Source organism: Streptomyces sp. NPDC091377 (assembly GCF_044757045.1).
Lineage (GTDB): Bacteria > Actinomycetota > Actinomycetes > Streptomycetales > Streptomycetaceae > Streptomyces.
In genome coordinates this window covers 432928-490201 of record NZ_JBIVUE010000002.1, presented here as the reverse complement: position 1 = coordinate 490201, position 57274 = coordinate 432928, and the positions used below count along the sequence as shown (strand labels likewise).

Here is a 57274-nt window from a genome sequence, read left to right as displayed (position 1 = left end):
CGCGCAGCGCGTCCAACGCGCCCAGCGCCATCAGGTTGTCGGCGGCGAAGACGACCTCGGGAGGCTCCGGCAGCGCGAGGAACGCCTCGGTGGCCCGGCGCCCGCTCTCGGCCTGGAAGTCGCCCTGGCCGATCCAGGCGTCCGGCAGCGGGATCCCGTACTCGGCCATGGCCTCCCGGAACGCGTCCACCCGCTCGCTGCCGGTGGTGGTGGAGGGCGGCCCGGCGATGATCGCGAGGCGCCGGTGGCCGAGGGCGTGCAGATGCGCGACCAGGTCCCTTACGGCCGCGCGCCCGTCGGATCGTACGACGGGGACGTCCACGCCCGGGATCCACCGGTCCACGAAGACCATCGGCGTGCCCGCGCGGGCGGCGTCGGCCAGCAGGGGCGTGCCGCCGTCGGCGGGGGAGGCGGTGGGGGAGTCGGTGGGGGAGACGAGTAACCCGTCGATCCGCCGGTCGAGCAGGGTGCGGACGTGGTGGTCCTGGATCTCGGGGCGTTCGTCGGCGTTGCCGATGATCACGCTGTAGCCGAGGGCGCGGGCCTCGTCCTCGACGGAGCGGGCGAGTTCCGTGAAGTACGGATTGAGCACGTCCGGGATGACCAGACCGAGGGTACGGGTCTGGTCGGTGCGCAGAGAGCGGGCGACGGCGTTGGGCCGGTACCCGAGCGCCTCCACGGCGGCCAGCACGCGGGCGCGGGCGTCCGCGCTCACCGAGGGATGCGCGTTCAGCACGCGCGACACCGTGGCGACGGACACACCCGCCGCGGCGGCGACATCCTTGATGCCCGCCATCGCGGACCCACCTCCTTGTGGAACCGACCGACCTGAGACTTCCGGCCGGGCCGCCACGTGAAATCGATGAAATCGATGACACGGCGGCCCCGTGCGGACGATTGGAAACGATTACACGAGCGCGGGGCAAGGGCTGGGGCAACGGCGAAATCCAATCGTGACCGTGGGTTGGGAGGGAATCGTGGCGGTGGGCTGGGAGGGATGTGGCGGTGGGCCGGGAGGGACGTGGCTTTGGGCCGGGGGGAGCGTGGCGGTGGGTCGGAGGGAGCGTGGCGGTGGGCCGGGGGGATCGTGGCCGTGGGCCGGAAGGGAATCGCGACCGTGGGCCGGAGGGAGCGTGGCGGTGGGTTGGGAGGGAATCGTGGCGGTGGGTCGGGGGGAGCGTGGCGGTGGGTCGGAGGGATGTGGCTGTGGGCCGGGGGGAGCGTGGCCGTGGGCCGGGAGGGAGCGTGGCCGTGGGCCGGGAGGGAGCGTGGCCGTGGGCCGGAAGGGAATCGTGGCCGTGGGCCGGAGGGAGCGTGGCGGTGGGCCGGAGGGGACGTGGCGGTGGCCCGGAAGGGGACGTGGCGGTGGGCCGGAGGGGACGTGGCGGTGGGCCGGAAGGGGACGTGGCCGCGGGCTGAAGGGGACGTGGCTGTGGGCCGGAGGGGACGTGGCTGCGGGCCGGAACGGGACGTGGCCGAGGGCCGGGGGGGAACGTGGCTGTGGGCCGGAGGGGATGTGGCGGTGGGTCGGAGGGACGCGACCGCGGGCCGGAAGCCAATCGCGGCCGTGGCCCGGAAGGAGGAGGTGGGGCGTCGGGGCGTCGGAGCGTCGGGGCGTCGGTCCGTCGGAGCGTCGGTCGAAAGTCGGATGCGTGACGTCGGTGTGGCGGTCAGGATGCGGTTCATGACTGTGTACGTGGAGGACCCGGCCCGGTTGGGGGAGAGCGCGCTCCCGGACGGGCGGCGGCTCGGCTGGGCCGAGTGGGGACCGCCGGACGGGGTGCCGGTGCTGCTGTGCCCCGGGGCGGCGACCAGCCGTTGGCTGGGGGTCGGGGCGGGGGCCGCGGACGCGCTGGGGGTGCGCCTGGTGTCGGTGGACCGCCCGGGCCTCGGCGCCTCGACCCCGGCGCCGGGCCGCACCTTCGCCGACTTCGCGGCCGACATCCGCCGGCTCTGCGCCCTGCGCGGCCTGGGCCGCCCCGCCGCCGTCGGGAACTCGCAGGGCGCCCCCTTCGCGCTGGCCTGCGCGGTGGAGGGGGCCGTGTCGGCGCTGGCGGTGGTGTCCGGCGCGGACGAGGTGGCGGCCCCGGCGTTCGCGCCCTCGCTGCCGCCGGAGGTGCGGGGGCTGGTGGAGCGGACGGCGGCGGATCCGGCCGGCGCGGAGGAGTTCTTCGCGGGCTTCACGGCCGACGCGATGCGGACGCTGGTGATGTCCGCGAGCCCCGAGACCGACCTCGCCGTCTACCGGGAACCCGGCTTCGCGGCGGCGTACCGCCGGGCACTGGAGGAGGGGTTCGCGCAGGGCGCGGCGGGATACGCGCGGGACACGGTACTGGCGACGGGGCGCTGGCCCTTCGCCCTGCGGGCGATCGGCGTCCCGGTGCGGATCTGGTACGGCGAGCGGGACGAGAGCCACTCACCGGACCACGGCGCGACCCTCGCCGCACGGATGCCGGGCGCCCGGCGCCGGGTCGTGGAGGGGGCGGGCGGAGCCCTGCTGTGGACCCACACGGAGGAGATCCTCGCCGGGTTGATCAGGGACATGGACCGCGAGCGGGCGCACCGGGCGACCGACCGGAACCGCGACGCCTCGTGACCCGCCCCCTCCTCTACCTCGACGTGGACGGCCCCCTCAACCCGTACGCCGCGAAGCCGGAAAGACGCCCCGCGGGCTATGTGACCCTGAGGGTGCCGCGGATCGGTGGGGACCCCGAGGACCGGTACCGGCTCACCCGGCGCCCCCTGCGGGTCTGGCTCGCCCCGGGGCACGGACCGGCCCTGCTCGGGCTGGGTTACGACCTGTGCTGGGCGACCACATGGATGGCGGAGGCCAACCGCTGGATCGCCCCGGTGCTCGGCCTGCCCGAACTCCCCTTCGTGGACTTCGGCGACGCGCTGTTCCAGGAGCGCCCCGACGGTGTGCACTGGAAGACCGCGCCGTTGGTGGACCACGCCGACGGCCGCCCGTTCGCATGGGTGGACGACGAACAGAGCGAACGGGACCAGGCGTACGTCACCGCGCACCACCGCGCGCCGGCCCTGCTGCACCACGTCGACCCGAGGATCGGCCTGCGCGAGGACGACTTCCGGGCGTTGGCCGACTTCGGCCGCTCGGCTGCCGGAGGCTGATGCCGGTCCCGCCGGTCCCGCCGGTCCCCCCGGTTCCCCCGGTCCGCAGAGTGCCGCCGTACGGGCCGCCGTACGGGCCGCCGTACGGGCCGCCGTACGGGCCGTCGTGCAGGCCGCCGTACGGCCTGAGGGGGCGGGCGTGCCGGAGCCGTGCGGGGGTGGCCGCCCGGGCGGGCGACCACCCCTGTAGGTGGGCGGGTGCCCCGGGTCAGTCCTTCGGCTCCGGGGGGTTCTTCGGCAGTTCGGTCGGGATCTTGAGCATGTCCTGGTCGAAGGGCGGCTCGGTGTCGGTCCAGCGCTGGGTCAGGGTGGTGGAGTAGCGGATGGTCTCGCCCTTCTTCCAGCCGTCGTACGCGCGGGTGGTGACGTCCAGGGTGCCGAGCGGCGCACCCGTCTTGCGGTCCAGGACCAGCCTGACCTCAAGGCCACCGTCACCGGAGGGCAGGGCCACCCCGTTCCCCTTCCGCCCGGACCGGTCCTCGATCACCCCCAGGTCCCGAACCTTCGGGTCCTCCGACAGCAGCCGGTAGGCGGCGGCGCGCTGCTCGGGGCTGACGGGCAGTCGGGCGGCGACCTCAAGGATGTGCGCCCGCACGAGCCGGTCGATGATCTCGTCCGGAGCGTTGTACTTCTGGTCGACCAGGTCGGTCAGCCAGGTCCGCAGCGCCTTGTGGTCGGTCGGCAGGTCCTTCAGCTGGTCCAGGCCCAGATCGGCCTCGCCCACGACGGAGACGGTGTCATGGGGGACGTCGTCGTCCTCGGTGTTGGGGACGTCCTGGAGGAACACACCTGTCCCGTCGTAACGGGCCTCGCCCTCCTCACCGGGAAGGATCCACTTCTTGGGTGATCCCGCGGCCTTCCAGGCCCGCTCGTCCTCGGCGGAAGCGGGCCTCGTGCCGATGTCGCTGCTCTGCTGCCAGCGCTCCGTCCAGTCCCCGGCCTGCCACTGCTGTGATGTCTGCCGCCTGTCGATGACATACCCGGCGCCACCGTCGCCCCCGGCCACCTGGTGCAGGGAGCCCGACTGCTCCTCCTGGTACCAGAAGTCGCCGCCCTCGCCCTGGCGGTCGCCCGCCTCCAACTGCGCGGCGGCGGCCAGCAGATAGCCCTGCCCGGAGTCCATGGCGTCCGTGCCCGCCCCGGATCCGCCGCCCCCGCCCTGCACCACGGTCAGGGTGACCCCGATGGCGATCGCCGCCGACACCGAGGCCATGGCCCAGCGGGGCCGCGCCGGGACACGGGGCTTCAGACCGGTCGCCGTACGACGGGGGCGCGGCCCGTCGGCCTGGACGGCGGTGGCGAGTTCCCGCACCCGGGTCGCCGGGTCGGCGACGGCCCCGTCGTCCAGCGCGGCGGGCCGGGCGGCGGCGAGCCGCGCCATGATGTCGTCCCCGGCGCGGGTGCCGCTGTTCCTCGCTGTCCCCATCGTCCCCGTCGTCCCCGTCGTCCCCATCATTCTCGTCGTCCTCATCGTCCTCACACTTCCTCTCGTACGAGCGAGACCCGGGGGCGGGCGGACGCCGACTGCGGCGGCGGAGCGGGCATGCTCCCCAGCGCCCTGGTCAGCCGTCTGCGGGCACGGTGGAGCCGTACGCGCATGGCTGCCGCCGAACATCCGACGACCTTCGCCGCCTCGGCCGGGGTGAGCCCCTGCCAGGCGGCGAGGATCAGCACGTCGCGGTCGTCGTCCGGCAACTGGGCCAGGGCCCGGAGCAGATCACTGCGGTCGGCGACATCGTCGGCGATGTCGCCGGTGCGGCCGTGATCCCCCCGCTCCGTCCACACCTTCAGCTCGGCCGCGAACGACTCCCGTCTGACCTCGGCGCGTACCGAGTCACGCAGCACGTTCCGCGCCACGCCGAGCAGCCAGGGCAGCGGGGCGGCCGGGAGTTCCGCCCGCCGTCGCCAGGCGATGGCGAAGGTCTCGCTCACCACCTCGTCGGCGACCTGCCGCCCGGCTCTGCTGACCACGTAGGCCCATACGCGTGTGCGGCAGTCGTCGTACATCGCGGTGAAGCGGTCTTCGTCGTCGGCCACCGCCTGCACCTCCGTCCCCTCCGGTGTTCTCTGTCCTGAGGAAGTGGTGTGGGGGAGCCGAACGTTACAGACGGATTCGCGGACGGCCCCTACTCGGGTGCGAGGGCGGGCAGGGCCGCCGCGATCGCGTCGGCGAGGGCGGCGGGCCGGGACAGGAAGGGGGAGTGGGAGGAGTCGAGTTCGGTGACGGTCGTGGGCGTGGCGGACACGGCGTCGATCTCCTTGACGAAGCGGCGCTGGAGGGCGACGGGGAGGACGTTGTCCCGGCCGCAGACCACGTAGGAGTGCGGGACGCTGCCGTAGCGTTCCGGGGTGAGGGTCAGGGGCTCGATGGGTATGCCCGCCGGGGCGTCCGTGCCCAGCAGGGCGATCGCGGCGTCCGCCGTACGGTCGTCGAGGTCGTTGTAGAAGGCTTCCTTGAGCAGATCGCGCCGCTCCGGGTCACCCGTGTCGATGCGCATCGCGCCCACGCGGGCGGGGCCGGCGGCGACCAGCCGGTCCAAGCTGTCGCTCGTGTTCTCCGGGCAGGTGGTGTAGTGGACCGCGGGCAGCCCGCTGACCGGGGCGAACGCGGCGACGTAGACCAGCCCGCCGACCAGTTCGGGCACGAGTTCCGCTACGGCGGTGGCGACCACGCCGCCCATGCTGTGCGCCACCACGAGACAGGGCCGGCCGGCGCCGATCGTCCGGATCTGGTCGGCGAGGACGGCCGCCGCGGAGGACGCGGTGACCCCCGCGACCGGCGACCGCTCGGTGGCGAACGCCGCCGCGTCGAAGGGCCGCGACCAGCGGGAGCGGGGGGCGGGCCCGCGCAGCCCGTGGCCGTCCATGTCGACCGCGACCGACGCGACCCCGAGGGCGGCCAGTTGCTCGGTCACCGGACTCCAGCACCAACTGCCGTGCCAGAAGCCGTGGACCAGGACGACGGGCGGGGAGTCATGCATGTTCTTCCTCCTGGGTTCGGGACAGGCGACGTGACACATCGAGCCTTCCGCCCGGACGACCCGCCCATGCCGCCGCCGAGACACAGCGGGCGAGCCGGGACCATGTCCATGCGGACGTCACCCAACGGGGGAGGGATCGGCAGGGGTGATCAAGGTCCGGTTGTCAGTCTGCCGCGTTTGAGGCGGAGCACCTCGTCGGAGGCGTCGGCCACGTCCCGTGAGTGGGTCACCAGGATCACGCACTTGCCGTCGTCGTGCGCCAGTTTGCGGAACACCTCGATGATCCCGGCGGCGGTGTCCTGGTCGAGGCTGCCGGTGGGTTCGTCGGCGAAGAGGATGTCAACTTCGCAGGCGAGGGCGCGGGCGATGGCGACGCGCTGCTGCTGGCCGCCGGAGAGCTGGAGCGTGCGGCGGTGCCGGTCGGACTCCTCCACGCCGAGCAGGCCGAGGAGTTCGGCGGCGCGTTTGCGCTTGTTGACGCCTTTCACACCGGTGATCTCCATGGCGGAGGTGATGTTCTGGACGGCCGTCATGTAGGTGAGCAGGTTCAGTGACTGGAAGACCGTGGCCACATGGCGGTTGCGGTAGCGGCCCAGCCCGATCCCGGCGATGTCCTCGCCCTTGAAGTGGACGGTGCCGCTGGTCGGTGAGTCGAGGCCGCTGGCGAGGGAGAGGAGTGTGGTCTTGCCGCTGCCGGAGGGGCCGATGACGGAGTACATCCGGCCTTCCTCGAAGGAGTGGTGGACGTCCTTGAGGACGGTGCGGCGGCTGTTCCCGGACTGATAGGTGCGGCTCAGGCCGGTGAGTCGCAGGATCGGGGTGGCCATGTCAGTCGCCCTTCGTGAGGATGTCGCGCGGGTGCAGGCGCAGCACCCGGATGCCGGGAACGAGCGTGGCGAGGGCCGCGATTCCGAGGCCGGTGGCGCCGACCGCGCCGATGTCGCCCGCGCCGAGCCTGATGTCGATGGAGTCGATGGGCTCCACCTCCTCCGGGGCGTCCTCCTGGAGGGCGGTGCCGGTGGGGTCGGTGAGATCCGGCTGAGGGCCCTGGCCGGCGGGGGAGTCCCGGGCGGCGGAGACCTGACCGGAGAGCAGGTGATCACCGACGCCCTGGGCGATGAACTGACTGCCCGCGGTGGCGAGACCGATCGCCGGCAACGCGCAGGCGACCACCTCCACCAGGTGCTGGCCGAGCAGCTTGGGCTTCTTCTCGCCGAGGGAGAGCAGAATGCCCATCTCCTTGCGGCGTTCCCGCAGGTTGGAGGCGATGATCAGGGCGAGGATGACGGTGCCCGCGACCGCGACCAGCCACACGGTGAGGGAGGCGAAGTCCGCCGTCTTGCCGATGGGCCCGACCAGCGTCCTGTACTGCTTGTCGTTGACGCTCAGCGGGAAGATCTCGGGGTCCACCCCGGCCGCCCCGGCGTCCGCCTTGAGCCGGTCCAGGTCATCGGGGTCGCGCAGGGTGAAGGTGGCCGTCTGGACGGTGCCGCCGTCGGCGCTGAGTTTCCGGCCCTCAAGGCGGGTCGCGCCGTCCACGGTGACGTAGATCTGGTTCGAGGGCGCGTGCATCGGCGGTAGGTAGGTGCTGGGGTCGGCCGTGTTGTTGCGGTAGATGCCGCTGACGACGAAGTCGGTCTCCTTGGTGGTCAGGCTGCCGTCGGGCTTCATGACGTTGGCGTTGAGCTTGACCTTGTCGCCGACCTTGAGGTCGTTGTCCTCGGCGACCCGCTCCTCGATCACGACCATGTCGCTGCCGCTGTCCGGTGTGATCCCGGAGCCGGAGACGATTTTCGAGTCGCCGTTGCGGAAGTCCTTGACCGAGTTCAGATCGCGGACACCGTCCGCCTTGAAGAAGTCCACCCCGGTGGTGTCCTGGCCGGTCGGCGGCGGAACCGGCTGATGGAGTCCGACCTGGTCCGTGGCGGCGGCCACCCCGTCCTTCGTGTAGTTGCACCTGGCCACGACCGATGACGCGCAGATCTTGTCCACCAGGGCGCGGGGCAGATCGGCGTCCGGGCCGATCATCCCCGGCTGCCCGTCGTCGCCGGCCGGTGTGCCCTTGCCCGCGTCCAGGTAGGCGTTCAGATCCAGCTGCATGGTGGCCACCGCGCCCACGCTGTTCTTGGCCGACTCGGCGGCGCGTGCCGCGGCGGACTGGATCAGGAACCCGGACAGGACCAGGGTGCAGATGACGGTGAACAGACCGACGAGCATCACGGTCTTGCCCGGCTGGCCCCGCAGCCGCCACCAGGCTCGTTTGAACAGATTCATGGCCCTCACGCTAGGAGGACGGGGTTTTCGGGGAGGTTTGCTCGCGGGTCGCCCCGGCGGGGGTCTCATACACGGATCAAAGGTGCCGTTTGGTAGGACGGACCCGGTAGGCCCACGGATGAAGAGCAGAGGGTGTCGCGGGTGCGGGTACTGGTGGTCGAGGACGAGCGGTACATGGCGCGGGTCCTGGAGATCGGGTTGCGCAGGGAGGCGATCGCGGTCGACGTGGTGTACGACGGGGCGGCGGCGCTGGAGCGGCTCACCGTCTACGACTACGACGCCGTGGTCCTCGACCGGGACCTGCCCGAGGTCCACGGCGACGAGGTGTGCCGCCGGATCGTCGCCCTGGGCCTGGACTGCCGCGTCCTGATGCTGACGGCCGCCGCACGGCTCGGCGACAAGGTCGAGGGCCTCGGCCTCGGCGCCGACGACTACCTGGCGAAACCCTTCGACTTCCCCGAGCTGGTCGCCCGGCTGCGGGCGCTGTACCGCCGCAGTCCCATGGCCCACGCCCCGGTCCTCACCTTCGCCGACGTACGGCTGGACACCCACCGCCGCCGGGTCACCCGCGCGGGCACCGAGATCCGCCTCACCGCGAAGGAACTCACCGTCCTGGAGCTGCTGATGCGGGCCGACGGCGGGGTCCTGAGCGCCGAGTACCTCCTCGACAAGGCATGGGACGTGCACACCGACCCCTTCACCAACGCGGTCCGCCTCGTGGTGCACACCCTGCGCAAGAAACTCGGCCAGCCCCGCCTGGTCCACACCACGATCGGCGTGGGCTACTACCTGGGCGCCCCATGAGACGACCGGTCCCGAAGCGCCGACGGACCCGGACCGGGACCCGGACCCGGACCCGGACGTTGAGCATCCACGGCCGGCTCTTCCTCGGCTTCGCCACCGCCCTGGGGGCGTGCGCCGCGCTGATGGTCGCGATCATCTACGTCGGGATGCGCTTCCTTCCCACGTACGACTTCAGCCGGACCGTCATCGTCCCGGAAACCGTCCTCCCCGCGTCCTCCGCCCCGGCCTCGGAGCCCCTCCAGCCGGCCGAAGTCGGCCCGGTGCGGGGCGGGGGCACCGATCACCTGGCCAGCATCTCCAGCAAGGAGGACGTCTGGGACACGGTCCTGCTGGTGTCCGCCGGCGGGGTGCTCCTGGTGATGACGCTCGGCCTCGGCACCGGCTGGCTGCTCTCCCGACGGCTGCTGGCCCCCCTGCACTCCATCAGCGAAGCCGCGGCCAAGGCGGCGGACGGCAACCTGACGGAACGTATCCGCGCGCGCGGCCCCGAGGACGAGCTGAAACAACTGGCCGACACCTTCGACACCATGTTGACCCGCCTGGAGCGGTCCTTCAGCGCCCATCAGCGGTTCGCCGCCAACGCCTCCCACGAACTGCTCACGCCCCTCGCGACCACCCGGGCCGCCCTCCAGGTCGCCGCCGACGCCCCGACCGGCGAGGAACTCGCCGAACTCACCTCGCTGCTCCAGGAGACCAACGAGCGCAACATCAGTGTCGTACGGGCCCTGCTCGACCTCGCCGCGGCGGACCACGCCCCCTTCGACCCCGACCCGGTCGACCTCGCCGACCTCGTGGAACGGGCCGCCGCGGACCGTGCCGGGCAGGCGCAGTCGAGCGGGGTCCGCCTGACCGTTGACACCGAGCCCGACTGCGAGGTCATGGGCAACGCCACCCTGCTGCGGCAACTGATCCTCAACCTCCTCGACAACGCCCTCACCCACAACGTTCCCGAGGCCGGCGTGGTCCACCTCGCCGTCGTCCAGAACGAGACGACGGTGGTGGTGGAGGTGGAGAACACCGGCCCGTACGTCGAACCCGCCGTGGTGGAACGGCTCTTCGAGCCCTTCTACCGGGCCAGGTCCCGGGTCGGCAGCGACCGTTCGGGCCACGGTCTGGGCCTGGCCATCGTCCGCTCCATCGCCGCCTCCCACCACGGCACGGCCACCGCGACCGGGAACCCCGCCGGGGGCCTCACCTTGCGGATCGAACTCCCGAAGTCGCCTGACGGTCCCTAGGCCGTCCCCAGCTCGCACCACACGTACTTGCCCCGGTCCCCGAACCGGGCGGACGGCTGCCAGCCCCAGTGATCGGCACACGCCACGACCAGGCCGAGCCCCCGGCCACCCTCCTCCAAGTCCCCTGGCGAATCAGCGGGCTTGGGCGGCTCCGGTGGCCCCGGGTCGGTGTCCCACGCCCCGATCCACACCATGCCCCGCGGATTGCGCCGCACCCTGAGCGCGGCCGGGCCGGGAGTGTGCCGCACGGCGTTGCCGACCAGCTCGGCCGCGAGCAGCTCCGCGGTGTCGACCAGTTGGACGAGGCCGTGCAGGGTGAGGATGAGACGCAGGGTACGGCGGCATACCGTGACCGCGCGGGGGTCGTTGGGGATGTAGAGGGTGTAGTCCCAAGCCTCGGAGGCGCGTTCGGACATGCGTCACCAACTCCGTTCCGTTGAGTAGCCGTCGCGTCACTGAAGGTAAGTCTAAATGTATAGACGTAGCAAGCTGATCGCGTAATCTGGCGCTCAACGAGGTTCGAGAAAGGAGCGTTTGAGGACGTGAGGCGCGAAGTGACGGCACGCCAACTCAGGCTGGCGACTGAGCTGCGCAGGCTGCGTGAAGCGGCCGGATTCAGCGCCCGTCAGGCGGCGGCGCTGCTCGGGGTGAGTCCGGCCCAGATCACCCACATCGAATCCGCGCTGGCGGGGGTGAGTGAGCAGCGGTTGCGTCGACTTGCTTCGCATTACGCCTGTAAGGATGAGGAGTTCATCAAGGCTCTGGTCGCAATGGCCACTGATCGGACCAAGGGGTGGTGGGAGGAGTACCGGGGGTTGCTGCCCACTCCGTTCCTCGATCTGGCCGAGTTGGAGCACTACGCCCGGTTCCAGCGGCACGTGGCCATCCTGTACGTGCCAGGTCTGTTGCAGACGGAGGACTACGCGCGGGCTGTCTTCTCGGCGAGACTGCCTGAGCTGACCCCAGAGGAGGTGGAGTTGCGCATCCAGCACAGAATGGCTCGTCAGTCCACGGCTGTTCCGTACGAAGCGGTGCTGCACGAGGCGGCCCTGCGGATCCGGGTCGGTGACCGGGCGGCGTCAAGAGCCCAACTGGCCCGCCTTCTGGAAGTCTCCGAGAAGGACCATGTCACCCTGCGGGTCATTCCGTTCGACCAGGACGGCTTCGCCAGGGCATCCAGCACGATGACTTACGTCGGCGGCCCGTTGCCCAAGCTGGATACGGTCCTCCGCGATGCCCTGCACGGCTCTGCCTTCATCGATTCCGAGGCCCAGCTCAACACCTATCGCACGAGTCTTCGTAAGGTGGAGGCTGCATCACTCGACCCTGAACGGTCACGTGCGTTCATCCACACCCTTACGAAGGAGCTGTGAGCGCCCCCATGGACACCTGGCGGAAGTCGTCCTACTCAGGCCCCGGCGACGGCAACGAGTGCGTCGAGATCGCAACCACCCCCACCCGGGTCGGCATACGTGACTCCAAGGACCGTGCTCTAGGGTCCTTGAGCTTTCCTGTCGAGGCGTTCGCCTGCTTCCTGGAGGCGGTGAGGGTCCATGACCGGCCGTGAGACATGGTGGAAGTCGTCCTACTCAAGCTTCGGCGACGGCGACTCCTGCGTAGAGATCGCAACCACCCCCACCCGCATCCGTATCCGCGACTCCAAAGCCCCCGCTCAAGGCCCCCTCGCCTTCCCCGTCTCTGTGTTCGTCCTCTTTCTCGATGCCGTGAGGCGCGGCGGGCGTTGATGTCGGGGGCGACGGTCGTCGGGTCAGCGGCGCAGGGCCTCCGCCGGTTGGATGCGGGCCGCGCGCCACGCCGGGTACAGGCCCGCGAGGAGACCCGTGGCCAGGCCGACCGCGGGGGCGGCGGCGACGGTGACCGGGTGGACCACGGGAGTCCAGTCCCGTACCACCGACACCGTGACCACCGTGATCACGCCGACACTCGTGCCGACCAGACCGCCCAGGGCCCCCAGCGCGCCCGACTCCGCGAGGAACTGGAGCGTGATGTGGCGGCTGCGCGCGCCGAGGGCCCGGCGCAGACCGATCTCGCCGGTGCGTTCCAGCACGGCCACCAGCGTGGTGTTGGCGATCCCCACGGCACCGATGACCAGGCAGATCGCGGCCAGAAGCAGGAAGAGCTGCCCCAGGTCGGAGGTGACCGACGTACGCAGTGTCCTCGGGTCGGGCGGCGGGGTGGCTTTGAGGTACTCGGGGTGGTCCGGCCGTAGCGCGGTCGGCGCCTCGTGCGCCACCTGGGCCGCCGCCCCGGTCCTGGTCGCCACCAGCATCTTCGCGCCGCCCTCCGCGGGGGCACCCCACAACTCCTCCGCCGTGCTGCTCGGGACGACGACGCTCAGCAGCAGGTCGGCCTTGCGCTGGACGTCGTCCACGATGCCGATCACCGCGAACGGCTCGTTGTCGATGAACACCGCCGGCCGTGTGTCCAGCGTGGTGATGCCGAGCCGGGCGGCCGTCCCGGAGCCCAGCAGCGCCACCCGCGCCGCGGTGTCCTGCTGGAAGTCGTCGTACAGCCGCCCCTGCGCGAGGGTGGGCAGGGCGGCCTGGAGCGTTCCGGGTGAGGCGGCCAGGATCTGGGCCCGCTCACCGGCCGAGTCGGCGAGCGGGGACGCGCGGACCGTGTCGGACGCGGTGGGCCGCACCTGCCAGTAGACGCCCGCGTGCTGGACGCCGTTCAACGCCTCGATCCGGTCGTCCGCGTCGTCGGGGAAGGCGAAACCGGCGAACTCGTTCTCCTGGTGGCCCACGTCCTCGATGGTGACCTCACCGGCGCTGAGCAGGTCGAAACGGGAGTCGATCTGCGAGGAGGCGGTCGCCGTCAGACCGAGAACGGCGACGAAGGTGCCGACTCCCAGCACGGTCCCCAGCGCGGTGAGCACCGAGCGCGCCGGCCGCTGGAGCATTCCGGCCAGGGACTCGCTGAACAGGTCGCGCGGGGAGAGCGCGGAGAACACGGTCAGCGAGCGCCGGCCGGCGGTCCGCCCCTCCGTGGGCGTGGTGCCCTCGCCGGTGTGCGTGCCGCTCATCCGAGGACCTCCTCCTGACGGCTTCCGGCGCGCTGTTCCGCGAGGACCCCGTCCCGGATGGCGACCGTGCGTTCGCCGTGGGCGGCGACGGCGGGGTCGTGGGTGATGACGAGCACGGTCATGCCCTCCCCGTGCAACTCGTCCAGCAGCGCCAGCACGCTCTCCGCCGTCGTCGTGTCGAGGTTGCCCGTGGGTTCGTCGCACAGCAGCAGCGAGGGTCTGCTCACCAGGGCGCGCGCGATCGCCACCCGCTGCCGCTCACCGCCGGACAAGCGGGTGGAGAGCGCGTCGATCCGGTGGCCGAGTCCCACCCGGGTGAGGGCGGCGCGCGCCCGTGCCGTGCGGTCGGCGCGCGGGGAGCGGTTGTAGACCATGGCGAGCGTGACGTTCTCCAGCGCGCTGCGGTGCGGCATCAGATGGAACGACTGGAAGACGAAGCCGATGTGCCGGCCCCGCAGGGCGGCGCGGGCCGCCTCACCCGCACCGGCGACATCGATCCCGTCCAGGAGGTACGAGCCCTCCGTCGGCGCGTCGAGCAGCCCCGCCACGTTCAGGAAGGTGGACTTGCCCGACCCGGAGGGCCCGATCACCGTGACGAACTCCCCGCGCCGCACGACCAGATCGCAGGGCCGCAGCGCCGTGACGGGCGGCGGGCCGGGGTAGGTCAGCCCCACGCCACGGAACTCCACGACCGGGGGTTCCCGCCCCGGGGTCTGCTGACCCGGGGACTCCTGACCCGGCACGGGCTCCGTCCCCGGCACGGCCGCCCGCTCCGCTCCCCGGCGGCGGAACAGGGCGCGGCCCGCGCGCAGGCTCATGCACCGCCTCCGCCGGGCGCGTCCGTCTGCCGTACGCCGGTGACCACCAGGGCGCCGGGCTCCAGACGGCCTCCATCCACCGGGACCACCTCCACATATCCGTCGCCCTGGGTACCGGCCCTGACCTGCACCCGGTGCTGTGCGCCCGCCGTCGCGACGACGGTGACCGCGCTCTTGCCGTCCGGGCCCACGGACACCGCGGTGACCGGCACCACCAGTGCCTTGCCGCCCGTGGAACCGGCCTCCACGGTGAGCCGTACTTCCTGACCCGCCAGCGCGCGGTCCAGAGGTTTGTCGGGCTTCACCACGACCGGATAGCCCTCGGGCGCGGACGGAGCGCCCTCACCCTCCTCGCCCTCCTCGGACGTGCCGTCCTGCCGCTGGTCCGCGCCGAGGGTCTTCCCCACGGACCGGACCGTCCCGGGGACGGTGGTGCCGGAGCGCTCGTCGAGGATCTCGACCCGCTGACCGGACCTGACCAGACCCTTCTGACGCTCCTGAAGATGGCCCTGGACGACGAGTTGCCCCGTCGACACGGTCATCACGTCGGCGGTCACCGGCGAACCGACCGAGGCGGACACCGAGTCCACCCGGGCCGGGAACCCGGGCAGGAACACCACCTCGGCGGCCGGCAGCATCGGACCGTCGGCCGCCCGGGCCTCGGCCAACGTCTCACGAGCTGTCTCCAGGTCCTCCTGAGCCCACCGCAGCGCCCGCTCGGCCTCCGCGTCACCACCACCGTCACCGTCACCGTCACCACCGGCATCGGAACCGCCGCCCGTGGTGCCCTCACCGCTGCCGGTACCGCCGGTCGTACCGCCCGTAGCACCGGCCGTCGTACCGCCCGTAGCGCCGCCCGTCGTACCGTCTGCCGTCCCCCCGCCGGTCTCCGCCGCGGAGCGGTCCGCCGCCGACTCCGCCTGTTCCAGGGCGCGTTCGGCGGCCCGGACGCCCGCCTCCCCCGCTTCGACGGCCTCGCCGTCGTCGGCCGCGGGCTTGGGGTCGTAGCCGAGCCCGGCGTACAGGGACCGGAGTGCCGCCTTCGTGCCGGATCCGAAGACGCCCGACCGGTCGTCGCCGGTGCCGTGCCCCAGGCCCCGCAGCGCCTTCTGCATCTGGGTGACGTCATCGCCCTTGGCCCCCGGCTTGAGATCCCGGTACACGGGCAGTTCGCCCTTCAGCACGAACACCGGGCGGCCGGACACCTCCAGCAGAAGCTGCCCGGCCCGGACGGTGTCCCCGGCGTCGACCGGCAGCTTGGTCACCACCGGTTCGGCGGCGCCCTCCTCGCCTCCCGCCACCGGGGTCACGGTCACGGACTGCCCGGCCGCCACGGTCCCGCGTACCACCACGGTCTCCTTCAGCACACGCCGCTCCACCGGGGCGGTCAGCACATCGGCGGGCGGCGGTTCGGTGTCGGCCGCGGCCTGGGCCGGTGACTTGATGACCTGCGCGGCGGCGAACCCGGCCACCGCCAGCAGGGTCGACCCCGCGGCGACGGCGGCCACCCACCGCCGCCGGGTCATCCGGACCGGCGAACCCGGCTCCGGGTCCGGGTCCGACGGGTGGTGCGGTTCCGGTTGCTTCAGCCGGTCCATCGGTCACCCGGCCAGTTCGCTCGCGGACGCCTTGAGCATGCCGTCGATGTCCGCCTTGGCCTCGCTGAGCGCCTCGGCGTTCTGCTCCACGGCCCGCTCCTGGTAGGCGTGGTCGACCGCGAACCAGACGCCCACCACGTTGTGCTTCGCCCGGCACTCCTGGTCGGCCGTGGCGACCTGGATCTCGTGCCGGGTGGGCTGCGGGGTCCGCACCCACCGCTCGTCGCCGTTGGCGGCCAGCGGGTCGGCGTAGTCGAAGCCCTTCCCCTTCATGCACGTCGACCACTCGGCGAACACCGCACGGGTACGGGCGTCCTGCTGGGCCTTCGCCAGTGTGTCGAGCTTGAGATCGGTGGACGTCTGCGGGTCGCCCACACTCCCGTCGACCGAGCCGGTGAGCTTCTTGCGTGCCTCTCCGACACAGCCGTGGTCCGGGACGGTCTGGCCGTTGATGACCTGCCCACCGGACCCGAACTTCTCCTCCTCGGGGTCGTCCGATCCGCGCTCGGCCGTCTGCATCACAGCCGTCATCTTCTGGCCCCTGTTCCCCCAGGGACCGTCAGGCTGCTCGGGGATGCCTCCCACGGGGTGGTAACCCCACTTCTCCGCCTGCTCGGTGCTCTGTACCCCGAAGCGGCCGTCGGTCCGCGTGGTCGGGGCGTCGCCGGTTCGCTGTTCCGCGGCGGCCCGCGGGACCGTGTAGTCGAACCCGAACCGCTTCATGCAGTCGGACACCAGCCCCGCGTAGGCGTTCTCCAAGGTCTGCCGCTGCTCCGGGTTCAGCAGATAGGTGTCCAACGGCATTGATCTGTCATTGGCGTGAGTGATCTTCGGCGTCTCGGCGACGGCGGGCGGTTCCTTGGAATTCCCCTTCGCATCCTCCGATGAGCTGTTGCCGTCCGAGCAGCCGGTCAGGAGCAGCGGCACACAGACCAAGAGAGCAGAATAGCGGCGTATTGTATGAGACACAGTGGTGCCTACTCCCGAGTTTTCTGATTCTTCTGAGCGGAGGCCGGTGCCGGGACTGATTCTTCAGTGCCGGGGGCACGGGCCGGGACCCGCGCCCCCGGATATCCTGGTCGGGACTCAGATGGTCCTGCCCGACGCGTTCTGGTTCTTCATCGTCGAGTTGAGATCTCTGGTGTAGTAAGGCGGGATGTCCTGGCAGGCGACATTGCAGTTGTAGCCGCTGTTGTAGAACACGCGGAACGTGCTGCCGGTGAAACTGTCCACCGCGGCGGCGTTGTTCTTGACGTCGACGCCGGCCCCGGCGCTGCCGTTCTTGCCGGCCCGGAAGGTGTAGCCCGCGTAGTCCGAGTACCAGCCGTACTGCACGAGGACCGCGCCGTACCCGTAGGCCGAGGAGTTGTAGTGCAGACAGACCTCGCCCGGCGAGCAGTCGGTCTCGAACGCCGTGTTGCCGTCCGCCGTGGCGGGTGTCGCCGTCGCCATCGCCAGGCCGGCGGTCAGCGCGCCGCCCGCCAGCGTGGTCGCCATGAGCTTCCTGATTCGCATGCCGATTCTCTTCCTTCGCAGTTCGGATTACTCCGGATCCGCGCACAGGGAAGAGCATTCCCCCGACGGTATGGTGCTTGTGCGCCTTCGAAACAGGCGGAACTGGACGTTCTTCTTGCCGAGAACAGTCGAGAGGGTGTGCCCATTTGCGCGGACTGCTGCACCGCTCCTAGGGCATTCGGAGACGTCTTTCCGCTCCGAATGCGGGATGCGTGATCGGTTGCCGCGAAGACGCTTGGGCAAGAGTAGGTCGAGACTTTACGAAATGCCGCCCCTTTTCTTTCCCGGCACGTCTTAAAATCGATCAACCATCCAGGTTTCCATGGGCGGACTGCGGTAGTGATCGTCCGGTATGTGATCACTGGCGATGAAATGTCTCCCGATGGAATTTTAAGTTCCAGGTATGCGGAATGTCTTACTCTGGCGTGAATCTTTCCACGTATCTCTCCTCGGAGCCCGCTTGCTCCGGCAAACTGGGAGCGTATGACCCACCTCAAGCACCCGCACCTGTCCGGGCTGGCCCGGAATCCCGCCGCCGGCGAGGGCCTCCTCATCCGGCTCGCCGCGCATGACGCCGGCCGGCACGGGCTGGCCCTGCGGCCGGGGCGGCTGCCGGACGGCGTCGTGGCGGCCCTGCTCACGCACGGGGACGCCCACAGCGCGGCGCTGCTGCACGGGGACCGGGTCTCACCGGCCATGCGGCGCGGGATCGCCGCCCACCCCGACCCGGAACTCCGGGACGCGTTCCCGAACTTCGTCCGGCACCTGGTCGACCGCCGGGTGGTGTTCGACATCGGCACCCTGGAAGAGGCGTACGGCGCCCCCCGGACCGTACTCGTCGCCGACCCGGACCCCAAGCTGCGCGTCGCCGTCGCGCTGACCTGGCACGACCGGCCCGCCTCCGCCCAACTCGCCCTGCTCGGAGACCCCGACCCCGAGGTGCGCGCCGCGGCCATCGAGCGCCGTCATCCCGGTGTCCCGCCGGAGTGGTACGACCGCTGCCTGGCCGACCCCGCCACCCGCGTCAACGCCGCCCGCAGCGTCCCCCTCACCCAGGATCGGTTCGACGGGCTGATGGACACCGAGGACGCCGACGTCCGCCGAGCCGTCGCCGAGAACCCCCACCTCTCCGCCGACATGGTCACCCGTCTCCTCGGCATCGAGGACTCCCTCGTCCGCGCCGCCGTCGCACAGAGCCGGCACGTCGACGCCGAGACCCGCGCCCGGCTGTACGCCCGGCTGGAGGCCGACAGCGAGGCCGGGGACATCGACGCCGACCTGGCGCTCAACTGGCACCCCGTCGAACCGGGCTGGCTGCGCGACGCGCCCCTCGCCGAGAAGCTCACCCACCTCGACTGCCCGCACCCCGTCTTCCGGCGGGTCCTCGCCTCCTGCCGCGATCTTCCCGCATGGGCCTGGCAGCGGCTCGACGCCGACCCCGTCCTCGCCGTGCGGCGCGCCGCGGCCCGGCGGCCGGACACCCCGCCGGACGTCCTGGAACGGCTCGTCCGCGCGCACGGGGACGTCTCCCACATCCGGCCGACCCACGTCGACCACCCGAACTTCCCCCGCCACGTCCTGCGCACCTACGCCGACGAACCGGACCCCCGCCTACGCCGACTCGCCCTGAAGGACCCGGACCTGCCGCCGCCCACGCTGCACCGGCCGGCCGACGACGCCGACAGCCACGTACGAAGCGAAGCGGCCCGGCATCCCCGGACCCCCGCCCCGCTGCTGGAGCGGCTGCTCCACGACCCAGAACCCGGGACCGCCGAGGCAGCCGCCGCCCACCCCGCGCTGCCGCCCGACCTGATGCACCGCATCCTCACCGACGCCCGCCTCTGACCCGGGCCCGGCCCGAAGGGGGCCTCAGTCCCCGACCCTCAGTCCCCGACCCCGAGCCCCGAGTCCCCGGCCCCGAGTCCCCGGCCCCGAGCCCCGAGCCCTCGGCCCCGAGTCCCGGCCCCGAGCCCTCAGCCCGAGCCCCGAGTCCCCGGCCTTTGGCCCTCAGCCCCGAGCCCCCCGGCCCGAGCCCTCAGCCCCGAGCCCTCAGCCCCGAGTCCCCAGCCCGAGCCCTCAGCCCCGAGCCCCGAACCCCCAGCCCCGAACCCCCAGCCCCGAACCCCCAGCCCCGAACCTCCAGCCCCGAACCCCCAGCCCCGAGCCCTCAGCCCTCCGCGTTCCGCGCCCGTACCAGGCCCGACTCGTACGCCGCGATCACCGCCTGCGCGCGATCCCGGACGCCCAGCTTGGCGAAGACGTTCGTGACATGGTTCTTGACCGTCTGGACGCCGATCCCCAGCGCCGCGGAGATCTCCGAGTTGTCCAGGCCGGAGGCGATCATGCGGAGGATCTCGATCTCACGCGGGGTCAGGTCCGAGAGGTCGGCCGTCAGCGTCGGGCCGGCCACGAACGTGGAGATCAGCCGGGTCAGCAGCCGGGGCGCCACCACCGCCTCACCACCGCGCACCGTACGCAGCGCCGCCGTCAGTTCCTCGGGCGACACGTCCTTCGGCAGGAACCCGGACGCCCCCGCCCGCAGCGCGCGGATCACGTACTCGTCCATGTCGAAGGTGCTCAGCGCGAGCACCCGGGTCTCCGGCAACGCGCTCACCAGGCGCTCCGTCGCCGTCACCCCGTCCAGGACCGGCATCCGGATGTCCATCAGGACCACCCCGGGCCGCAGCCGGTGCGCCGCCTCGATGGCCTCCTCGCCGTTCCCGGCCTCGCCCACGACCTCGATGTCCGGGGCCGCCCGCAGGATCAGGGCGAGGCCCATACGGACCAGCGGCTGGTCGTCGGCGATCAGCACGGTGAGGGGCGCGGCGCCGGTCGTCGCGGGGCTGTGCGGTGGTGTCGTCATGGAGAGCACGTCTTCCTGTCTTACGGGGGCTTCCTCCCGGTCTCGGAGAACGGGCGGGACACCGGTCTCATGGTTCCGGAGAACGGGCGGGACACCCCGGGCTCACGAGGGCGGCAGCGGCACCGTCGCCCTCACCCGGAACCCGCCTTCCGCACGCGGCCCCGCCTCCAGAGAGCCCCCGTGCACCGCGACGCGTTCCCTCATGCCGAGCAGACCATACCCGCCCCCCGCCAGCGACGACGCCGTACGGCGGCCCGCGAGACCGTGCGGGCGGGGACGGCCGTCGTCGGTGACGGTGACCGTGACCCGGCCGGGGCCGTAGTCGAGGCGTACCACCGCGTGCGCGCCCCTCGCGTGCTTGCGGGCGTTGGTGAGGGCCTCCTGGACCACCCGGTACAGGGTCAGCCCGGTCGTCGCGGGGACGGCCTCGGCGGGCGGCTCACCCGTGATGTGCAACTCGGCCGGCACCCCCGCCGCCTTCGAACTCTCGATCAGCCGCTCGATGTCGGCCACCCCCGGCTGCGGCTCCGACGGGGCGTCCGGCGCGTCGTCACTGCGCAGCACCCCCAGCAGCGCCCGCATCTCGCCGAGCGCCGAACGCGCCGACGTCTCCAGGGTGACCAGGGCCTCGCGGGTGGCCGCCGGATCGTGGTCCAGCATCGTCCGGGCGCCCCCCGACATGAGATACATCGTGGTGATGTGGTGCGCCACCACATCGTGGAGCTCGCGTGCGATCCGGCGCCGCTCGTCCGTCACCGCCCGCTCCTCCAGCAGCCGCCGGGTCAGCGCGGTCTGCCGCCGCCACTGCCGTACCCACACGGCGATGGCCCCGACGAGGACCGGACCCAGGGTGTCCCCGGCGACCGCCGCGAACTCCACCCCCGCCACCAGCGAGCGCACCGCCGTCGCGCCCACGGTCAGGACGCCCGCCCAGATCACGGTGGGCCGGTCCGCGGTCCGCGCGACCCCGTAGAAGGCGAGGAGCATCGGCACGCTCACCCCCTGGCCCATCGGGACGATCAGGCCCACCGCGGTCTGCGCGGCGACCAGCGCCATCAGCGTCCGTACCGGATGGCTGTGCCGCGGCAGCAGCAGCGCGGAGGTCAGCACCAGGAGCACCACCCCGACCGGTGTCGCGTCCCACGGGCTGCTCGCGGCCGTCCCGAGGTAGTCGACGAGTTCCAGGACGGTCACGAACAGGATCAGTACGTCGTTGCGCAGCCAGGACAGCGCCGGGGAGACCAGTCCGCGCTCCCGCGCGTGCCGGAGGTACCACCGCCCGGCCCGCCGGAGCGCGTCCCCGATCCCGTGCTCGCGGTTCATCCAGCGCCTTCCCTGTCCGCGTCCCGCCTCGTACGGTTCCGTGCCGGTGCTGTCTTCGCCTCGTACGGTTCCGTTCCGTGCCGGTGCCTTCTTCGCCTCGCACGGTTCCGTGCTTTCTTCCCGTCCCTCTCATCCGACCACGCCCCGCCCGGGGGCTCCTCCCCACCCCGGCGGATCACCGGCCAGTACCCCGGTACTGGCCCCCGGGCCGCCCATGACCGGGGTCCCGGGTGCTGTTCCGTCCCGTGCACGATGCCCGGAGTGCCCCCGTGTTGATGGGCTGGGAGACGTACCCCGCTCCCGTCTCCGGAAGAGGCCCAGAACACCATGATCCGCAGTCTGACCTCGTTCGCCACGCGTCGGCGCTGGCTGACGATCATCGTCTGGGCGGTGCTCGGCATCGCCCTGACGGTCGTCGGCCAGTCGCTGATGTACAAAGCCACCGACTCCCAGCCCGGGGACTTCCTGCCGAAGGGGTACGACTCCGCCGCCGCCCTCCAGGTCGCCGAGGACGAGTTCGGCACCAAGCCGGACGCCAACGCGGCCACCGTCCTCGTCGCCCGCGCCGACGGCGCGAAGCTGACCGGCGCCGACCGGGAGCGGATCGGCGCGATAGCCGCCGACCTCGCGGACCGGAAGGTCACCATGCCGCCGGCCGAGGAGCCGCTGATGGAGGACCACTCCCAGAAGCCGAAGCTCTCCGCGGGCCCGACCTCGCCCGACGGCGCCTTCCAGCTCCTGTCCCTCTCCCTGTCCGGCAACATGAACGACCCCGGACTCCAGGACGTCTACGAGGAGTTCCGGGACGACGCCCGGCAGGAGTTCGAGGACGCGGGGCTGCGGGCCGGGTTCACCGGCGGCATCGCCTCCACCGTGGACACCGCCGAGGCGGGTGAGCACCGCGAGGTGATCATCGGCGCGCTCACCATGGGGCTCATCGTCCTCCTCAACGTCCTGGTCTTCCGCAGCCCCCTCGCCGCGCTCCTGCCCCTGCTGGCCTGCTCGCTGATCGGCGGTGTCGCGATGGGCGCGGTCGCGGGCGCCGCCCAGCTCTTCGACATCCGGCTCGACGGCTCCGTACCGTCCCTGATCAACGTCATCCTGCTCGGCATCGGCATCGACTACTTCCTCTTCCTCCTCTTCCGCTTCCGCGAGCAACTGCGCACCCACCCCGAGCAGAACGCCCGCGAGGCCGCCGCGGCCACCGCGGCCAAGGTCGGCGGCGCCATCGCCTCCGCCGGACTGACCATCGTCGCCGCGTTCGCCACCCTCGGCATCGCGAGCTTCGGCCAGTTCCGGGTGCTCGGCCCGTCCATCGCCGTCTCCGTCCTCGTGATGCTGCTGGCCAGCCTGACCCTGATGCCCGCGCTGCTCGCCGTCACCGGCCGGGCGATGTTCTGGCCGACCAAGGCGTGGCGCAAGGAGCCGCGCGGCGGACTCGCCGCCCGCGTCGGGGACGCCGTCGCCCACAAGCCCGTGCGCCACGCCGCCGCCGCCCTCGCCCTCCTCGGTGTCCTCTCGGCCGGCGCCATGGGCGTCAAGATGAGCTACGACCAGCCCGCCCCGGACCGCACCGACGCGGTGAGGGTCTCCGAGGAGATCGCCCGCAGCATGCCCGCGGGCGCCACCGACCCGCACACCGTCTACGTCCGTGCCGACCGGCCTCTCGACCAGGGCGCCGTGGACTCGCTGGCGGGCGCGCTCGCCCGGACCGAGGGCGTGGGACAGGTGCTGCCCGCCCAGTACGACAAGGACCGTGACGCGGCGGCCATCGGCGTCGTCCTCAAGGTCGCCTCCGACACCTCCGAGGCCCGTGAACTGGTCTCCGGACCGGTGCGCGGCGCCCTCGCCGAACACACCCCGGACGGCGCCGAGGCCCACATCACCGGCACCGCCGCGATCTACTCCGACATCTCCGAGGCCGTCGACAAGGACCTGCGCAAGGTCTTCCCGATCGCCGCCGCCCTCATCGCCCTGATCCTGCTCCTGCTGCTGCGTTCGCTCATCGCGCCCGTGGTGCTGCTGATCGCCGTCGGCCTCGGCTTCACCGCCACCCTCGGCGCCGCCACCTTCACCTTCCAGCACACCCTGGACCGGGCCGGGGTGACCTTCACCCTGCCCCTGGTCCTCTTCCTCTTCGTGGTCGCCCTCGGCACCGACTACAACATCCTGATCAGCGACCGGATCCGGGAGGAGATGGCCCGCCCGGTCCCGGTCCGCAAGGCCGTCGCCAAGGCCGTACGGCACACCGCGCCCGCCATCACCACCGCCGGGCTCGTCCTCGCCGGCTCCTTCGCCAGCCTGGTCGCCGACCCGGCCACCCAGGAGGTCGGCTTCTCCACCGCCCTCGGCATCCTGCTCTCCGCCGTCGTCCTGTCGATCGTCCTCGTACCGGCGCTGGCCGTGCTGCTGGGCCGCGCGATGTGGTGGCCGAGCCGGGGCCGGGGCGAGGCGTACGACGCCCCGGACGCCCCCGACGCCCTGCGGTACGCCGACGACAGCGCGGGTGACCGCGTCGGCGACCGTGCCGGTGACCGCGTCGGCGACGGTGCCGGTGATCGCGGCCGGGACGCCTTCGGGGGGCGTACCCCGTATCCGGCCGAGCGGCGCTGACCTGCGGGCGGGTGACAACGGTCGGTCGGCCGGTTGTCCACAGGCTCCGACCGTTGTCAGCGTCCGGCGGTACCGTCGGCGGCATGGCTCAACAGGCGGGGAACCCCATGGCCGGGCGGACGGCGGCCGAACGGACGTCGGCCGAACGGACGTCGGCCGTGCTCGAAGGTGTGCTGGAGCGGATCACGTACGCCAACGAGGAGAACGGCTACACCGTCGCCCGCGTCGACACCGGACGCGGCGCCGGTGATCTCCTCACCGTCGTCGGCGCGCTGCTCGGCGCCCAGGTGGGGGAGTCGCTGCGGATGGAGGGCCGCTGGGGCTCCCATCCGCAGTACGGCAAGCAGTTCACGGTGGAGAACTACACGACGGTGCTGCCCGCCACCGTCCAGGGCATCCGCCGCTACCTCGGCTCCGGGCTGGTCAAGGGCATCGGCCCGGTCTTCGCCGACCGCATCACCCAGCACTTCGGACTGGACACGCTCCAGATCATCGAGGAGGAGCCGAAACGGCTCATCGAGGTGCCCGGCCTCGGCCCCAAACGCACCAAGAAGATCACCGACGCCTGGGAGGAACAGAAGGCGATCAAAGAGGTGATGCTCTTCCTCCAGACCGTGGAGGTGTCCACCTCCATCGCCGTACGGATCTACAAGAAGTACGGCGACGCCTCCATCTCCGTCGTGAAGAACCAGCCCTACCGCCTCGCCGCCGACGTCTGGGGCATCGGCTTCCTCACCGCCGACAAGATCGCCCAGTCCGTCGGCATCCCGCACGACAGCCCGGAGCGGGTCAAGGCGGGCCTCCAGTACGCCCTTTCGCAGTCGACGGACCAGGGGCACTGCTTCCTCCCGGAGGAACGGCTGATCGCCGACGCCGTCAAACTGCTCCAGGTGGACACCGGGCTGGTCATCGACTGCCTCGCCGAACTCGCCGCGCCCCCACGGGAGGACGGCGAGGACCCGGGTGTCGTCCGGGAGACGGTCCCCGGCCCCGACGGCGGCGAGCCGGTCACCGCCGTCTACCTCGTCCCCTTCCACCGCGCCGAACTCTCCCTCTCCGCCCAGTTGCTGCGGCTGCTGCGCACCGGCGAGGACCGGATGCCCGGCTTCCGGGACGTCGCCTGGGACAAGGCGCTGGGCTGGCTGCGAGGGCGTACGGGGGTGGAGCTGGCGCCCGAGCAGGAGGCGGCCGTGCGGCTGGCGCTGACGGAGAAGGTCGCCGTGCTGACCGGCGGCCCCGGCTGCGGCAAGTCCTTCACGGTCCGCTCGATCGTGGAGCTGGCCCGCGCGAAGAAGGCGAAGGTGGTGCTGGCCGCGCCCACCGGCCGGGCCGCCAAGCGGCTCGCCGAGCTGACCGGCGCCGAGGCGTCCACCGTGCACCGGCTGCTGGAGCTGAGGCCCGGCGGGGACGCCGCCTACGACCGGGACCGCCCCCTGGACGCGGACCTGGTGGTGGTGGACGAGGCGTCCATGCTGGACCTGCTGCTCGCCAACAAGCTGGCGAAGGCCGTACCGCCGGGGGCGCATCTGCTGTTCGTCGGCGATGTGGACCAGTTGCCCAGCGTCGGCGCGGGGGAGGTGCTGCGGGATCTGCTGGCCGACGGCAGCCCGGTGCCCGCCGTCCGGCTCACCCGGGTCTTCCGGCAGGCCCAGCAGTCCGGGGTGGTGACCAACGCGCACCGGATCAACGCGGGGCAGCACCCGGTGACCGACGGCATGAAGGACTTCTTCCTCTTCGTGGAGGACGAGACGGAGGACGCCGGCCGGGTCACCGTGGAGGTGGCCGCCCGTCGGATTCCCGCCAAGTTCGGGCTCGACCCGCGCCGCGACATCCAGGTCCTCGCCCCCATGCACCGCGGCCCGGCCGGCGCCGGCACCCTCAACGGCCTGCTCCAGCAGGCCATCACCCCGGGCCGCCCCGACCTCGCCGAGAAGCGGTTCGGCGGGCGGGTCTTCCGTGTCGGCGACAAGGTCACCCAGATCCGCAACAATTACGAGAAGGGGGAGAACGGTGTCTTCAACGGCACCGTGGGCGTGGTGACCTCTCTCGACCTGGTCGAACAGCGGCTCACGGTGCTGACGGACGAGGACGAGGAGGTTCCGTACGAATTCGACGAGCTGGACGAACTGGCGCACGCGTACGCGGTGACCATCCACCGCTCGCAGGGCAGCGAGTATCCGGCCGTGGTGATCCCGGTCACCACGGGCGCGTGGATGATGCTCCAGCGGAATCTGCTGTACACGGCGGTCACCCGGGCCAAGCAACTGGTGGTCCTCGTCGGTTCCCGCAAGGCGATCGGCCAGGCGGTGCGCACGGTGTCCGCGGGACGCCGCTGCACGGCACTCGACTTCCGGCTCTCCGGCACATGACGTACGCGGTGTACGTGGCGTACGTGGCGTACGTGACTTCCGTATCCGATTCCGGTAGGTGACTCCGGTACGTGGCCCCGTGGCTCCGGGACTCCCGTACGGGGGCTCCCGACGCTCCGGCACCGGACAGCGTCAGCTCACAGAAAAATGATCGATCAAATGAGTCACGAAGGTCACAGACCACTACCGGATGCCGGATCGAGCGGGCAGGATGGCAAGTTGGCGGCACTGAGTGCCGCCGATTAGCCCAATGGTCGACCCCGAGTGCACTCTCCTGAGCCAAATGGGGGATGGTAGAGACAGTCAGGGCACCTCGAAGATGAGGCACTACGTCGGTGAGGGAAGACGTGAGCGACAACTCTGTAGTACTGCGGTACGACGGCAGCGAGTACACCTACCCGGTGATCGACAGCACCGTCGGCGACAAGGGCTTCGACATCGGGAAGCTGCGTTCCCAGACCGGGCTCGTGACCCTGGACAGCGGCTACGGCAACACCGCCGCCTATAAATCCGCCATCACCTATCTCGACGGTGAACAGGGCATCCTTCGGTACCGCGGTTACCCGATCGAGCAGCTGGCCGAGCGCTCCACCTTCCTGGAGGTCGCCTATCTGCTGATCAACGGCGAGCTTCCGACCGTCGACGAGCTCTCCGTGTTCAAGAACGACATCACGCAGCACACCCTGCTGCATGAGGACGTCAAGAACTTCTACAAGGGCTTCCCGCGCGACGCCCACCCGATGGCGATGCTGTCGTCGGTCGTCTCGGCGCTGTCCACCTTCTACCAGGACAGCCACAACCCGTTCGACGAGAGGCAGCGCAACCTCTCCACGACCCGACTGCTCGCCAAGCTCCCGACCATCGCGGCGTACGCGTACAAGAAGTCGATCGGTCACCCGTTCGTCTACCCGCGCAACGACCTCGGCTATGTCGAGAACTTCCTCCGGATGACCTTCTCGGTCCCCGCACAGGAGTTCGAGCTGGACCCGACGGTCGTCGCCGCCCTCGACAAGCTCCTCATCCTGCACGCGGACCACGAGCAGAACTGTTCGACGTCCACGGTCCGGCTGGTCGGCTCCTCGCAGGCGAACATGTTCGCCTCCATCTCGGCCGGTATCAGCGCCCTGTGGGGCCCGCTGCACGGCGGCGCCAACCAGTCCGTGCTGGAGATGCTGGAGGGCATCCGCGACTCCGGCGGCGATGTCGACACCTTCATCCGCAAGGTGAAGAACAAGGAGGACGGCGTCCGCCTGATGGGCTTCGGCCACCGGGTCTACAAGAACTTCGACCCGCGCGCCAAGATCATCAAGGCCGCCGCGCACGATGTCCTCTCCGCCCTGGGCAAGTCCGACGAACTGCTGGACATCGCCCTGAAGCTGGAGGAGCACGCGCTCTCCGACGACTACTTCACCGAGCGCAAGCTCTACCCGAACGTCGACTTCTACACCGGTCTGATCTACCGGGCCATGGGCTTCCCGACCGAGATGTTCACGGTCCTTTTCGCCCTCGGCCGGCTCCCGGGCTGGATCGCCCAGTGGCACGAGATGATCAAGGAGCCGGGCTCCCGCATCGGCCGTCCGCGCCAGATCTACACCGGCGTGGTCGAGCGCGACTTCGTTCCCGTCGAGGCACGCTGAACGATTCTCCCTCGGGCCCCGTATTCCACTGTGGTGGTGTACGGGGCCTGTTGTGTGTGTGGGGGGAGGGGCGGGTTGGGGTGCGTGGAGTGGGCGGGGTTGGTGGGACCGGTGGGACCGGTGCGGCCTGTGGAGCTGGTGGGGCCGGTGCGGCCTGCTGTGGGGCTTGCGGGGCTTGCGGGGCCTGTGGGGCCGCTGGGGGGCCTGGGGGTCGGGGGAGATGCCCGGCGTCTTGGCGGGCCCGGAGAGAGGCGCCGGGGGGCGCCGGGAGGTCGCGGGAGGCCGAAGGAGGGGGGCGCGCGCGACGGCGCGGAAGCGGGGCAACGGCGACGGAGGCGCTCCGGAAGGGTTGGCGGACGCGGTCCGGAGGTGGAGGCGGTCCGGAGGCGGTGGCCGGAATGACAGAAGGCGCCCTGGCGCCAGTCCCCCCACGGGCCGACGACCAGGGCGCCTTCCCATGTCCCGGTGCGGATTCCCCCCACGGGATCCGGCCGGGCGTCTGTGGAGACCAGCGCCTGAATTCGCTGTCTGAGCGCAACGAGCAAAACTCGCCGCACTCGGGTGCCGCGGTGTTCGCGGCTGTGCAGTTGTGTATCCGATGCATCTGCCGGGACAGCGCACGCTGGGAGGGCCGCTCAAAGCTCCCCGGTGTACGTGTCCCGGCAACGCAATTCTGAGGAAGTCCCCCAAGACATCCCCAGACGCCATCCGACGCCCCCCAAGACGTCGTCTGACATCGTCAACTTAGACCTTCGAACCCCTTCGATGGTTACGTTCGCATCACTGTGATCTGCGTCTCTTGCATTTGTCCCGTTTGCTACGCAAGCGACGTGATCGGCGGAACGGGGCTCATGCGTAATGGAGATGCGCGAGCCTTGTGAAGAGCTTATGTGAGGCGCGCGCCGGACTCCAGGGGGTCCCAGGTCACGACTTCGGCGAACCCGCGGTAACTTCCGTTCGGATTCACCGGTCGTTCAGTGGAACGTATGCAATCGCGGGCTGTTCGGCGCGGTGGACGGGTGCCCGGAGCCGTCCGGGGTCGCCCGCAGTCGTCCGGGGTTGTCCGGAAACGACCGACCGGGCCGTGGGCGGGACTCGCCCCACGGCCCGGTCGGTCCGACGGCCGGTGCGGCGGTCGGGATGGCGCTCAGGCGCGGCCGGTGAGTTCGTAGCCCGCCTCGTCCACGGCGGCGCGTACGGCCTCCTCGTCCAGCGGCGCGGCGGAGACCACGGTGACCTCGCCGGACTTCGCCACGGCCTGCACCGAGCTGACGCCGGCGATCCGGGAGATCTCCTCGGAGACGGCCCCCTCGCAGTGGCCGCAGGTCATCCCGGTCACCTGGTAGACGGTGGTGACGGAGCCGGTGGTGTCGGTCTGGGCGGTCATGGCGTTCTCCTAGTCGAGACGGGGCCCGGGCGAGCCGGGCCCTGGTCGGGACGAGTCCTGGTCGGGACAGGTGAGGTCGACGGGGCCCACGAGGAGCGCCGTCAAGAGTCAGAGTATACCCCTAGGGGGTATTTCTCCAAGAGGGGTCGCGTCGCGCGAGCGCCCGCGCCCAGATCAGCCCCAGCAGGGCCACCACGACCATCGCGCCCACCGAGAACACCGTGAACAGATGCTGCTGCTCCGGGGTCGGGCGCGGGATGTACCCCTGGGCGAACAGCTCCCGCTGGAGGTTCGTCTCGGTCAGATGCGTCACCAGCCACACCGCGATGCCGTGCGTCGAGTCCCATAGCGCGTGCAGCGCCGAGACCCCGAGGTACGTCCAGAGCAGCGGGGCGGTCAGGCGGTACCGCCCGTCCGGGCGCCGGTACGCCAGGAGCACGCCCCCCGCGATCGCCGTCCACAGCCCGTGCCCGAACGGGGCCAGCACCCCGCGCAGGATCTCCGTCTCCAGCAGTGCCCGCAGATCGATGCCCTCGGTGGAGACGGCCGCGTTGAACGCGTACCCCGCGCTCTCCAGCGCGGCGAACCCGAACCCGACCGTCGCGCCGAGGACGATGCCGTAGCGCAGTCCGCGGATCCACGGCTGGCGGCGCAGGACGAACATCAGCGCGCCCAGCTTCACCGCCTCCTCGATCAGCCCGACGCCGAGGAACATCCACAGGGACGGGTGCAGGAGGTAGTACTCCATCAGGGAGGCGCCCAGGACGCCGAGGACGCCGCCGGTCAGGAAGCAGCCGAGGATCACCCCGGTGCCGAGGTCCCGGCCGTGGCGCTCGTAGGCCCACAGCACGAAGGTGACCGGCACCAGGAAGCTGCCCAGCAGGATCAGGGTGGGCAGCAGGGTGGTGTTCTTCGTCGCGTACGTCACCAGCGCGGTCAGCACCCACAGGGCGAGGCCGCCCCACAGGCAGCGCCGCCACAGCCCGGCCCGGATCTGCGGCTGCGCGGGCGACGGCTGCTGGGGGCCGGGGATACGGGCTCGGGGTGCGCCGGGCGGCGGCGAGGAGTGGGTCACGGCGGGTCCCTTGGGCTGCGCGGTCCGCGGCGGGCGGCGCCGACCACGGAAACGTCTACGTCTGGGCGTTTTGTCCGAACCCTAAAGGGGCCGGGTCCGCCGCGCAGTCCGGGAGATGGTGCCGGTGCCTGTCATCCGAGCGGTGCCGTGGCGGGGTCGGCCGGGTCCGCGCAGTCGCCGACGAGGGGTTCGAGATAGCGGACGAGTACGTGCTTCAGCTCGGCGACATAGGCGTCGCGCTCGGCGCCCTCGCTGGCGAGGACCAGTTCCAGGCCCGCCTTGTAGACGCTGAGGCAGACGTTGGCGGTGCGCTCGATGTCGGCGTGGCGGCCGTCCGGGAGGAGCGAGGAGAGTAGGGCCTGGATCCGCTCGACCAGGGACGCGTGCAGCGCCTCGTGCTCCTCGGCCATCCGGCCGGGCACGTCGGGGCCGTGCATCAGGGCGAAGAACGCCGGGTGTTCGGAGTTGAACGCGATGAACCGGTCCACGGCCGAGGTGACCACCAGTTCCATCGGCGCCGCCGGATCGACCGCGTCGAGCGCCTCGCCGTACGTGTCCCGCATCTTGTGCATCAGCCGCTCGCCCAGCTCGATGGCGATCGCTTCCTTGTTCGGGAAGAACTGGTACAGCGTGCCCGGTGAGACCCCCGCCTCGCGGGCGATGGCGTTGGTGCTGGCGGCCGTGTATCCGCTCGTGGTGAACACCGTGGCGGCGGCGTCCAGCAGTTGCGCGATCCGCCGCTCTCCCCGGGCCTGCCGCCGCCGGGGCCGCTCATCGGCCTGGTCGGCCTGGTCGGCCTGGTCGGCCTGGTCCGCCTGGTCGGCGTCGGCCGCGGTGGGCTGTGTGTCCGGCACGAGTGATCCCCAGCTCTCCGATCATGATTGACAAACACGAGTGTCTACTCGCATTCTGGAGAAACGCGAGCGATGTCTCGTGTTTGTCAGTCTATGGCAATGACTGACCCCTGCCCCGCTGCCGCCTGCCTGCGCACACGCGCACACCCGGCGCACGGAAGCGGGGGTCATGGTGAAGGGGACACCGCAGCATGACCGAAGTCAACACGCCGCCGCGACCGCCCCGGCAAGGCGGCTGGACGCGGTTCGTGACCGCCCGCCCCCGGCTGTCCCTGCTGGTCGCGCTGGTGCTGACCGCGCTCGCCGTGCTGGCGGGCGGCGGGGTCGCCGACCGCCTCGGCAGCGGCGGCTGGGAGGACCCGGACGCCGAGTCGACCTACGCGACCAGCGCCCTGGAGCGGGCCTTCCCCGACTCCCAGCCCAACTTCCTGCTCCTGGTCGACGCCGGGGAGGCGTCGGTGGACGACCCCGCCGTCGCCGCCGAGGCCGACCGGCTGGCCGAGCGCCTCGCCGCCGAGGAGGGCGTCATCGGCGTCGGCTCCTACTGGCGGACGGGTTCGCCCGCCCTGCGCGCCGAGGACGGCCGTCAGGCCCTGATCGCCGCCCGTATCACCGGCGACGAGAGCGAGGCGAGCAGGACGCTGGAGCGCATCGCCCCCGACTTCCGCGGCACCCACGGCCCGGTCGACGTACAGCTCGGCGGCATGGTCTCCGTGATGCACGAGATGCAGACCACCATCGAGGAGGACCTGCTGCGGGCCGAGCTGATCGCCCTGCCCGTGACGCTCGTGCTGCTCGTGATGGTCTTCGGCAGCGCCGTCGCCGCCCTGCTCCCGCTCGGTGTCGGCATCGTCGCGATCCTCGGCACCAACGCCGTGCTGCGCGGACTGACCGAGTTCACCGACGTCTCCGTCTTCGCCCTCAACCTCACCACCGCCCTCGGCCTCGGCCTCGCCATCGACTACGCCCTCTTCATCGTCCGCCGCTTCCGCGAACAACTGGCCCTCGGCGACGACCCGTCGACCGCGGTCGGCACCACCCTGCGCACGGCCGGCCGCACGGTGCTGTTCTCCGCCCTCACCGTCGCGGTCTCGCTCGCGGCGATGCTGCTCTTCCCGCAGTACTTCCTGCGCTCCTTCGCCTACGCCGGGATCGCCGTGGTGCTGCTGGCCGCCGCCGCGGCGCTGATCCTGCTCCCGGCGGCCCTGCTCCTGCTCGGCCACCGGGTCAACTCCCTGGACCTGCGCCGGGCGCTGCGCCGCGGCCGGCGGCCCCGGCCGGACGGGCCGGGCGAGCGGGAGGAGGGCCGGGCCTGGGGGCGTACGGCCACCCTGGTGATGCGCAGGGCCCCGTTCTTCGCGCTGGGCACCACGGCCGTGCTCGTCCTGCTCGGACTGCCCTTCCTGGGCGTCAAGTTCGGCACGGCGGACGACCGCCAGCTCCCGTCCAGCGCCGAGTCCCATGTCGTGCAGCAGCACATCCGCGACGGCTTCCCGGGCAACCCCGGCGGCGGTCTGGAGATCCTCGCCGAGGGGCGGGCGACCGGGACGCAGTACGCCGCGTACAAGCAGCGCGTCGCCGCGCTCCCGGACGCCCTGCGGGTCGACGGCCCGCTGGTGAAGGGCGACACGGCGTACTTCACGGTGCAGCCGAAGGGCGAGGCGGTGGACGAGCCCGCCCAGCGGCTGGTGGCCGAACTGCGCTCCGTGGACGCCCCGTTCGACACCAAGGTGACGGGTGCGGCGGCGGTCCTGGTCGACTCCAAGGACGCCATCGGCGAGAAACTGCCCTGGGCGGCGCTCTTCATCACCGTGGTCACCCTGATCCTGGTCTTCCTGCTCACCGGCAGTGTGCTCATCCCGATCCAGGCGGTGGTGCTCAACGCGCTCAGCCTGACGGCGATGTTCGGCGCGGTGGTCTGGGTCTTCCAGGACGGCCATCTCTCCGGCCCCCTGGGCTTCACCAGCCCCGGCTCCATCGAGACCACCGTCCCCGTCCTGATGTTTTGCATGGCCTTCGGACTCTCCATGGATTACGGGGTGTTCCTGCTCTCCCGCATCAAGGAGGAGTACGACAAGACGGGCGACCATCGCGAGTCCGTACGGCACGGCCTCCAGCGCACCGGCGGTCTGATCACGGCGGCGGCGGTCATCCTGGCGGTGGTGCTGGTCGCGATAGGCACCTCCCGGGTCACCAACACCAAGATGCTGGGCCTGGGCATCGCCCTGGCCGTGCTGATGGACGCGATGGTGGTCCGCAGTCTGCTGGTCCCCTCGGTCATGCGGCTGACCGGCCGGGCCACGTGGTGGGCCCCGGCCCCGCTGCGCCGGCTCCACCACCGCTTCGGCCTGAGCGAGAGCGAGCCCCCGCCCCCGCAGCCCGCCCCGGACGGGAAGCCCAGCCGGCCCCGGGAGACACCGGACCACGCGGACGCCGGGGCGGGAACGAGAAGCTGACGGACCAGGGTTCCCGCGCCGGGCGACGTGACGTGACACGGGAAGCGGGCCCGCGGCGCTGCGCGGAGGGGGGTTCAAGACCTCCGGGCGGCGCCTTCGGGCCAGACCACATCGACGGGTAGCCCGGCGCCGCGGGCTTCCAGAACGGTATCCGCGGTACCGCCGCCCTTGCCGCTCGGCGGCGAGCCGTCCCAGACGGCGACAAGGCGCTCGGCCCGCTGGAGCAGCGTCCTGTTGGCGTCCTCGTACGCCGACCGGTTGGCGCTCGCGTGGGGAAGCACGAGCACCTCGTCCGCGACCGAGGTGAGCCGGTCGAAGGTCTCCACGTGGTCGGGCTTGACCTTGTTCCGCCGGTAGTCCTGGGAGGGGATGACGGCGACCAAGTGCCCGCCCAGTTCCAGCACGACCTCCGCGAACAGCGAATCGGATCCCTTCGCGAGACAGGAGACACCGGTGAGCGGGCCGTCGGCGTACGGCTTGAGGACCTCGCGCAGGGCGTCCCGCACCAAGGGGACACCGGCATCGGTGAGATCCATGTGCCCGGTCACGGCGATCGTGGTCACGTCGCTCCTTCAGCTGGAGAGGACTTCCCTGCCGACCGTCAACAGCACCGCGGCTCCCCGTGTTCGCGGGGGCCGCGAGGCGTACCGTTCTGAGTGTCCAGGTCAGAACGGAGCCCAGTATGCCCGAGCGCACCGACCCCGCACCCGCACACCCCGGCGAACTCCTCCGCGCACTGCGGCGCCGTCGCGGCCTCACCCAGGAGCGCCTCGCCGAACGCGCAGGACTCAGCCTCGGAGTGGTGAAGAAGTTGGAACGCGGCGGTACCGCCCGCCTGGAGAACTACCACGCTCTCGCCCGCGCTCTCGGCGTCCGCACCAGCGCCCTCTTCGAGTCCGCCGGGCCCCACGCCACCACCCGCGACGACGAGGACAACATCGACCTCATGCCGCTGCGGCAGGCCATCGCACCCCCCGTCACCTTCACGGGCCGCCTGCCCGGTCGCGACACCGCCACCGAACCGGACCTGCCGAGCCTCCAGGCCGCGGCCCGCGAGGTCGGCGTGGCCTACCACGAGGACCGCTACGACGAGGTCGCCGACCTGCTGCCCGGCCTGGTCCACGCCGCGCACGACGCCGTACGGCACTACGACAACGGCCCGGAGAACACGGCGGCGTTGCGGGTGCGTTCGGACACCCTCCAGATGGCCGGCCGGTATCTGACGCAGGTCCGCGCGTACGACCTCGCCCACGTGGCGCTGCGCGACGCCATCAAGGACGCCGTACAGGTCGACGACACGGCAGCCGTTGCCGCCGCCGTGTACCAGCAGGGGTGGCTGCTGATGAGGCAGAGCCGTCTGGACGAGGCCGAGTTGGTCAGTATCACCACGGCGGACGCCATCGAGCCGCGGATCTCGCGGGCGACCCGGCAGTCCCTCGGTGCCTGGGGCAAGCTGCTCGTGCACGCCAGTGCGGCGGCGGCCCGCAACAACCGCCCCCGGGAGGCGCGGGAGATACTCCGGCTCGGCCGCACGGCCGGTGCCGCGCTGGGCGGCGGACAGGCCCTGGCCGTGTCGTCGTGGGGCCGGTTCGACTGGAGGACGGTGGCGTTCCAGGGGATCGAGAACCAACTGGTGGCGGAGCGCCCGGACCGGGTGCTGCGCCTGTCGGAGCGGATGCCTGTCCCGGCGGACGCGAAAGGGCGGCTGTTCCAGCGCCGCCACCTGCTGGACGTGGCGCAGGCGTACGCGATGCTGCGGCGCCCGGACGACGCCACGGACATCCTCTGGTCGCTGCTGGACGAGACGCCGGAGTGGCTGAGGCACCAGCGGATGGCATCGGACACGTTCCACGACGCGCTCGGAAAGAGCAAGCGGCGCCGACTGACCTCGAAGCAACGGGACTTGGCGACGTTCTTCGGCGCTCACTAGAGGGACACGTTCCGTGCCGGTTCCGGTGGCCGATGTGCCACAACGGCCACGGAACGTGCCTGTATCGCGTTCGCCCGCACTCATTACGGTCCGTGGAGCAGCGATCACTTCCCCAGGGAGACGCGCCCATGGCGACGACCGAGACTGTGACACCCCCCGACGCGCTCGCCCTCGTGGCGTGCCCGCCGCTGGACGCCCTGTCCGTGGACCAGGCGAGGGGCGCGACCTGCGTGTGGGACGCCACAGAGCCCCCGCTCACGGCCGAGACCGCCGTCGACCTCGGTGAGCGCCGGGGCGACGTCCACTGGTTCCCCCGGGCCTGCCGCGAGCACACCGGCGAACGGGCGCACGAGGCGCTGCTGGAGCACGTACCCCGGTGCGAGGAGTGCACGGCGAACAAGGCCATCTGCGCCATCGGCCGCGCCCTCTACCGCCTCGCCCGGCGGAGGGCCGTATGAGCAGTGTCCTGGACCTCTCCGCCATGCGCGACGCCGCCCGGAGCATCCTCGGCGATCACGCCCGGTTGCCCACCGAGGAGCAACTGGAGCTTCTCACCGGCCGTCTGCGGGGGCATCTGATGCTCGCCATCCCCGTCGTCGTGGAGGCGGCGGCCGGGTATCCCGTGGGTGACATCCCCGGCGCCTGCGCCCGCGTCGGTGTCGAGGAGGCGCGGCTGCGGCTCGGCAGGGAGCCCGCCGCCACCTCCCTGCCCGCGGGGATCGCCCACGCGCAGCTTCTCGCCCGCTCGGTGATGGCCCTGTGCGACCACTACGAGTCCCTGACCCACCCCATGGAGGAGCGGCGCGGACCTCGTCACGCCTCCGACGCGGGGACGTCGCCCTGATCGCCGACCAGGTCGGGCCCCGCCCCCGCCGCGGCCACGCGCACACCGGCCGCTGTCAGCCGTCCGACCGCAGGAGCCTGGGTGTACTGCGCCCGGTGTGACCGGCCGCTGATCCCAGCGATCGCCGAGACGGTCATGAACCCCGGCGCCAGCGGGCCCGGCGGCGACATCCACGTCTGCCGCCACCTGTGCCCGCGAACGCCCCGGCAGACCGCACCCCTCTCCGGATCCGCGGCAGCCCTGGACCGCTCACCCGCGCGCAGGCCACCTGCGCGGCAGCAGAGCCCGCCGGGTCGGTAGGGCCGGCGCCCGTGCCGCCGGCGGTGAGGGTGCCTCGATCGTGGCAAGGGCAGGCGTTGCCGTTCGGCCGGCGCTGAGCCCGCCGTCGACGGTGTCGGGCTCTTCCGGACGGCCCCGGTGCCGGGCCCACTCCCGGTCCAGGATCGCCATCTGCACCTCGTCCACCCACGCGCCCTCGCGGAGGGAGGATTCCCGCAGGACGCCCTCGGTGACGAAGCCGACCTTCTCGTAGGCCCGCCGGGCGCGCGGGTTGTCGCCGTAGACCTCCAGGGAGATCCGGTGGAGGCCGAGCCGCTCGAAGCCATGGCCGACGATCAGCCGGACCGCCTCGGTACCGAGGCCGCGGTCGCGGCCCCGGGGGCCGATCAGGGTGCGGAAGTTGCAGGAGCGGTGGTGCGGTTCCCACTCGTTGAGGACGACCTCGCCGACCACCTCGCCGGTCTCCCGGTCGGTGACGGCGAGGTCGAGGCGGTCGGGCTGCTCGGTACGGGTGGCGTACCAGGAGCGGACCGAGTCGTAGGAGGGCCCGTCGGCGGGGTCGCCGGACGGGTCGGAGGTGAAGCGCAGGACCTCGGGGTCCTCCAGGATCCGCCACATCGCCTCCGCGTCGGCCTCGGTGAAGGGCCGCAGGACGGTGCGTTCACCGGTGAGTACGGGTTTGACCAGGAAGCTCATCCCAGGATCCTGCGAGCCGAGCCGCAGCCGGGGCAATCGAATATCGCCCCGCCCTCCTACCCCTCCCGCCGGTTGCGGTTCCCCGGGCGGGCGGCGACCCAGGTGCGGACGGTGTCGGCGTACCAGTACGGCCTTCCGCCCTCGACGTGGTCCGGCGCGGGCAGCAGACCGTGCTTGCGATAGGAGCGCACGGTCTCGGGCCGTACCCGGATGTGCGCCGCGATGTCCTGGTAGGACCAGAGCCGTCGGTCGGTCATGAGTCGTACCTCCCTGCGCACGCCGCGGCGGCGGCCTGGGGCGGCCGTCGGAGGAGCCGGGCGCTGCGCTGGCGATCACCCAGCCTGCGCCCGGCGGGCGACGCGGAGTGAGGACCGGGCCGGGGCTGTCGACCGGGTGTGACCAAGACTCCGTACACATGGGACAGATGTGACATGGGGGTGGTGTTTGTGACAGGGGTGATGCAAAGGGGTGTGATGGTGTGATGTCCCTCTTCGGGTAAGCCCGCTGGACGCCATGCGGCTCTCTGGTCAGAATGTCTGGACAAAACATTGACAGGGTCACCGGGACGCGACTAGAAAAACCGGAGTGAGCCGAACGATGGCGACCGGAGCGAGCCGAACCGACGGCACGAAGGGAACTCGATGGCGTACGACCTGATCACCATGGGGCGGATCGGTGTGGACCTGTATCCGTTGCAGACCGGGGTCCCGCTGCCGCAGGTGACGTCCTTCGGCAAGTTCCTCGGCGGCTCGGCCACCAACGTGGCGGTCGCCGCGGCCCGGCTCGGCCGCCGCACCGCCGTGATCACCCGCACCGGCGACGACCCCTTCGGCACCTACCTCCACGAGGCCCTGCGCGACTTCGGGGTCGACGACCGCTGGGTCACCCCCGTACCCGCGCTGCCCACCCCCGTCACCTTCTGCGAGATCTTCCCGCCGGACGACTTCCCGCTCTACTTCTACCGGCAGCCCAAGGCCCCCGACCTGGAGATCGCCGCCGGGGAACTGGACCTGGACGCGATCCGCGAGACCCGGATCTTCTGGGTCACCGGCACCGGACTGAGCGAGGAGCCGAGCCGTACGGCGACCCTCACCGCGCTCGCCCACCGCGCCAAGGCCGGCACCACCGTCTTCGACCTCGACTGGCGCCCCATGTTCTGGCCGGACCCGGCCGAGGCCCGCTCCTTCTACGCCGAGGCCCTGCGCCACACCACCGTCGCCGTCGGCAACCTGGACGAGGTCGAGATCGCCACCGGCGTCCGCGACCCGCACGCCGCCGCCCGCGCACTGCTCGACGCGGGCGTCGAACTCGCCGTCGTCAAACAGGGACCCAAGGGCGTCCTCGCCGTCGGCCGCGACGGCGAGCGCGCCGAGGTGCCGCCGCTCCCGGTGACCGTCCTCAACGGCCTCGGCGCCGGGGACGCCTTCGGCGGCGCCCTGTGCCACGGACTGCTCTCCGGCTGGGACCTGGAGCGGACCGTACGCCACGCCAACGCCGCCGGAGCCATCGTCGCCTCCCGCCTGGAGTGCTCCTCGGCGATGCCCACCCCGGCCGAGATCGAGACGGCCCTCACCGCGGGAGCCGTCAAGTGACCGTCGGGCCCGGAAACCCGGACAGCAGCACCGGGCGGCACCCCCGCCCCGTCGACGCCGGAATCGACACCGACGTGGACATCGACACCGGCGTGGACATCGACATCGCCCGGCTCGTCCGCACCCGCGCCGAACACCCCGAAGCCGTCGCCGAGGCCGCCGCCCGCCGCACCCGGCGCCCCCTGCTCGGCCCCACCGGACGGCTGATGATCGTGGCCGCCGACCACCCCGCCCGCGGCGCCCTCGGCGTCGGGGACCGGGGACTCGCCATGGCCAACCGCGCCGACCTGCTCGGCCGCCTCTGCCTCGCGCTCGGCCGGCCCGGCGTCGACGGTGTCCTCGCCACCGCCGACATCCTGGACGACCTGCTCCTCCTCGGCGCCCTGGACGGCAAGGTCGTCATGGGCTCGATGAACCGCGGCGGCCTCCAGGGCGCCTCCTTCGAACTGGACGACCGCTTCACCGGCCACCGCCCCGAGGACCTCCGGCGCCACCGCTTCGACGCGGGCAAACTCCTGCTGCGCATCGACTACGACGACCCCGGTTCGCTCACCACCCTGGAGTCCACCGCCCGCACGATCGACGCGATGGCCGCCCACCGTCTCCCGGTCTTCGTGGAACCCTTCATCAGCCGCCGCGACCCGGGCGGACGGCTGCGCAACGACCTCTCCGCCGAGGCCGTCACCCGCTCCATCGCCATCGCCTCCGGCCTCGGCGGCAGTTCCGCCTACACCTGGCTGAAACTGCCCGTCACCGAGAACCCCGACGACATGGCCCGGGTGATGGAGACCAGCACCCTGCCCGCCGTGCTGCTGGGCGGCGAGGTCGGGGCCGATCAGGACGGGGCGTACGAGAAGTGGCGCGGCGCCCTCCGACTGCCCACCGTGCGCGGTCTGGTGGTGGGCAGATCCCTGCTGTATCCGGCGGACGGGGACGTGACCGCCGCCGTCGACACCGCCGTAGGACTGCTGTGAGCCGCACCGCGAGGGACGCCATGGACACGACACCACCCCGTACGGACACGACACCACCCCGTCTGCACCTGCCCGACGGCACCACCGCCGACCCCCACCACACCCTCCGCATCGACCCGGAGTCGGCCGGCTGGTCACACTGCGGCCTCCGGATCGTCACCTTGGCGCCCGGCGGCACCCATACCCTCACCGCCGGCGACAGCGAATGGATCGTGCTGCCCCTGGAAGGCGGATGTACCGTACGAGTTGGGGACGAAAACCTCCGACTCCTGGGCCGGGAGGGCGTGTTCGCGTCGGTCACCGACTTCGCGTACGTGCCCCGGGACGCCCAGGCCCAGATCTCCTCCGACGCGGGAGGCCGCTTCGCCCTGGCAGGAGCGAAGTGCGAGCGACGACTCCCCGCCCGCTACGGCCCCGCGTCGGAGGTCCCCCTGGAACAGCGCGGCAGCGGCAACCGGGCCCGCCAGGTCCGCAACTTCGCCTCCGCCGACGCCTTCGCGTGCGACAAGCTGATCGCCGTCGAGGTGATCACCCCCGGCGGCAACTGGTCGTCGTACCCGCCGCACAAGCACGACGAGCACCGGCCCGGCGAGGAGTCCGAGCTGGAGGAGATCTACTACTTCGAGATCGACGGCCCGCACGGCCTCGGCTACCAGCGGATCTCCCCCTCCCGCGACGGCGGCGCCGACCTGCTCGCCGAGGTGCGCTCCGGTGACGCCGTCCTCGTCCCGGACGGCTGGCACGGACCGTCCATCGCCCAGCCCGGCCACGACATGTACTACCTCAACGTCATGGCGGGCCCGGGGGAGACCCGGGAGTGGCGGATCTGCTTCCACCCGGACCACCTCGACAGCGCGGAGGGATACCGATGACCGCCCCCACCCCGGCCCACACCGCCGTTCCCGCCCCGGCCCACACCGCCGCCCCCGCCGCGGACGCGACCACCCGGCTCACCGTCGCCCAGGCCCTGGTCCGCTTCCTCTGCGCCCAGTACACCGAGCGCGACGGGGTCCGCCGCCGGCTCATCGGCGCCACCTGGGGCATCTTCGGCCACGGCAATGTCGCCGGGCTCGGTCAGGCCCTCGTCGAGCACGCCGACACCATGCCCTTCCACCAGGGCCGCAACGAACAGGCCATGGTGCACGCGGCCGTCGGCTACGCCCGCCAGTCCGGCCGTCTGTCCACCCACGCGGTGACCACCTCCATCGGCCCCGGCGCCACCAACCTGGTCACCGGCGCCGCCCTCGCCACCATCAACCACCTCCCCGTCCTGCTGCTGCCCGGCGACACCTTCGCCACCCGCCCCGCCGACCCGGTCCTCCAGCAGCTCGAAGTGCCCCACGCGGGAGACCTCTCCGTCAACGACACCCTGCGCCCGGTGTCCCGCTACTTCGACCGGATCACCCGCCCCGAGGCCCTGATCCCGGCCGCCCTCCAGGCGATGCGGGTGCTCACCGACCCGATCGAGACCGGCGCCGTCACCCTCGCCCTCCCGCAGGACGTCCAGGCGGAGGCGTACGACTGGCCGGCCGCGTTCTTCACCGACCGGGTGTGGACCGTACGACGGCCCGGCGCCGACCCCACCGAACTCGCCGAGGCCGTCACCGCGATCCGCTCCGCCCGCCGGCCCCTGATCGTCGCGGGCGGCGGCGTCCACCACAGCCGCGCCGAGTCCGCGCTCGCCGAGTTCGCCGAGACCACCGGCATCCCCGTCGCCTCCACCCAGGCCGGCAAGGGCTCCCTGTCCCACGACCACCCCCAGGACGTCGGCGGCATCGGCCACACCGGCACCGCCACCGCCGACGACCTCGCCCGCGCCGCCGACCTGGTGATCGGCGTCGGCACCCGCTACACCGACTTCACCACCGCCTCGAACACCCTCTTCACCGGCGACGGCGTCCGCTTCCTCAACCTCAACATCGCCCCCTACGACGGCCACAAGCTCGCCGGGCTCCCGCTCGTCGCCGACGCCCGCAGCGGCCTGTCCGAACTGACCGAGGGGCTCCTCGTCCACGACCACCGGGTCCCGGACGCCTACGTCACCGCCTACACCGGGGCCAAGGCCGACTGGGAGCGCCGGGTGGACACCGCCTACCGCGCCGCCGACCCGGACGCCCGCCCCACCCAGACCCAGGTGCTCGGCGCGCTGGACGCCCTGGTGGACGGCACCGACATCATCATCAACGCGGCCGGCTCGCTCCCCGGCGACCTGCACAAACTCTGGCGGGCCCGGTCGCACGACCAGTACCACCTGGAGTACGGCTACTCCTGCATGGGCTACGAGATCCCCGCCGCCCTCGGGGTGCAACTCGCCGCGCCCGGCCGGCCGGTGTGGGCGCTGGTCGGCGACGGCACCTATCTGATGATGCCCACCGAGATCGTCACCGCCGTGCAGGAGGGCCTGGCGATCAAGGTCCTGCTGGTGCAGAACCACGGGTACGCCTCCATCGGCGGGCTCTCCGAGGAGACCGGCGCCGAGCGCTTCGGCACCGCGTACCGCTACCGCGCCCCCGACGGCACCTTCACCGGCGCCCCGCTCCCCGTCGACCTCGCCACCAACGCCGAGAGCCTCGGTCTGCGGGTGCTGCGCGCCCGGACCGTGGGTGAGCTGCGGGAAGCGCTCGCGACGGCACGGGCCGCCGACACTCCCACATGTGTCTACGTGGAGACCCGAACGACCGACACAGTGTCGGGAGCGCCCCCGGCGATGGCCTGGTGGGATGTACCTGTGGCCGCGACCGCGACCCGACCCGCCGCGGTCGAGGCCCGGGAGCGCTACGAACAACAGATCTCGACCCGACGCCGCCCTCTGTGAAGACGCGCCATCTGTGAAGGAGTACTCGGTCATGACGAAGATCGTCAACCACTGGATCGGCGGGAAGGCCGTCGACGGCGCGTCGGGCATGTTCGGGCCGGTCACCGACCCGGCGACCGGCGCGGTCACCACCCAGGTCGCCTTCGCGTCGGTGGACGAGGTGGACGCCGCGGTGGCCGCCGCCAAGGACGCGTTCGCCACCTGGGGCCAGTCCTCGCTGGCCCAGCGCACGACCGTCCTGTTCAGGTTCCGCGCGCTGCTCGACGCCAACCGGGACGCGATCGCCGAGCTGATCACCGCCGAGCACGGCAAGGTCCACTCCGACGCCCTCGGCGAGGTCGCCCGCGGCCTGGAGATCGTCGACCTGGCCTGCGGGATCAACGTCCAGCTCAAGGGCGAGCTGTCCACCCAGGTCGCCAGCCGGGTCGACGTGGCCTCCATCCGCCAGCCGCTCGGCGTCGTCGCGGGCATCACGCCGTTCAACTTCCCGGCGATGGTCCCGATGTGGATGTTCCCGCTCGCCATCGCGACCGGCAACACCTTCGTGCTGAAGCCGTCCGAGAAGGACCCGTCCCCCGCCCTGAAGATCGCCGAGCTGCTGGCCGAGGCCGGACTGCCCGACGGTGTCTTCAATGTCGTCAACGGCGACAAGGTGGCCGTGGACCGGCTCCTGGAGCACCCCGACGTCAAGGCGGTCTCCTTCGTCGGCTCCACCCCCATCGCCCGCCACATCCACACCACCGCCTCCGCCCACGGCAAGCGCGTCCAGGCGCTCGGCGGCGCCAAGAACCACATGCTGGTCCTCCCGGACGCCGACCTCGACGCCGCCGCCGACGCCGCGGTCAGCGCCGCCTACGGCTCGGCGGGCGAGCGCTGCATGGCGATCTCCGCCGTGGTGGCCGTCGGCGCCATCGGCGACGAACTCGTCGCGAAGATCCGCGAGCGGGCCGAGAAGATCAAGATCGGCCCCGGCAACGACCCCACCTCCGAGATGGGCCCGCTGATCACCGCCGCCCACCGCGACAAGGTGGCCTCCTACGTCACCGGCGCCGCCGCCGAGGGCGCCGAGGTCGTCCTGGACGGCACCGGCCACACCGTGGAGGGCTTCGAGGACGGCCACTGGATCGGCATCTCGCTCCTGGACAAGGTCCCGACCTCGGCGAAGGCGTACCGGGACGAGATCTTCGGCCCGGTCCTGTGCGTGCTGCGCGTGGACACCTACGACGAGGGCGTGGCCCTCATGAACGCCTCCCCGTTCGGCAACGGCACCGCGATCTTCACCCGCGACGGCGGCGCCGCCCGCCGCTTCCAGCTGGAGATCGAGGCCGGCATGGTCGGCGTCAACGTCCCGATCCCGGTCCCCGTCGGCTACCACAGCTTCGGCGGCTGGAAGGACTCCCTCTTCGGCGACCACCACATCTACGGCAACGACGGCACCCACTTCTACACCCGCGGCAAGGTCGTCACGACCCGCTGGCCGGACCCGTCCGAGGCCCCGACCGGCGTGGACCTGGGCTTCCCCCGCAACCACTGACCGACCCCCGCCCCGCAACCACTGACCGACCCCGCCCCGCGACGACCGCGCCGCCGCCCCGGACCAACCGACCCCGCCCCGCGACGACCGCGCCGCCGCCCCGGACCAACCGACCCGGGGCGGCGGCGCGGCCCGTTCCGCCTCCCGCGTCAGTGGCGCCATCCCGCCTGGGCGGTGCGCAGGGCCCGGGTCGCGCTCTGCTCACCCGCCACCGCGAGCGCCAGTTCGTCCACCAACCGCTGGAGGTTGGCGGGGTCCTGGGCGCCCTTGGGCCAGACCACGGGGGTGCCGTCCAGCCCGTCCCGGATCAGCCCGACCGTGCCGGGCGCGGTCCGCGCGTACTCCTCGGAGTGCAGCACCCCGGCCCGGCCGGGGGCGGGCGCGCCGTGCGGACGGGTCGCCTGCCACCGCGTCATGTCCTTCCCGGTCGCCCACGTGAGGTAGGCGAGCGCCGCCGCGCGGTGCTGCGAGGCGGGGGAGACACCGAGGACGTACCCGCCGTTGAGCGGGGTGCGGCGGCGCCGGTTGCGTCCACCGAGGGGGAGGGCGACCGCCCCCCACTTCCCCGCGATCTCCGACCGCGCCGGGTCGTCGGCCCGCCGCGCCAGCCCGGTCCAGGACTCGATCAGCCCGACCCGGCCGCCGAGGAACGCGTCGGCCGCCGGGTCGGCACCCGGCCGCCCCGGCGGGACGTGCAGCGCGTGCGGGGCGACCGCGATCAGATGCCGTACGGCGGCGACGGCCGCGCCCGTGGTCAGCGTCGGCCGGCCCGAGCGGTCCACGAGGTCGCCCCCGTGGCCGACGAGCCGGTTGACGAAGGAGCAGCCCAACTCCCGCGTGTGCGGCTGCCGCCGGAGCACGGCGCCGTGGTACCGGCCGCCGCCCTCGCGGGTGAGCCGTGCGGCGATCGCGTCGAACTCGTCCCAGGTCGCCGGCGGACGCAGCCCGTGGGCGCCGAGGAGTTCCCGGTTGAAGAACACCAGGTGCTGGTCGGCGTCATGGGGCAGCCCGTAGCGGCGGCCCCGGTACAGGGTGCACGCGTCGTACACCGACGTCAGGAAGTCCTCGGTGTCCAGCCCGCGCCGGGTCCCGATCCAGCCGGTGAGATCCAGCAGTGCCCCGGCCTCCGCGAGGGCGCCGAGCCCGGGGTAGGGGTGATCGAAGACGTCGAAGCGGCCGGTGCCGCTTGTCACGTCGTCGATGATCCGCCCGGTGAGCCGCGCGTCGTCCAGGGCGGTCACCTCCAGCGTGCCCCCGGTCAGCTCCTGCCACGCGGGTGCCAGGACCGTGCGGTGCAGGGCGAGGTGCGGGGAGGCGACGAGGACCTTGAGGGTGACGCCGGTGAGGCCGGCCCCCGGCGGGGCACCGCCGCCCGCGGCGGACGCGACGGCCCCCAGCGAGGCGAGCGCGGGACCGACGACACCCACCGACGCGGCGCCGCGGAGCAGGTTTCTGCGCGACACCGACGGCGACGACGGCGACACCGGCGGCGGTGAGATCGAAGAAGGCGATGAGGACGATGAGGACGACGAGGACGACGAGGACGACGAGGACGACGATGGGCACGGTGATGTGAACGACGACACGGGAACTCCTTCCGGGAGGTCCACCCGGGGTGGGGGCGCCTCCCACCCACCGCCTCAGCCGTCCCCTCCATCTCCCACCTCCTTGATCACATCCCGCAGCCGCTCCACGTAGAGCCGCATGTTCTTCTGCGCCACATCCGTGTCCGGATACCGGCTGGCCAGCCACAACCCCTCGTGCATCCGGTTGATCCACACGCACACCTGATCGCCGTAGGAGACCCGGATCAGTCCGTACGCCGACTGCCGCTCCCAGTCCCGGGCCCCCGGCAGGGACCGTGTGTCGATGAACGACACGATGGAGTACAGGTCCGGCGACGTGGGCCGGAAGTCCGCGCCGAGCAGTTGCAGCACCCGGGCCATCGGCATCCGGGCCAGCGTCCGGTTGGTGTGCATCTGCGCGCGGACCGTGCGCAGCGCGCCCGCGAAGTCCAGGTCCGGGCCGAGCGGCACCTCGATCGGCGCCCCGCCCACGTACCACCCCACCGACTCCGACCAGCGGGACTTGGCCCGGGTGTGGAAGGGCAGCACCGTGCGGTACACGGACGCCTCGCCGATCTCCCGCAGGACGAGCGCGGTCGCCGCGAGCACCCCCACCCCGCTCCCCCCGAACGGCCGGCACCGCGCCTCGAACGCGGCGGCGGCCTCCGCGTCCACCAGCGGCTCCCGCATCAGCTTCTGCCGGGGCAGCGGACCGGGCCCGGCGTCGAGCCCGAGGTCCACCGGGAAGGCCGGCAGCCGTCCCTCGCAGCGCCGGATGAACTCCCGCCAGCGCGTGACCATCTCATGGCCCGCGTCGATCCGGTCGGCGTCCGCCCGCTCGCCCTCGCAGAAGTCGACGTAGCTGCCGACCGGCGGCTCCTCCAGCACCCGCCCCTCGACGGCCGCGGTGTAGAGGTCATGGAGTTCGGCCGGGATGCGGTGCACCGAGTAGGCGTCCACGTTGGAGTGGTCGAAGGCCATGTACACACTCGTGGAGTCGGCGCGGACCACGGCCGTGTACAGGTAGTTCGGCCAGGCGAGCGCGTCCGCCGCCACGTCGAACCGGTCCTGGAGGTACCGCACCAGCGCGTCCGGGTCGGTGAAGTCGCCGACCGTCTCGCGGTGCAGGGCCACCGAACCGGTGTCCAGGGTGAAGCGGCGCAGCGCGCCACCGCTCAGCCGGAAACCGCTGCGCAGCGTCTCGTGCCGCAGGGTCCAGCGGTGCAGGGCCTCCTGGAGGGCGTCCAGGTCGACTGCGCCGGGGAGGTCGAAGGCCGAGCCGAGCCAGGTCGGCACGTACTGGCCGTCCTCCCGTACGGCACGGGCCGTGGTGATGTGCGCCTCCTGGATGTAGGCGGGCGGCCGGGAGTCGTCCGGCAGCGCGGCGGCGGTGGCGACGGTCGCCGGACTCAGGGTCCATTCGACGAGCCGTCCCGGCCGCACCTCGCAGTGCTGGATGTCGGTGATGCGCACAGGACGTTCTCCGTTCGGGGGACCACATGGGGATGGCCTTGTCCAGGCAAGGCCGTCTTTCCAGGCAAGGCGGTGATCGAGCAGGACGCGCCGGTTTGGGCGATCTTTCACCGCATCGGGTGATTCTGGACCGCCGGGCCGCATCCGCTCCCGGCCCGTCGGCTCTCCCGGGGAAGCTGTCGGGGCCGACAGGTGCGCCCCGTACTGTGGACGCATGGATCTTCGACTCCCCGGGCTGCGCGGGATACGGCGGTCGCGGCGGCTCCTGGCCGCCGTCGCCGCCGTCGCCGTCCTCGCCGGTGCCGGGACCTGGACGGCGGTCGCGTCCGAGGACACGCCGACCGTGCGCCGCGGCGACCGGATGATGGACATGGGCGACGGCGTCCGCGTGGACACCTCGTTCTTCACCGCCGGGGGTGACGGCGCCCGGCCCGCCGTCCTGCTGGGGCACGGCTTCGGCGGCAGCAAGGACGATCTGCGCGACCAGGCCGAGGACCTGGCCCGGGACGGCTACGCGGTGCTCACCTGGTCCGCGCGCGGCTTCGGCGAGTCCACCGGACGGATCGGGCTCAACGACCCCGACGCCGAGGTCGCCGACGTCTCCCGGCTGCTCGACTGGCTCGCCGACCGGCCGCAGGTGGAGCTGGACGGGAAGGGCGACCCCCGGGTCGGCGTCGCGGGCGGCTCCTACGGCGGTGCCATCGCGCTGCTCGCCGCCGGCCACGACGACCGGGTCGACGCCATCGCCCCCGCGGTCACCTACTGGAACCTCGCGGACGCCCTGTTCCCCGGCGGCGTCTTCAAGAAGCTGTGGGCCGGGATCTTCTTCAACACCGGCGGCGGCTGCGCGGCGTTCACCGCCGAACTGTGCGCGATGTACGACCGGGTCGCCGAGTCCGGCACCCCCGACGCCGAGGCGCGCGCCCTCCTGGAGGCCCGCTCCCCGTCCGCCGTCGGCGAGGACATCGACGTCCCCACCCTGCTCGTCCAGGGGCAGACCGACTCCCTCTTCCCGCTCGGCCAGGCCGACGCCGCCGCCGCGGCGATCCGCGCCAACGGCGCCCCCGTCGACGTCGACTGGATCGCCGGCGGCCACGACGGCGGGGACATGGAGACGGGCCGGGTCGAACAGCGCGTCACGGCGTGGTTCGACCGCTGGCTGAAGGACGACGAGGCCACCGACACCGGCCCCGCGTTCCGGGTCACCCGCACCGGAGGCGTCGACTCCACCGACGGCCGGGCCACCCTGCGCGGCGCCAGCGCCGACACCTACCCGGGCCTGTCCGACGGCCTCCACGACATCCCCCTCGCCGGCGGCGAGCAGCGCGTCACCAACCCGGCCGGCGGCAGCCCGCCCGCCGTCTCCGCGCTGCCCGGCCTCGGCGCGGGCGGCGGCCTCGCCCAGCTCTCCTCCCTCGGCGTCGGCATCTCCCTGGACTTCCCCGGCCAGTTCGCCGACTTCACCTCGGCCCCCCTCGCCGACGACCTCCAGATCACCGGCGCCCCGACCGCCACCGTCCACGTCCGCTCCAGCGGCGCGGACGCCGTCCTCTTCGCCAAGGTCTACGACGTCGGCCCCGACGGCACCCAGCAGGTCCTGCCGTCCCAGCTCGTCACCCCGGTCCGGGTCACCGACGCCGAGGCGGGCCAGGACTTCACCCTCACCCTCCCCGCCATCGACCACGAGGTGCAGCGCGGCCACCGGCTGCGGCTCGTCGTCGCCTCCACCGACCTCGGCTACGCCTCCCCGGCCGCCCGCGCCACGTACACCGTCTCCCTCACCGGCGACCTGAGCGTGCCGACCGCCCCCGGCGTCAGCACCGCCGCGGCCCCGCTGCCCGCCTGGGTGTGGTGGCTGCCCGCCGCGGGCGCGGTCATCGCCGCCGCCCTGCTGCTCGGCGCCCGCCGCCGCGCCGGCGCCCCCGCCCCGGACCCGGCACTCGCCGGCGTCCCGCTCCAGATCACCGACCTGAGCAAGCGGTACGCCAGGTCCAGCGACCGGTACGCGGTCAAGGAGCTGTCCTTCCGGGTCGAGAAGGGCCAGGTCCTCGGACTGCTCGGCCCCAACGGCGCCGGCAAGACCACCACCCTGCGCATGCTGATGGGCCTGATCACCCCCGACGGCGGCGAGATCCGCGTCTTCGGCCACGCGATCCGCCCCGGCGCCCCCGTGCTCTCCCGGGTCGGCGCGTTCGTGGAGGGCGCCGGCTTCCTGCCGCATCTGTCCGGGCGGGAGAACCTGGAGCTGTACTGGGCCGCGACCGGCCGCCCCGCCGAGGACGCCCACATCGAGGAGGCCCTGGAGATCGCGGGCCTCGGCGACGCCCTCGCCCGCGCGGTCCGCACCTACTCCCAGGGCATGCGCCAGCGCCTGGCCATCGCCCAGGCCATGCTCGGCCTGCCGGACCTGCTCATCCTCGACGAGCCGACCAACGGACTCGACCCGCCCCAGATCCGCGAGATGCGCGAGGTGATGATCCGGTACGCCGCCGCGGGCCGCACCGTGATCGTCTCCAGCCATCTCCTGGCGGAGGTCGAACAGTCCTGCACCCACCTCGTGGTCATGGACCGGGGCCGGCTCGTCCAGGCCGGGCCGGTCGGTGAGATCACCGGCTCCGGCGACACCCTCCTCGTCGGCACCGGCACCCCGCCGGAGGACCCGGTGGTCGAGAAGGTCGCCGCGCTGCCCGGCGTCGCCTCGGCCGTCCGCACCGACGAGGGGCTCCTCGTCCGGCTCGCCCCGGACGGCAGCGCCGCCGCCCTGGTCCCCGAACTCGTCCGCCTGGAAGTGCCCGTCGAGTCGGTCGGCCCCCACCGCCGCCTGGAAGACGCCTTCCTGACCCTGATCGGAGGCTCCGCATGAGCCCGCTCGCCGAGCGCACCCAGACCGGTCCGGACCACGCCGAGCCCGCCCGGACCGAGCCCGCCGCCGCACCCGGCACCGGAACCGCCCCCGGCTACCGCGCCGCCCACACCCTCCCGCTGCGGGTCGAACTGCTCCGCCAGCTCAAACGGCGCCGCACCCTCGTCATGGGCGCGATCCTCGCCGCCCTGCCGTTCGTCCTCGTCGTCGCCTTCGCGATCGGCGGCGACCAGGACGACCCGGGCGACCGGATCACCCTGATGGACACGGCCACCGCGTCCGGCGCCAACTTCGCCGCCGTCAACCTCTTCGTGTCCGCGGGCTTCCTGCTGGTCATCCCGGTCGCCCTGTTCTGCGGCGACACGGTCGCCTCGGAGGCCAGCTGGTCCTCCCTGCGCTATCTGCTCGCCGCCCCCGTGCCGCGCGCCCGGCTGCTGTGGTCCAAACTCGCCGTCGCGCTCGGCATGAGCGCCGCCGCGATGGTGCTGCTGCCGCTGGTCGCCCTGGCCGTCGGCACCGTCGCCTACGGCTGGGGCCCGCTGCGCATCCCGACCGGCGGCGAACTGGACACCGGCACCGCCGCCCAACGCCTCGTGGTGGTCGTCGCCTACCTCTTCATCTCCCAACTCGTCACCGCCGGGCTCGCGTTCTGGCTCTCCACCAAGACCGACGCCCCGCTCGGCGCGGTGGGCGGCGCGGTCGGACTGACCATCGTCGGCAACGTCCTGGACGCGGTCACCGCCCTCGGCGACTGGCGGGCCTTCCTGCCCGCGCACTGGCAGTTCGCCTGGGCCGACGCCGTCCAGCCCCGCCTCGAATGGTCCGGCATGATCCAGGGCACGGCGATCTCCGTGACGTACGCCCTGATCCTGTTCGCCCTGGCCTTCCGCGGCTTCGCCCGCAAGGACGTGGTGTCCTGACCCGCTGAGCGAGCGACGTCCGTGCCCACTTCGAGACCCATCCGCAACCCCCCGTGCCGCACCTTCCGGCCCCCTCCCGCGTCACAGTCACAGACATCGCGGATGTGCCATCGACACGGGGTGGGGGCAAGGGACATGAAACGACACCGGATACGACGGCTCGGCGGGACACTGGTCGCGCTCGGCGCGGCGAGCGCCCTGCTGGCGGGTTGCAGTGGAAACGCCGACACCTCCGGCACCAGTACGTCGGACCGGTCCGACACCCGGCCCGCCCCCGACCGGGGCGGCGGCCACAGCCGGGGCGAGCAGCCCGAAGACGCCTTCGGCCAGGACGAAGACGCCTTCGGCCAGGACCGGGACGCCGAGCGCAAGCACGACGTCGCCCCCGAGGAACCCGACCTGCTCTCCACCTTCGCGCTGGACGTCGACACCGCCTCCTACGGCTACGCCCGCCGCGCCCTCGCCGACGGCCGGCTGCCCGACCCCTCGACGGTCCGCCCCGAGGAATTCCTCAACAGCTTCCGCCAGGACTACGAACGCCCCGACGGCAACGGCTTCACCGTCACCGTGGACGGCGCCCGCACCGGCGACGCCGAGTGGTCCCTGGTCCGCGTCGGCCTCGCCACCCGCCCCGCCGGGGACGAGACGGAACGCCCGCCCGCCGCCCTCACCTTCGTCATCGACGTCTCCGGCTCCATGGCCGAACCCGGCCGCCTCGACCTCGCCAAGAAGTCCCTCGCCGCCCTGACCGACCAACTCCGCGACGACGACTCCGTCGCCCTGGTCACCTTCACCGACGAGGCCGAGACCGTCCTGCCCATGACCCGCCTCGACGGCGACCGCGACCGCGACCGGATCCGCGACGCCGTCGACGGCCTGGAGACCCACCAGGCCACGAACCTCGGCGCGGGCGTCGAGACCGGCTACGCGACCGCGGTCGAGGGACTGCGCGAAGGCGCCACCAACCGGGTCGTGCTGATCTCCGACGCCCTCGCCAACACCGGCGACACCGACGCCGACAGCATCCTGGAGAAGATCGCCGAGGCCCGCACCGCACACGGCATCACCCTCTTCGGCGTCGGCGTCGGCAGCGACTACGGCGACGCCCTGATGGAACGCCTCGCCGACCGCGGCGACGGCCACACCAGCTACGTCTCCGACGCCGACGACGCCCGCAAGGTGTTCGTGGAGGAACTCCCGCGCACCGTCGACCTCACCGCCCGCGACGCCAAGGCCCAGGTCGCCTTCGACCCCGAGACCGTCGAGGAGGCCCGGCTGATCGGCTACGACAACCGGCAGGTCGCCGACGACGACTTCCGCGACGACCGCGTGGACGGCGGCGAGATCGGCCCCGGCCACACCGTCACCGCCCTGTACGCCGTCCGCACCGGGTCCGACGCCACCGGCCATCTCGCCACGGCCACCGTCCGCTGGCAGGACCCCGACACCCGCACCCCGCACGAGGAGTCGGGACAACTGGAGGGCGACGACCTCGCCGACGCGGTCGGTGACGCCTCCGACCGCTTCCAGGTCACCGCCGTCGCCGCCTACTTCGCCGACGCCCTGCGCCGCGCCGAGCCGCACCACCAGCGCCTCCCCGCCGCCCCGACGGTCCGCGCCCTCGCCGACCACGCCGACGCCCTCGCCGACACGACCGCCGACCGGGCGGTACGGGACCTGGCCGAGGCGATCGACCGCGCGGACCGCATGCTGTGACCCACGGGTCCACCCGCCCCCGGCCCACGGGTTCGCGCCCGCCCCATTGACTGCTCTTTACGTAACGGTAGGTTGACCTCGCGTCACCCTCGTTCCACCGGGAGCGGTCATGAGCGTACGCAGGGATCTGAAACGGGCGGGACGGCGCACGGACCTCGCGGCCCGCACCCGTACCGAGTTGATCAGGGACGCCGCCGGCACCGTGCGGGAGGCCCGGGTCGAGGCACTCGCCCCCGAACCGGACGGCACGACCACCGCCGACATCCCCTTCACCCACGCCGCCCAGGCCCCCGACGCCGTCGTCGTACGCCGCAGGGCGCCCGACGGAAGCTGGCGCCCGGTCACGGCCGCCGCCTTCGCCGCCGACATCGACGCGGTCGCCAAGGGCCTGATCGCGGCCGGCCTGGAGGAGGGCGACACCCTCGCCCTGATGTCCCGCACCCGCTACGAATGGACGGTCCTGGACTTCGCCGCCTGGGCCGCGGGCGCCCGGACCGTCCCCGTCTACCCGACCTCCTCCACCGACCAGGTGGAGTGGATCGTCCGGGACTCGGGCGCCCGCTTCGTGATCACCGAGACCGCCGAACACACCGCCACCGTCCGCGCCGCCACCGCCGGCCACCCCGAACGGCCCCGCATGTGGCAACTGGACGCCGACGCCGTCACCGAACTCAGCGCCCTCGGCCGGACCATCCCCGACGAGGAGGTCACCCGGCGCCGCGCCGCCCTCACCCCCGCCTCCATCGCCACCATCTGCTACACCTCCGGCACCACCGGCCGGCCCAAGGGCTGTGTCCTCACCCACGGCAACCTCCACGCCGAGGCCGCCAACACCGTCGCGCTCCTCCACCCCGTCTTCCGCGCCGTCACCGGACAGACCGCCTCCACCCTCCTCTTCCTCCCCCTCGCCCACATCCTCGGCCGCAGCCTCCAGATCGCCTGTCTGCTCGCCCGCATCGAGATCGGCCACTTCCCCAGCGTCAAGACGGACGAACTCCGCCCCGCACTGAGGGAGTTCCGCCCCACCTTCCTCGTCGGCGTCCCCCACCTCTTCGAGAAGATCCACGACGCCGGCCGCGCCACCGCCGAGAAGATCGGCCGCGGCGCCTCCTTCGACCGCGCCGACCGCGTCGGCGTCCGCTTCGGCGAGGCGTACCTCGCCAAGTTCCTCGGCACCGGCAAGGGCCCCACCCCCGCCCTCTACGCCGCCTGGGCCCTGTACGACCTGCTGGTCTACCGCCGTATCCGCAAGGAACTGGGCGGCCGGCTGCGCTACGCCATCAGCGGCGGCGCCCCCCTCGACCGCGACCTCACCCTGTTCTTCCACGCCGCCGGAATCATCGTCTACGAGGGCTACGGCCTGACCGAGACCACCGCCGCCGCCACCATCGTCCCGCCCCTGCGCCCCCGCCCCGGCACCGTCGGACAGCCGGTCCCGGGCACCGCCGTGCGCATCGCCGACGACGGCGAGGTCCTCGTCCGCGGCCCCATCGTCCTCGACTCCTACTGGAACGACCCCGAGGCCACCGCCGCCTCGCTCAGCGACGGCTGGTACGCCTCCGGCGACCTCGGCTCTCTGGACGAGGAGGGCTATCTCACCCTCACCGGCCGCAAGAAGGACCTCCTCGTCACCTCCGGCGGCAAGAACGTCTCCCCGGCCGTCCTGGAGGACCGGCTGCGCAGCCGCCCCCTGGTCGGCCAGTGCCTGGTCGTCGGCGACAACCGCCCCTTCATCGCCGCCCTCGTCACCCTCGACCCCGAGGCCCTCGCCCACTGGCTCACCGTCCGGGGCCTGCCCCCCGACACCCCGCTCACCGACCTCGTCCGCGACGACCGGGTCCGCGCCGAGATCCAGAAGGCCGTCGACCACGCCAACCAGGCCGTCTCCCGCGCCGAGTCCATCCGCGCCTTCACCGTGGTCGAGGGCGCGTTCACCGAGGACAACGGCATGCTCACCCCGTCCCTCAAGGTCCGGCGCCACGCGGTCCTGGCCGCGTACGGGAAGCAGATCGAGGCCCTGTACGCCCGCTGAACCGGGGGAAGAGGGACCGGCACACGACGACGGCGGGCCACCGGAGAAGACCGGTGGCCCGCCGTCGCGGATACGGGGGGACGGATCAGTTGTTGCCCGCGCCGTTGCCCGCGAGCACCGAGATGTCGTCCAGGATGTGCGACAGCGGCTCGTCGCCCTTGGCCTGGGTGGAGTTCTCGACGCACTGCTGGTTCTGCGGCGCCGACAGGATCGGCACGTCCTGCACGGCGATCGGCACGAGACCGATCAGCGAACCGACGTTGGCCTTCAGCGGCAGACCGATGCAGGGCTTGTTCAGCGAACCCTGGACCAGCGACAGCTGCGGGCTCTGGTCGCCGAACGTGGCCGAGTTGCCGAAGACCGACGAGGCGCCGTTGCCGCTGGCGGAAGTGGTGCCGTTGTCGTTGCCGATGGCGAGGGCCTGGGGGGCCGCCGTGGCCGACAGACCGGCGACAGAGGCGGCGATAGCCGCGGTGGCCCACAGCTTCTTCATGTTCAATCCCTTCGAAAAGCGGACTCCGGTGGGGAGTTGCGTGATCGTCAACGGATTCCGGGCGGCGCGGGTTGCGGGCTTTGCCCCGATCGGCCCAGCGCATTCGCATGATGGGATGAACGCCCGGCGCGTGCTTCAGCCGCACGCCGACCTGGCGCGGACACTGCCCCCCCGCCGCACCCGCGCCCGGACGCACGGCAGCGGGCCGCCGGAAGACCGGCGGCCCGCTGGGGATGGGGGCGGTGGGGCACCCCCGGGCTCAGGAGCGAGCCCGTGACATGCGACCGACTCAGTTGTTGCCGGCGCCGTTGCCCGCGAGCAGCGAGATGTCCTGGAGGATGTGCGACAGCGGCTCGTCGCCCTTGGCCTGCGTGGAGTTCTCGACACACTGCTGGTTCTGCGGGGCCGACAGGATCGGGACGTCCTGGACCGCGATCGGCACCAGGCCGATCAGGGAGCCGACGTTGGCCTTGGCGGGCAGAGCGATGCAGGGCTTGTTGAAGGAGCCCTGGATGAGGGCCAGCTGCGGGCTCATGTTGCCGTACGTCGCCGAGTTGCCGTACACCTGCGACGCGCCGTTGCCACTGGCGGACGTGGTGCCACTGTCGTTGCCGATGGCGAGCGCCTGCGGAGCGGCGGCGGCGGAGACGCCGACGACGGAGGCGGCGACCGCGGCGGATGCCAGAACCTTCTTGATCACTTGCTAGTCCCTTCTGGAGAAACCCCGTCCACCGGAGTGTTCTGGTCAACTGCCCACAGCCCGCATAGTTGCCCCCATTCACTCCGATGGCCCACGGCGCGCACGTGATTCCGCACGCCCCCCTGGGGTGGTCGCACGCCCTCGCGCGGGTGCGTCCCGTGGAGCGCGAGCACCGTACGGGTGAAAAGCCGCAACCAATCTCCGTCGGCCCGGTTGATGCGAAGGCAGGAACCCGCTTGATGACCGGCCCGGAAAATATACGGACCGGAACGGGTGTCCTCGTCGGAAAGGAAACGGAAATGCTGAAGAAGGCAATGGCCGCGGCGACGGTCGCCGCGTCCCTGGTCGGTGCGACGGCGATGGCGGCCCCGCAGGCGCTTGCCATCGGTAACGACACCGGCACCACGTCCGCGAGCGGCAACGGCGCCTCGTCCGTGTTCGGCAACCAGGTGACCCACGGCAAGCAGAGCCCCCAGGCCACCCTGGTGCAGAGTTCGCTCAACAAGCTCTGCGTCGGTCTGCCCGTCAAGGCGAACGTCGGCCCGCTGATCGGCGTGCTCGTGCCGGTCGCCGTGCAGGACGTGCCGATCCTGTCGGCCCCGCAGAACCAGCAGTGCGCCGAGAACTCCACCCAGGCCAAGGGCGACGAACCGCTGTCGCACATCCTGGACGACATCTCCGCGCTGTCCGGCAACGGGATCGCGAACAACTGACCCACCGCCGTAGCACCAACCGCCCGGACGACCCGCGCCCCCTTTCGCGGATCGTCCGGGCGGATTTCTTTCCGCTTTTGTCTCACCCCCTGGGTGAGAACCTTTGAAGAAGCGTTTCCCTGCGGCCGATTGCTGTTCATTCCATCCAAGGGTCAATG

At 72.1% G+C, this 57274-nt stretch carries 48 protein-coding genes and 1 pseudogene (1 of these 49 cut by a window edge); 25 read left to right on the top strand and 24 right to left on the bottom strand.

Annotated elements, in window-relative coordinates; genetic code table 11:
• Positions 1-796, bottom strand: the 5' portion of a protein-coding gene (locus ACIQNG_RS06205; protein ID WP_401482825.1) for a LacI family DNA-binding transcriptional regulator. 275 nt of this gene lie to the left of the window's left edge; 796 of the gene's 1071 nt are visible here — the first part of the coding sequence; the start codon lies at positions 794-796; its stop codon lies off the left edge, out of view.
• A gap of 888 nt (positions 797-1684) precedes the next feature.
• On the opposite strand from ACIQNG_RS06205, the gene ACIQNG_RS06200 reads away from it, so the two are divergent.
• The gene (locus ACIQNG_RS06200; RefSeq protein WP_401482824.1) at positions 1685-2596 is read left to right on the top strand and encodes an alpha/beta fold hydrolase; all 912 of its coding nucleotides are present in this window, start codon (positions 1685-1687) and stop codon (positions 2594-2596) included.
• Positions 2593-3129, top strand: coding sequence for a hypothetical protein (locus ACIQNG_RS06195; RefSeq protein ID WP_401482823.1), 537 nt, complete (start codon positions 2593-2595; stop codon positions 3127-3129). The genes ACIQNG_RS06200 and ACIQNG_RS06195 overlap by 4 nt, the downstream gene beginning before the upstream one ends.
• Positions 3130-3337: 208 nt before the next feature.
• On the opposite strand, the gene ACIQNG_RS06190 is transcribed toward ACIQNG_RS06195, so the two are convergent.
• The 5 genes from ACIQNG_RS06190 to ACIQNG_RS06170 form a co-directional block, all read right to left on the bottom strand.
• Complete coding sequence (locus ACIQNG_RS06190; RefSeq protein WP_401482822.1) at positions 3338-4600, bottom strand: CU044_5270 family protein; 1263 nt, start codon at positions 4598-4600, stop codon at positions 3338-3340.
• A 5-nt stretch (positions 4601-4605) separates the two neighbouring features.
• Positions 4606-5166, bottom strand: coding sequence for an RNA polymerase sigma factor (locus tag ACIQNG_RS06185; protein WP_401433121.1), 561 nt, complete (start codon positions 5164-5166; stop codon positions 4606-4608).
• Positions 5167-5255: 89 nt separating this feature from the next.
• Positions 5256-6110, bottom strand: a complete 855-nt coding sequence (locus tag ACIQNG_RS06180) for an alpha/beta hydrolase (protein ID WP_401482821.1) — start codon at positions 6108-6110, stop codon at positions 5256-5258.
• A gap of 149 nt (positions 6111-6259) precedes the next feature.
• Positions 6260-6937 carry an ABC transporter ATP-binding protein gene (locus ACIQNG_RS06175; RefSeq protein WP_401482820.1) on the bottom strand — a complete coding sequence of 226 codons (678 nt, stop codon included), beginning with the start codon at positions 6935-6937 and terminating at the stop codon, positions 6260-6262.
• A 1-nt stretch (position 6938) separates the two neighbouring features.
• Positions 6939-8384, bottom strand: a complete 1446-nt coding sequence (locus tag ACIQNG_RS06170) for an ABC transporter permease (RefSeq protein WP_401482819.1) — start codon at positions 8382-8384, stop codon at positions 6939-6941.
• A 141-nt stretch (positions 8385-8525) separates the two neighbouring features.
• Here ACIQNG_RS06170 and ACIQNG_RS06165 point away from each other — a divergent pair, with 141 nt between their 5' ends.
• Together ACIQNG_RS06165 and ACIQNG_RS06160 are read left to right on the top strand one after the other, a co-directional pair.
• Entirely contained in the window at positions 8526-9188 is a 663-nt protein-coding gene (locus ACIQNG_RS06165; protein ID WP_401482818.1) for a response regulator transcription factor, read from the top strand.
• Positions 9189-9247: 59 nt separating this feature from the next.
• Positions 9248-10423 carry a sensor histidine kinase gene (locus ACIQNG_RS06160; protein ID WP_401482817.1) on the top strand — a complete coding sequence of 392 codons (1176 nt, stop codon included), beginning with the start codon at positions 9248-9250 and terminating at the stop codon, positions 10421-10423.
• Here ACIQNG_RS06160 and ACIQNG_RS06155 read toward each other — a convergent pair.
• Positions 10420-10839 carry an ATP-binding protein gene (locus tag ACIQNG_RS06155; protein ID WP_401433107.1) on the bottom strand — a complete coding sequence of 140 codons (420 nt, stop codon included), beginning with the start codon at positions 10837-10839 and terminating at the stop codon, positions 10420-10422. The two genes, ACIQNG_RS06160 and ACIQNG_RS06155, sit on opposite strands and share 4 nt — an antisense overlap.
• Positions 10840-10965: 126 nt before the next feature.
• On the opposite strand from ACIQNG_RS06155, the gene ACIQNG_RS06150 reads away from it, so the two are divergent.
• Genes ACIQNG_RS06150 through ACIQNG_RS06140 form a run of 3 tightly spaced genes read left to right on the top strand, consistent with a single transcriptional unit; the run spans position 10966 to position 12168 of the window.
• Positions 10966-11796 carry a helix-turn-helix domain-containing protein gene (locus tag ACIQNG_RS06150; RefSeq protein ID WP_401482816.1) on the top strand — a complete coding sequence of 277 codons (831 nt, stop codon included), beginning with the start codon at positions 10966-10968 and terminating at the stop codon, positions 11794-11796.
• Positions 11797-11804: 8 nt separating this feature from the next.
• Entirely contained in the window at positions 11805-11990 is a 186-nt protein-coding gene (locus ACIQNG_RS06145) for a DUF397 domain-containing protein (protein ID WP_401483060.1), read from the top strand.
• Positions 11977-12168 carry a DUF397 domain-containing protein gene (locus ACIQNG_RS06140; protein WP_401482815.1) on the top strand — a complete coding sequence of 64 codons (192 nt, stop codon included), beginning with the start codon at positions 11977-11979 and terminating at the stop codon, positions 12166-12168. Before ACIQNG_RS06145 ends, ACIQNG_RS06140 begins: the two co-directional genes overlap by 14 nt.
• Before the next feature lie 23 nt (positions 12169-12191).
• Here ACIQNG_RS06140 and ACIQNG_RS06135 read toward each other — a convergent pair whose 3' ends face one another.
• The 5 genes from ACIQNG_RS06135 to ACIQNG_RS06115 form a co-directional block, all read right to left on the bottom strand.
• Positions 12192-13469: an ABC transporter permease gene (locus ACIQNG_RS06135; protein ID WP_401482814.1), complete on the bottom strand. Its 1278-nt coding sequence runs from the start codon at positions 13467-13469 to the stop codon at positions 12192-12194.
• Entirely contained in the window at positions 13466-14287 is an 822-nt protein-coding gene (locus tag ACIQNG_RS06130; protein ID WP_401482813.1) for an ABC transporter ATP-binding protein, read from the bottom strand. The genes ACIQNG_RS06135 and ACIQNG_RS06130 overlap by 4 nt, the downstream gene beginning before the upstream one ends.
• Positions 14284-15885 carry a peptidoglycan-binding protein gene (locus ACIQNG_RS06125; protein WP_401482812.1) on the bottom strand — a complete coding sequence of 534 codons (1602 nt, stop codon included), beginning with the start codon at positions 15883-15885 and terminating at the stop codon, positions 14284-14286. The genes ACIQNG_RS06130 and ACIQNG_RS06125 overlap by 4 nt, the downstream gene beginning before the upstream one ends.
• Before the next feature lie 3 nt (positions 15886-15888).
• The gene (locus ACIQNG_RS06120; RefSeq protein ID WP_401482810.1) at positions 15889-16821 is read right to left on the bottom strand and encodes a hypothetical protein; all 933 of its coding nucleotides are present in this window, start codon (positions 16819-16821) and stop codon (positions 15889-15891) included.
• Positions 16822-16971: 150 nt separating this feature from the next.
• Positions 16972-17400 (bottom strand): hypothetical protein, encoded by a 429-nt coding sequence (locus ACIQNG_RS06115; RefSeq protein WP_401482809.1) that lies wholly within the window; start codon positions 17398-17400, stop codon positions 16972-16974.
• Between the two features lie 483 nt (positions 17401-17883).
• On the opposite strand from ACIQNG_RS06115, the gene ACIQNG_RS06110 reads away from it, so the two are divergent.
• On the top strand, positions 17884-19245 hold the full coding sequence (locus ACIQNG_RS06110; protein ID WP_401482808.1) for a hypothetical protein: 1362 nt from the start codon (positions 17884-17886) through the stop codon (positions 19243-19245).
• A gap of 322 nt (positions 19246-19567) precedes the next feature.
• Here ACIQNG_RS06110 and ACIQNG_RS06105 read toward each other — a convergent pair whose 3' ends face one another.
• Positions 19568-20263 (bottom strand): response regulator, encoded by a 696-nt coding sequence (locus ACIQNG_RS06105; protein ID WP_401482807.1) that lies wholly within the window; start codon positions 20261-20263, stop codon positions 19568-19570.
• 102 nt (positions 20264-20365) lie between these two features.
• Positions 20366-21586: a sensor histidine kinase gene (locus tag ACIQNG_RS06100; RefSeq protein ID WP_401482806.1), complete on the bottom strand. Its 1221-nt coding sequence runs from the start codon at positions 21584-21586 to the stop codon at positions 20366-20368.
• 327 nt (positions 21587-21913) lie between these two features.
• Between ACIQNG_RS06100 and ACIQNG_RS06095 the strand changes: the two genes are divergently transcribed.
• The 3 genes from ACIQNG_RS06095 (at position 21914) to ACIQNG_RS06085 (ending at position 28205) form a co-directional block, all read left to right on the top strand.
• Complete coding sequence (locus ACIQNG_RS06095) at positions 21914-24199, top strand: MMPL family transporter (protein WP_401482805.1); 2286 nt, start codon at positions 21914-21916, stop codon at positions 24197-24199.
• 83 nt (positions 24200-24282) lie between these two features.
• A complete protein-coding gene (locus ACIQNG_RS06090; protein ID WP_401482804.1) occupies positions 24283-26568 on the top strand; it encodes an ATP-dependent RecD-like DNA helicase in 2286 nt (761 codons plus the stop codon).
• 347 nt (positions 26569-26915) lie between these two features.
• Complete coding sequence (locus ACIQNG_RS06085) at positions 26916-28205, top strand: citrate synthase (RefSeq protein WP_401482803.1); 1290 nt, start codon at positions 26916-26918, stop codon at positions 28203-28205.
• A gap of 1147 nt (positions 28206-29352) precedes the next feature.
• On the opposite strand, the gene ACIQNG_RS06080 is transcribed toward ACIQNG_RS06085, so the two are convergent.
• From ACIQNG_RS06080 to ACIQNG_RS06070, 3 genes are all read right to left on the bottom strand, one after another.
• Entirely contained in the window at positions 29353-29592 is a 240-nt protein-coding gene (locus tag ACIQNG_RS06080) for a heavy-metal-associated domain-containing protein (RefSeq protein WP_401433070.1), read from the bottom strand.
• Positions 29593-29713: 121 nt separating this feature from the next.
• A complete protein-coding gene (locus ACIQNG_RS06075) occupies positions 29714-30667 on the bottom strand; it encodes a PrsW family intramembrane metalloprotease (protein ID WP_401482802.1) in 954 nt (317 codons plus the stop codon).
• A 131-nt stretch (positions 30668-30798) separates the two neighbouring features.
• Complete coding sequence (locus tag ACIQNG_RS06070) at positions 30799-31401, bottom strand: TetR family transcriptional regulator (RefSeq protein ID WP_401483058.1); 603 nt, start codon at positions 31399-31401, stop codon at positions 30799-30801.
• Between the two features lie 311 nt (positions 31402-31712).
• On the opposite strand from ACIQNG_RS06070, the gene ACIQNG_RS06065 reads away from it, so the two are divergent.
• Positions 31713-33977 carry an MMPL family transporter gene (locus ACIQNG_RS06065; protein ID WP_401482801.1) on the top strand — a complete coding sequence of 755 codons (2265 nt, stop codon included), beginning with the start codon at positions 31713-31715 and terminating at the stop codon, positions 33975-33977.
• Positions 33978-34051: 74 nt separating this feature from the next.
• On the opposite strand, the gene ACIQNG_RS06060 is transcribed toward ACIQNG_RS06065, so the two are convergent.
• Entirely contained in the window at positions 34052-34540 is a 489-nt protein-coding gene (locus ACIQNG_RS06060; protein WP_401482800.1) for a hypothetical protein, read from the bottom strand.
• Positions 34541-34659: 119 nt separating this feature from the next.
• Here ACIQNG_RS06060 and ACIQNG_RS06055 point away from each other — a divergent pair, with 119 nt between their 5' ends.
• The 3 genes from ACIQNG_RS06055 (at position 34660) to ACIQNG_RS06045 (ending at position 36751) form a co-directional block, all read left to right on the top strand.
• Positions 34660-35907, top strand: a complete 1248-nt coding sequence (locus ACIQNG_RS06055) for a helix-turn-helix domain-containing protein (protein WP_401482799.1) — start codon at positions 34660-34662, stop codon at positions 35905-35907.
• 128 nt (positions 35908-36035) lie between these two features.
• On the top strand, positions 36036-36365 hold the full coding sequence (locus ACIQNG_RS06050) for a hypothetical protein (RefSeq protein WP_401482798.1): 330 nt from the start codon (positions 36036-36038) through the stop codon (positions 36363-36365).
• Positions 36362-36751 carry a DUF6415 family natural product biosynthesis protein gene (locus tag ACIQNG_RS06045; RefSeq protein ID WP_401433052.1) on the top strand — a complete coding sequence of 130 codons (390 nt, stop codon included), beginning with the start codon at positions 36362-36364 and terminating at the stop codon, positions 36749-36751. Before ACIQNG_RS06050 ends, ACIQNG_RS06045 begins: the two co-directional genes overlap by 4 nt.
• A 423-nt stretch (positions 36752-37174) precedes the next feature.
• On the opposite strand, the pseudogene ACIQNG_RS06040 reads toward ACIQNG_RS06045, so the two are convergent.
• Positions 37175-37726, bottom strand: a pseudogene (locus ACIQNG_RS06040) (GNAT family N-acetyltransferase); the annotation flags it as partial.
• A gap of 56 nt (positions 37727-37782) precedes the next feature.
• Complete coding sequence (locus ACIQNG_RS06035; protein WP_401482797.1) at positions 37783-37983, bottom strand: helix-turn-helix transcriptional regulator; 201 nt, start codon at positions 37981-37983, stop codon at positions 37783-37785.
• 384 nt (positions 37984-38367) lie between these two features.
• Here ACIQNG_RS06035 and iolC point away from each other — a divergent pair, with 384 nt between their 5' ends.
• The 5 genes from iolC to mmsA all read left to right on the top strand — a co-directional run bounded on the left by iolC (position 38368) and on the right by mmsA (position 44641).
• Positions 38368-39318 (top strand): 5-dehydro-2-deoxygluconokinase, encoded by a 951-nt coding sequence (iolC, locus tag ACIQNG_RS06030; RefSeq protein ID WP_401482796.1) that lies wholly within the window; start codon positions 38368-38370, stop codon positions 39316-39318.
• Between the two features lie 92 nt (positions 39319-39410).
• Positions 39411-40292: a deoxyribose-phosphate aldolase gene (locus tag ACIQNG_RS06025; protein WP_401483056.1), complete on the top strand. Its 882-nt coding sequence runs from the start codon at positions 39411-39413 to the stop codon at positions 40290-40292.
• A gap of 20 nt (positions 40293-40312) precedes the next feature.
• Positions 40313-41164: a 5-deoxy-glucuronate isomerase gene (gene iolB, locus ACIQNG_RS06020; RefSeq protein ID WP_401483054.1), complete on the top strand. Its 852-nt coding sequence runs from the start codon at positions 40313-40315 to the stop codon at positions 41162-41164.
• A complete protein-coding gene (gene iolD / locus ACIQNG_RS06015; RefSeq protein ID WP_401482795.1) occupies positions 41161-43107 on the top strand; it encodes a 3D-(3,5/4)-trihydroxycyclohexane-1,2-dione acylhydrolase (decyclizing) in 1947 nt (648 codons plus the stop codon). Before iolB ends, iolD begins: the two co-directional genes overlap by 4 nt.
• Before the next feature lie 31 nt (positions 43108-43138).
• Complete coding sequence (gene mmsA / locus ACIQNG_RS06010; protein WP_401482794.1) at positions 43139-44641, top strand: CoA-acylating methylmalonate-semialdehyde dehydrogenase; 1503 nt, start codon at positions 43139-43141, stop codon at positions 44639-44641.
• 149 nt (positions 44642-44790) lie between these two features.
• On the opposite strand, the gene ACIQNG_RS06005 is transcribed toward mmsA, so the two are convergent.
• Together ACIQNG_RS06005 and ACIQNG_RS06000 are read right to left on the bottom strand one after the other, a co-directional pair.
• Positions 44791-46104, bottom strand: a complete 1314-nt coding sequence (locus tag ACIQNG_RS06005; RefSeq protein ID WP_401482793.1) for an ABC transporter substrate-binding protein — start codon at positions 46102-46104, stop codon at positions 44791-44793.
• 177 nt (positions 46105-46281) lie between these two features.
• A complete protein-coding gene (locus ACIQNG_RS06000) occupies positions 46282-47679 on the bottom strand; it encodes a condensation domain-containing protein (protein WP_401433031.1) in 1398 nt (465 codons plus the stop codon).
• Between the two features lie 214 nt (positions 47680-47893).
• Between ACIQNG_RS06000 and ACIQNG_RS05995 the strand changes: the two genes are divergently transcribed.
• The 4 genes from ACIQNG_RS05995 to ACIQNG_RS05980 all read left to right on the top strand — a co-directional run bounded on the left by ACIQNG_RS05995 (position 47894) and on the right by ACIQNG_RS05980 (position 55210).
• Entirely contained in the window at positions 47894-50542 is a 2649-nt protein-coding gene (locus tag ACIQNG_RS05995) for an alpha/beta fold hydrolase (RefSeq protein WP_401482792.1), read from the top strand.
• Positions 50539-51462: an ABC transporter permease gene (locus ACIQNG_RS05990; protein ID WP_401433025.1), complete on the top strand. Its 924-nt coding sequence runs from the start codon at positions 50539-50541 to the stop codon at positions 51460-51462. Before ACIQNG_RS05995 ends, ACIQNG_RS05990 begins: the two co-directional genes overlap by 4 nt.
• Before the next feature lie 135 nt (positions 51463-51597).
• Positions 51598-53178 carry a von Willebrand factor type A domain-containing protein gene (locus ACIQNG_RS05985; RefSeq protein ID WP_401482791.1) on the top strand — a complete coding sequence of 527 codons (1581 nt, stop codon included), beginning with the start codon at positions 51598-51600 and terminating at the stop codon, positions 53176-53178.
• A gap of 109 nt (positions 53179-53287) precedes the next feature.
• Positions 53288-55210 carry an AMP-dependent synthetase/ligase gene (locus ACIQNG_RS05980; RefSeq protein ID WP_401482790.1) on the top strand — a complete coding sequence of 641 codons (1923 nt, stop codon included), beginning with the start codon at positions 53288-53290 and terminating at the stop codon, positions 55208-55210.
• 85 nt (positions 55211-55295) lie between these two features.
• On the opposite strand, the gene ACIQNG_RS05975 is transcribed toward ACIQNG_RS05980, so the two are convergent.
• Positions 55296-55703, bottom strand: a complete 408-nt coding sequence (locus ACIQNG_RS05975; RefSeq protein ID WP_401433018.1) for a rodlin — start codon at positions 55701-55703, stop codon at positions 55296-55298.
• Between the two features lie 289 nt (positions 55704-55992).
• A complete protein-coding gene (locus ACIQNG_RS05970; RefSeq protein WP_401482789.1) occupies positions 55993-56403 on the bottom strand; it encodes a rodlin in 411 nt (136 codons plus the stop codon).
• 299 nt (positions 56404-56702) lie between these two features.
• Between ACIQNG_RS05970 and ACIQNG_RS05965 the strand changes: the two genes are divergently transcribed.
• Entirely contained in the window at positions 56703-57116 is a 414-nt protein-coding gene (locus ACIQNG_RS05965) for a rodlin (protein WP_401433013.1), read from the top strand.
• Positions 57117-57274 lie beyond the last annotated feature (158 nt).

Coding starts and splice junctions, on each gene's coding strand:
- ACIQNG_RS06200 (WP_401482824.1), top strand. CDS start 1,685: ATGACTGTGTACGTGGAGGACCCGGCCCGGTTGGGGGAGAGCGCGCTC.
- ACIQNG_RS06190 (WP_401482822.1), bottom strand. CDS start 4,600: ATGAGGACGACGAGAATGATGGGGACGACGGGGACGACGGGGACGATG.
- ACIQNG_RS06180 (WP_401482821.1), bottom strand. CDS start 6,110: ATGCATGACTCCCCGCCCGTCGTCCTGGTCCACGGCTTCTGGCACGGC.
- ACIQNG_RS06175 (WP_401482820.1), bottom strand. CDS start 6,937: ATGGCCACCCCGATCCTGCGACTCACCGGCCTGAGCCGCACCTATCAG.
- ACIQNG_RS06170 (WP_401482819.1), bottom strand. CDS start 8,384: ATGAATCTGTTCAAACGAGCCTGGTGGCGGCTGCGGGGCCAGCCGGGC.
- ACIQNG_RS06155 (WP_401433107.1), bottom strand. CDS start 10,839: ATGTCCGAACGCGCCTCCGAGGCTTGGGACTACACCCTCTACATCCCC.
- ACIQNG_RS06145 (WP_401483060.1), top strand. CDS start 11,805: ATGGACACCTGGCGGAAGTCGTCCTACTCAGGCCCCGGCGACGGCAAC.
- ACIQNG_RS06140 (WP_401482815.1), top strand. CDS start 11,977: ATGACCGGCCGTGAGACATGGTGGAAGTCGTCCTACTCAAGCTTCGGC.
- ACIQNG_RS06135 (WP_401482814.1), bottom strand. CDS start 13,469: ATGAGCGGCACGCACACCGGCGAGGGCACCACGCCCACGGAGGGGCGG.
- ACIQNG_RS06130 (WP_401482813.1), bottom strand. CDS start 14,287: ATGAGCCTGCGCGCGGGCCGCGCCCTGTTCCGCCGCCGGGGAGCGGAG.
- ACIQNG_RS06125 (WP_401482812.1), bottom strand. CDS start 15,885: ATGGACCGGCTGAAGCAACCGGAACCGCACCACCCGTCGGACCCGGAC.
- ACIQNG_RS06115 (WP_401482809.1), bottom strand. CDS start 17,400: ATGCGAATCAGGAAGCTCATGGCGACCACGCTGGCGGGCGGCGCGCTG.
- ACIQNG_RS06110 (WP_401482808.1), top strand. CDS start 17,884: ATGACCCACCTCAAGCACCCGCACCTGTCCGGGCTGGCCCGGAATCCC.
- ACIQNG_RS06105 (WP_401482807.1), bottom strand. CDS start 20,263: ATGACGACACCACCGCACAGCCCCGCGACGACCGGCGCCGCGCCCCTC.
- ACIQNG_RS06100 (WP_401482806.1), bottom strand. CDS start 21,586: ATGAACCGCGAGCACGGGATCGGGGACGCGCTCCGGCGGGCCGGGCGG.
- ACIQNG_RS06095 (WP_401482805.1), top strand. CDS start 21,914: ATGATCCGCAGTCTGACCTCGTTCGCCACGCGTCGGCGCTGGCTGACG.
- ACIQNG_RS06090 (WP_401482804.1), top strand. CDS start 24,283: ATGGCTCAACAGGCGGGGAACCCCATGGCCGGGCGGACGGCGGCCGAA.
- ACIQNG_RS06080 (WP_401433070.1), bottom strand. CDS start 29,592: ATGACCGCCCAGACCGACACCACCGGCTCCGTCACCACCGTCTACCAG.
- ACIQNG_RS06065 (WP_401482801.1), top strand. CDS start 31,713: ATGACCGAAGTCAACACGCCGCCGCGACCGCCCCGGCAAGGCGGCTGG.
- ACIQNG_RS06055 (WP_401482799.1), top strand. CDS start 34,660: ATGCCCGAGCGCACCGACCCCGCACCCGCACACCCCGGCGAACTCCTC.
- ACIQNG_RS06050 (WP_401482798.1), top strand. CDS start 36,036: ATGGCGACGACCGAGACTGTGACACCCCCCGACGCGCTCGCCCTCGTG.
- ACIQNG_RS06045 (WP_401433052.1), top strand. CDS start 36,362: ATGAGCAGTGTCCTGGACCTCTCCGCCATGCGCGACGCCGCCCGGAGC.
- ACIQNG_RS06035 (WP_401482797.1), bottom strand. CDS start 37,983: ATGACCGACCGACGGCTCTGGTCCTACCAGGACATCGCGGCGCACATC.
- iolC (WP_401482796.1), top strand. CDS start 38,368: ATGGCGTACGACCTGATCACCATGGGGCGGATCGGTGTGGACCTGTAT.
- iolB (WP_401483054.1), top strand. CDS start 40,313: ATGGACACGACACCACCCCGTACGGACACGACACCACCCCGTCTGCAC.
- iolD (WP_401482795.1), top strand. CDS start 41,161: ATGACCGCCCCCACCCCGGCCCACACCGCCGTTCCCGCCCCGGCCCAC.
- mmsA (WP_401482794.1), top strand. CDS start 43,139: ATGACGAAGATCGTCAACCACTGGATCGGCGGGAAGGCCGTCGACGGC.
- ACIQNG_RS05995 (WP_401482792.1), top strand. CDS start 47,894: ATGGATCTTCGACTCCCCGGGCTGCGCGGGATACGGCGGTCGCGGCGG.
- ACIQNG_RS05990 (WP_401433025.1), top strand. CDS start 50,539: ATGAGCCCGCTCGCCGAGCGCACCCAGACCGGTCCGGACCACGCCGAG.
- ACIQNG_RS05985 (WP_401482791.1), top strand. CDS start 51,598: ATGAAACGACACCGGATACGACGGCTCGGCGGGACACTGGTCGCGCTC.
- ACIQNG_RS05980 (WP_401482790.1), top strand. CDS start 53,288: ATGAGCGTACGCAGGGATCTGAAACGGGCGGGACGGCGCACGGACCTC.
- ACIQNG_RS05975 (WP_401433018.1), bottom strand. CDS start 55,703: ATGAAGAAGCTGTGGGCCACCGCGGCTATCGCCGCCTCTGTCGCCGGT.
- ACIQNG_RS05965 (WP_401433013.1), top strand. CDS start 56,703: ATGCTGAAGAAGGCAATGGCCGCGGCGACGGTCGCCGCGTCCCTGGTC.